The organism is Pseudoclavibacter helvolus (genome assembly GCF_014191305.1).
GTDB lineage: Bacteria > Actinomycetota > Actinomycetes > Actinomycetales > Microbacteriaceae > Pseudoclavibacter > Pseudoclavibacter helvolus.
The window spans coordinates 392,189-434,612 of record NZ_JACHWJ010000005.1 but is presented as its reverse complement, the minus strand read 5'-3'; the positions used below and the strand labels follow the sequence as shown (position 1 = coordinate 434,612).

The 42,424-nt window shown below is 67.6% G+C and carries 43 protein-coding genes (1 of these 43 only partly in view); 27 read left to right on the top strand and 16 right to left on the bottom strand.

Features of this window, described 5'->3' with window-relative positions; genetic code table 11:
- Positions 1-791 (top strand): M13-type metalloendopeptidase (locus FHX72_RS16800; protein WP_276510529.1); only part of this gene is annotated, 791 nt, incomplete at its 5' end.
- 153 nt (positions 792-944) lie between these two features.
- Here the strand turns inward: FHX72_RS16800 and FHX72_RS16795 are convergent.
- The 3 genes from FHX72_RS16795 to FHX72_RS16785 form a co-directional block, all read right to left on the bottom strand.
- On the bottom strand, positions 945-1,460 hold the full coding sequence (locus FHX72_RS16795; RefSeq protein WP_156475638.1) for a hypothetical protein: 516 nt from the start codon (positions 1,458-1,460) through the stop codon (positions 945-947).
- Positions 1,461-1,659: 199 nt separating this feature from the next.
- The gene (locus FHX72_RS16790; RefSeq protein ID WP_068493787.1) at positions 1,660-2,304 is read right to left on the bottom strand and encodes a hypothetical protein; all 645 of its coding nucleotides are present in this window, start codon (positions 2,302-2,304) and stop codon (positions 1,660-1,662) included.
- Between the two features lie 153 nt (positions 2,305-2,457).
- Complete coding sequence (locus FHX72_RS16785) at positions 2,458-3,828, bottom strand: glutamyl-tRNA reductase (RefSeq protein WP_082775165.1); 1,371 nt, start codon at positions 3,826-3,828, stop codon at positions 2,458-2,460.
- Between the two features lie 142 nt (positions 3,829-3,970).
- Here FHX72_RS16785 and hemE point away from each other — a divergent pair, with 142 nt between their 5' ends.
- From hemE to FHX72_RS16725, 12 genes are all read left to right on the top strand, one after another.
- The gene (gene hemE / locus FHX72_RS16780) at positions 3,971-5,104 is read left to right on the top strand and encodes a uroporphyrinogen decarboxylase (protein WP_338110161.1); all 1,134 of its coding nucleotides are present in this window, start codon (positions 3,971-3,973) and stop codon (positions 5,102-5,104) included.
- Positions 5,101-6,546 (top strand): protoporphyrinogen/coproporphyrinogen oxidase, encoded by a 1,446-nt coding sequence (locus FHX72_RS16775; RefSeq protein WP_068493790.1) that lies wholly within the window; start codon positions 5,101-5,103, stop codon positions 6,544-6,546. Before hemE ends, FHX72_RS16775 begins: the two co-directional genes overlap by 4 nt.
- A 97-nt stretch (positions 6,547-6,643) precedes the next feature.
- A complete protein-coding gene (locus tag FHX72_RS16770; protein WP_068478492.1) occupies positions 6,644-6,967 on the top strand; it encodes a hypothetical protein in 324 nt (107 codons plus the stop codon).
- A 30-nt stretch (positions 6,968-6,997) separates the two neighbouring features.
- Positions 6,998-7,459, top strand: coding sequence for a phage holin family protein (locus tag FHX72_RS16765; RefSeq protein ID WP_082775164.1), 462 nt, complete (start codon positions 6,998-7,000; stop codon positions 7,457-7,459).
- Complete coding sequence (locus FHX72_RS16760) at positions 7,452-7,748, top strand: DUF3618 domain-containing protein (protein WP_068478490.1); 297 nt, start codon at positions 7,452-7,454, stop codon at positions 7,746-7,748. Before FHX72_RS16765 ends, FHX72_RS16760 begins: the two co-directional genes overlap by 8 nt.
- A gap of 60 nt (positions 7,749-7,808) precedes the next feature.
- Entirely contained in the window at positions 7,809-8,567 is a 759-nt protein-coding gene (gene hemQ / locus FHX72_RS16755; RefSeq protein ID WP_244964321.1) for a hydrogen peroxide-dependent heme synthase, read from the top strand.
- Between the two features lie 89 nt (positions 8,568-8,656).
- Complete coding sequence (locus FHX72_RS16750; RefSeq protein ID WP_183626597.1) at positions 8,657-9,850, top strand: ferrochelatase; 1,194 nt, start codon at positions 8,657-8,659, stop codon at positions 9,848-9,850.
- Positions 9,847-10,770, top strand: coding sequence for a hydroxymethylbilane synthase (hemC, locus tag FHX72_RS16745; RefSeq protein WP_183626555.1), 924 nt, complete (start codon positions 9,847-9,849; stop codon positions 10,768-10,770). Before FHX72_RS16750 ends, hemC begins: the two co-directional genes overlap by 4 nt.
- A 49-nt stretch (positions 10,771-10,819) precedes the next feature.
- Positions 10,820-11,734 (top strand): uroporphyrinogen-III synthase, encoded by a 915-nt coding sequence (locus FHX72_RS16740; RefSeq protein WP_068478486.1) that lies wholly within the window; start codon positions 10,820-10,822, stop codon positions 11,732-11,734.
- A 97-nt stretch (positions 11,735-11,831) separates the two neighbouring features.
- Entirely contained in the window at positions 11,832-12,857 is a 1,026-nt protein-coding gene (gene hemB / locus FHX72_RS16735) for a porphobilinogen synthase (RefSeq protein WP_068478484.1), read from the top strand.
- Positions 12,854-14,206: a glutamate-1-semialdehyde 2,1-aminomutase gene (hemL, locus tag FHX72_RS16730; protein WP_183626553.1), complete on the top strand. Its 1,353-nt coding sequence runs from the start codon at positions 12,854-12,856 to the stop codon at positions 14,204-14,206. Before hemB ends, hemL begins: the two co-directional genes overlap by 4 nt.
- 46 nt (positions 14,207-14,252) lie before the next feature.
- A complete protein-coding gene (locus tag FHX72_RS16725; protein WP_068478480.1) occupies positions 14,253-14,891 on the top strand; it encodes a DedA family protein in 639 nt (212 codons plus the stop codon).
- A 198-nt stretch (positions 14,892-15,089) separates the two neighbouring features.
- On the opposite strand, the gene FHX72_RS16720 is transcribed toward FHX72_RS16725, so the two are convergent.
- Positions 15,090-15,749, bottom strand: coding sequence for an FMN-dependent NADH-azoreductase (locus FHX72_RS16720; protein ID WP_183626551.1), 660 nt, complete (start codon positions 15,747-15,749; stop codon positions 15,090-15,092).
- Positions 15,750-15,830: 81 nt separating this feature from the next.
- Between FHX72_RS16720 and FHX72_RS16715 the strand changes: the two genes are divergently transcribed.
- Entirely contained in the window at positions 15,831-16,181 is a 351-nt protein-coding gene (locus tag FHX72_RS16715) for a winged helix-turn-helix transcriptional regulator (RefSeq protein WP_068478476.1), read from the top strand.
- 52 nt (positions 16,182-16,233) lie between these two features.
- Here FHX72_RS16715 and FHX72_RS16710 read toward each other — a convergent pair whose 3' ends face one another.
- Positions 16,234-17,253, bottom strand: coding sequence for an MDR family oxidoreductase (locus tag FHX72_RS16710; RefSeq protein WP_068493799.1), 1,020 nt, complete (start codon positions 17,251-17,253; stop codon positions 16,234-16,236).
- Between the two features lie 92 nt (positions 17,254-17,345).
- Here FHX72_RS16710 and FHX72_RS16705 point away from each other — a divergent pair, with 92 nt between their 5' ends.
- Positions 17,346-17,822 (top strand): GNAT family N-acetyltransferase, encoded by a 477-nt coding sequence (locus FHX72_RS16705; RefSeq protein WP_068478472.1) that lies wholly within the window; start codon positions 17,346-17,348, stop codon positions 17,820-17,822.
- A 110-nt stretch (positions 17,823-17,932) separates the two neighbouring features.
- Complete coding sequence (locus FHX72_RS16700; RefSeq protein WP_068478470.1) at positions 17,933-19,288, top strand: ABC transporter substrate-binding protein; 1,356 nt, start codon at positions 17,933-17,935, stop codon at positions 19,286-19,288.
- Between the two features lie 189 nt (positions 19,289-19,477).
- On the opposite strand, the gene FHX72_RS16695 is transcribed toward FHX72_RS16700, so the two are convergent.
- The 5 genes from FHX72_RS16695 to trhO all read right to left on the bottom strand — a co-directional run bounded on the left by FHX72_RS16695 (position 19,478) and on the right by trhO (position 24,835).
- Positions 19,478-20,284 carry an ABC transporter ATP-binding protein gene (locus FHX72_RS16695; protein WP_183626549.1) on the bottom strand — a complete coding sequence of 269 codons (807 nt, stop codon included), beginning with the start codon at positions 20,282-20,284 and terminating at the stop codon, positions 19,478-19,480.
- A complete protein-coding gene (locus FHX72_RS16690) occupies positions 20,281-21,306 on the bottom strand; it encodes an ABC transporter ATP-binding protein (RefSeq protein ID WP_183626547.1) in 1,026 nt (341 codons plus the stop codon). The genes FHX72_RS16695 and FHX72_RS16690 overlap by 4 nt, the downstream gene beginning before the upstream one ends.
- Entirely contained in the window at positions 21,299-22,279 is a 981-nt protein-coding gene (locus tag FHX72_RS16685; RefSeq protein ID WP_183626545.1) for a branched-chain amino acid ABC transporter permease, read from the bottom strand. Before FHX72_RS16685 ends, FHX72_RS16690 begins: the two co-directional genes overlap by 8 nt.
- A gap of 9 nt (positions 22,280-22,288) precedes the next feature.
- A complete protein-coding gene (locus FHX72_RS16680; protein ID WP_068493803.1) occupies positions 22,289-23,563 on the bottom strand; it encodes a branched-chain amino acid ABC transporter permease in 1,275 nt (424 codons plus the stop codon).
- A gap of 339 nt (positions 23,564-23,902) precedes the next feature.
- Positions 23,903-24,835, bottom strand: coding sequence for an oxygen-dependent tRNA uridine(34) hydroxylase TrhO (gene trhO, locus FHX72_RS16675; protein WP_183626542.1), 933 nt, complete (start codon positions 24,833-24,835; stop codon positions 23,903-23,905).
- Between the two features lie 80 nt (positions 24,836-24,915).
- On the opposite strand from trhO, the gene FHX72_RS16670 reads away from it, so the two are divergent.
- Both FHX72_RS16670 and FHX72_RS16665 read left to right on the top strand, forming a co-directional pair.
- Positions 24,916-25,848 (top strand): DNA-3-methyladenine glycosylase family protein, encoded by a 933-nt coding sequence (locus FHX72_RS16670; RefSeq protein WP_183626540.1) that lies wholly within the window; start codon positions 24,916-24,918, stop codon positions 25,846-25,848.
- Between the two features lie 184 nt (positions 25,849-26,032).
- Positions 26,033-26,455 (top strand): Hsp20/alpha crystallin family protein, encoded by a 423-nt coding sequence (locus tag FHX72_RS16665; protein WP_068478456.1) that lies wholly within the window; start codon positions 26,033-26,035, stop codon positions 26,453-26,455.
- 171 nt (positions 26,456-26,626) lie between these two features.
- Here FHX72_RS16665 and xylB read toward each other — a convergent pair whose 3' ends face one another.
- Complete coding sequence (gene xylB, locus FHX72_RS16660; protein ID WP_068478454.1) at positions 26,627-28,066, bottom strand: xylulokinase; 1,440 nt, start codon at positions 28,064-28,066, stop codon at positions 26,627-26,629.
- Between the two features lie 159 nt (positions 28,067-28,225).
- The gene (gene xylA, locus FHX72_RS16655; protein ID WP_068478453.1) at positions 28,226-29,419 is read right to left on the bottom strand and encodes a xylose isomerase; all 1,194 of its coding nucleotides are present in this window, start codon (positions 29,417-29,419) and stop codon (positions 28,226-28,228) included.
- A gap of 221 nt (positions 29,420-29,640) precedes the next feature.
- Between xylA and chvE the strand changes: the two genes are divergently transcribed.
- The 4 genes from chvE (at position 29,641) to FHX72_RS16635 (ending at position 34,925) form a co-directional block, all read left to right on the top strand.
- Complete coding sequence (chvE, locus tag FHX72_RS16650; RefSeq protein WP_068478569.1) at positions 29,641-30,762, top strand: multiple monosaccharide ABC transporter substrate-binding protein; 1,122 nt, start codon at positions 29,641-29,643, stop codon at positions 30,760-30,762.
- Between the two features lie 164 nt (positions 30,763-30,926).
- The gene (gene mmsA / locus FHX72_RS16645; protein ID WP_276325691.1) at positions 30,927-32,441 is read left to right on the top strand and encodes a multiple monosaccharide ABC transporter ATP-binding protein; all 1,515 of its coding nucleotides are present in this window, start codon (positions 30,927-30,929) and stop codon (positions 32,439-32,441) included.
- A 50-nt stretch (positions 32,442-32,491) separates the two neighbouring features.
- Positions 32,492-33,646, top strand: coding sequence for a multiple monosaccharide ABC transporter permease (gene mmsB, locus FHX72_RS16640; RefSeq protein ID WP_183626595.1), 1,155 nt, complete (start codon positions 32,492-32,494; stop codon positions 33,644-33,646).
- 127 nt (positions 33,647-33,773) lie between these two features.
- On the top strand, positions 33,774-34,925 hold the full coding sequence (locus FHX72_RS16635) for an ROK family transcriptional regulator (protein WP_183626538.1): 1,152 nt from the start codon (positions 33,774-33,776) through the stop codon (positions 34,923-34,925).
- 124 nt (positions 34,926-35,049) lie between these two features.
- On the opposite strand, the gene FHX72_RS16630 is transcribed toward FHX72_RS16635, so the two are convergent.
- Together FHX72_RS16630 and FHX72_RS16625 are read right to left on the bottom strand one after the other, a co-directional pair.
- Positions 35,050-36,030, bottom strand: coding sequence for a beta-ketoacyl-ACP synthase III (locus FHX72_RS16630; RefSeq protein WP_068478565.1), 981 nt, complete (start codon positions 36,028-36,030; stop codon positions 35,050-35,052).
- A 109-nt stretch (positions 36,031-36,139) separates the two neighbouring features.
- Positions 36,140-36,505 carry an META domain-containing protein gene (locus FHX72_RS16625; RefSeq protein ID WP_183626536.1) on the bottom strand — a complete coding sequence of 122 codons (366 nt, stop codon included), beginning with the start codon at positions 36,503-36,505 and terminating at the stop codon, positions 36,140-36,142.
- Positions 36,506-36,649: 144 nt separating this feature from the next.
- Here FHX72_RS16625 and FHX72_RS16620 point away from each other — a divergent pair, with 144 nt between their 5' ends.
- From FHX72_RS16620 to FHX72_RS16610, 3 genes are all read left to right on the top strand, one after another.
- Positions 36,650-37,165 (top strand): DUF1990 family protein, encoded by a 516-nt coding sequence (locus FHX72_RS16620; RefSeq protein WP_183626534.1) that lies wholly within the window; start codon positions 36,650-36,652, stop codon positions 37,163-37,165.
- A 40-nt stretch (positions 37,166-37,205) separates the two neighbouring features.
- On the top strand, positions 37,206-38,117 hold the full coding sequence (locus FHX72_RS19840; protein WP_221186996.1) for a helix-turn-helix domain-containing protein: 912 nt from the start codon (positions 37,206-37,208) through the stop codon (positions 38,115-38,117).
- Positions 38,118-38,226: 109 nt separating this feature from the next.
- Positions 38,227-38,604 carry an ankyrin repeat domain-containing protein gene (locus FHX72_RS16610; protein WP_068478444.1) on the top strand — a complete coding sequence of 126 codons (378 nt, stop codon included), beginning with the start codon at positions 38,227-38,229 and terminating at the stop codon, positions 38,602-38,604.
- Between the two features lie 45 nt (positions 38,605-38,649).
- On the opposite strand, the gene FHX72_RS16605 is transcribed toward FHX72_RS16610, so the two are convergent.
- Both FHX72_RS16605 and FHX72_RS16600 read right to left on the bottom strand, forming a co-directional pair.
- Positions 38,650-39,861, bottom strand: a complete 1,212-nt coding sequence (locus FHX72_RS16605) for an MFS transporter (RefSeq protein WP_183626532.1) — start codon at positions 39,859-39,861, stop codon at positions 38,650-38,652.
- A 124-nt stretch (positions 39,862-39,985) separates the two neighbouring features.
- Positions 39,986-41,071 carry an AI-2E family transporter gene (locus tag FHX72_RS16600; RefSeq protein WP_167349976.1) on the bottom strand — a complete coding sequence of 362 codons (1,086 nt, stop codon included), beginning with the start codon at positions 41,069-41,071 and terminating at the stop codon, positions 39,986-39,988.
- Positions 41,072-41,244: 173 nt separating this feature from the next.
- On the opposite strand from FHX72_RS16600, the gene FHX72_RS16595 reads away from it, so the two are divergent.
- On the top strand, positions 41,245-41,925 hold the full coding sequence (locus FHX72_RS16595; protein WP_183626530.1) for a GntR family transcriptional regulator: 681 nt from the start codon (positions 41,245-41,247) through the stop codon (positions 41,923-41,925).
- Positions 41,922-42,424: the start of an MmgE/PrpD family protein gene (locus tag FHX72_RS16590; protein ID WP_068478438.1), read on the top strand. It continues 1,033 nt past the right edge of the window; only the first 503 of its 1,536 coding nucleotides appear in the window; its start codon is at positions 41,922-41,924; its stop codon lies off the right edge, out of view. Before FHX72_RS16595 ends, FHX72_RS16590 begins: the two co-directional genes overlap by 4 nt.

Here is a 42,424-nt window from a genome sequence, read left to right as displayed (position 1 = left end):
ACCGCTGGCGCGACTACTCCGACCTCGAGATCAAGGACGACGACGTGGTCGGCAACTCGCGCCGCGCATCCGTCTACGAGGCTGCCTACGAGTTCGCGAAGCTCGGCACGCCCGTGCGCCGCGACGAGTGGATGATGCCGCCGCAGACCGTCAACGCCTACTACTCGCCGGGTGAGAACGAGATCGTCTTCCCCGCCGCGATCCTCCAGCTGCCCTTCTTCGACGAGCACCGAGACCCCGCCGCGAACTTCGGCGCGATCGGCGCCGTCATCGGCCACGAGATCGGGCACGGCTTCGACGACCAGGGCTCGAAGTACGACGGAGACGGACGCCTGGAAGACTGGTGGACCTCCGACGACCGCACCGCCTTCGAGCAGCGCACGCGAGCTCTCATCGACCAGTACAACGAGCTCTCACCAGAGGGCACCGAGGGCCGGAAGGTCAACGGTGAGCTCACGATCGGCGAGAACATCGGCGACCTCGGTGGCCTCGGCATCGCGTGGAAGGCGTACCGCGCCTACAGCGCAGACGCCGGCTTCAGCCCCGACGACAAGAACGTCATCGACGGTCTCACCGCCGCGCAGCGCTTCTTCCTCAGCTGGGCGCAGGCGTGGCAGCAGAAGGCACGCCCCGAGTACGCCAAGCTGCTCCTCGCGGTCGACCCGCACTCGCCCGCCGAGTTCCGTTGCAACCAGATCGTCCGCAACGTCGACGCCTTCTACGACGCGTTCGATGTCACCGAGAACGACGCCCTCTGGCTGGCGCCAGAGGCTCGCGTCACCATCTGGTAGCCACCAAGGACCCGCACGAACACGGACGCCCCTCGCTCTTCCGACTCGAGATGGGTTAGGCGCACGTGGATGGGTTGCAACCCATCCCGAAGCGTGCAAGCCATCTCGAGACGGGAGCGCGGGGCCGTGGGGTGGTGCTGGGCTGCCGTGCGGCTACTCGACGCCCGTCGGCGTCCAGACCGTGCCGTCTTTCGAGAGCATGACGAAGGCACCTGCGCCCAGGTACGTAGATGCCACGGCACCACCCGCGCACAGGTTCACGGACTCGGGCGTGTAGCTGGCTGACGTCGTGATCTTGTCCTCGGCATCGCCGAAGAGCAGCGCAAACGAGCCGTCGGCGACGGGCAACGTGCCCTCCGCGACGTCGAAGTTGCCTGCGTCGATGCCCGTGCTCTCGGCGAGCGACTCGACAGTATCGCCAGGGCAGGCGATGACGGCGCCGGTCGCGCCGCTCGGAAGGAGGGCACCGAAGTCGAGCGTGCCGCCCATCTCGCTCTCGCTCAGCGCATCCGCGATCGACGTGCCGGGTGCTTGCATGCCCTCATCGGGGATGGTGTCGTCGGTCTGACCGTCGCCCGCGCATCCGCTGAGCACGAGGAGCGCCGCCAGAGCGGCGGCGCCGGTGAGCAGTTTCGAGCGGTGTTCGCGAAGCATTCGCAGGGTTCCCATCAGCAGAACTTGTACCCGGACGGATAGCTCGGGTTTCGCGCAGGCACAGCAAGCGAACGGTGAACACTCGCCGAGTGGCCGGGCCCAAGAAGTCTGCCCCTTGCTGGGCCCAATGCACGTTAACCGCGTCGGCGTTGCTCGCAGCTGCGGCGAGAAGCCAGCAGCAGCGGACAACGCCGAGTTGTCAGTCGCGAGTGGGCTAGACGAGGCCCGTCGCAACCCATCCGGTACCGGACTTCTCCAACTCGATTTCGGTCCTCATCTTGAATACGGTGCCGCTGAACGACTCACCGAAGTTCGTGGCCGTGCCACAAAGATCGACGGGCGCGTTCAGGAACGACGAGAAGCTCACGGCTTGGCTAACAGCGTCGAGGTAGGCGAACGTGAACATCGTTGAGCCCGTGGGTAGGAACGCTTCTTCCGAAAGTTCCGCAAACGCCTCGTCAGCGATACCCGCTTTGTTCGGCACGGTCTGACGGGTTTCGCCGGGGCAGATGAGGACCAGCTCATCGGAGCCCCTCGGCATGAAGCCGTCAAGGCGCAGCGAGCCCTTCTCGCCGTTCGCCTCGATCGCCGACTCCACGGTCGTCTCCGGTGGAACCATGTCCGGGGCGATTGCCAGCGCTGTTTCCGTTGCGGTTGGCGACGCTGTTGCCGACGAGGTCTCAACAACGGTCTCTGCCGACGGAGTTCCGGTGGCTGCCGTGGCAGTTGTGGTCTGCGAAGCGGTGGCGTCCGGTTCCGGTCCGTCGAGCGGCGTTGCGCTGCAACCGGCAAGCAGAGACAAGCCAGCGACTGCCGTCAATACTCCGAGTGCGGAGCGTCCTTTGGTGTTCTTGATCATGATCCCCCTCATGAAGACGCAGCTAGATCTGCGATCTTTCAGGATCACAGATGCGGGGGCAGCAGGGAGGGGTGGGGGAGAAGTGCCCGGCAAGGAAGCGTCATTGACGCGCAAAGACGTCATTCTCACGCCTTGTCAGAGGGTGTACGCGAGTTACGGAGTGTGTGCGGGGCAGCCGGGGACATTGTCCTCCGCTGAGGCGTCCGAGGGGCGCGTGCTCGCGTGGTCGTGCTCGCCTGGCAGAGCCGGGAGCGAGTCGACGCGAGGTTCCGCCTCGTTTTCACGTGCCGAGCGCTCGACGGTGATGCCGAAAAGCAACTCGATGGCGTCGAGGTACTCGTCGCCGCGTCCAGCGCGGGCGAGTTCCTTCGCGCGCACCGAGGGGCTGTGCAGGAGCGTGTTCGCCAGGCGACGCAGCGCTGCCTCAGCTACGCCTGCGTCATCCTTGTTCGCGACGCGCTCGGTTTCAGCACGTGCGATGTCGGTGATGTGCGAGCGGAGCGCGGCGATACCCTCGGCGACGCTCGTTTCGGCCTGTTGCTCCACGAACTCGCTGGCCGCGCGCGACACGATGCAGCGGGCCTCGTCCGCGGCGCCGAGTTCCTCGAGGGGTGCGTGGATGCGGATGGTCTCGAGATCGAGCACCGAGACACCGTTCAGACGGCCGACGGCGGGGTCGACGTTGCGCGGCATGCCGAGGTCGATGAACAGCGTGGACTCGGCGCAGCCCGGAGCGAGACGAGCCCCGAGCACGAGGTCGTAGTCGATGACAACCGTGTCAGCCGTCGAGCAGGTGACGACGAGGTCGGCGTTGGAGAGGTGCTCTGGCAGGTTCTCGCGCTCGATGACGAAGACGCCGTCACGCTCCGCGAACTTGTGTGCGCGCCCCGATGGAGAGTAGACGCCGACGCGGGTGACGCCGCGGTCCTGGAGCGCCTTGAGTGAAGCGGCCGCGTACGAGCCGGTGCCGACGAGCACAACCTGAGCGGTGCTCCAGTCCGCGATCTGCGAGGCGGCGAGCTCGAGCGAGAGGCGCACAAGCGACCGGCCAGCGCTCTGCAGCTTCGTGCCCGACTTGATGCCGCGCGAAGTGGTGGAGGCCGACTGGAAGAGGCGCTCGAGCTGCGACGTCGACATTCCGGCGGCGCGCGACTCCTCGAGCGCTCGGCGGACCTGGCCCGAGATCTCGCCCTCGCCGACGACCACCGATTCGAGGCCGCTGGAGACTGCGAAGAGGTACTCGGGCACCTGCGTGTCGTGGATGACGGACATGTTCGCGCGCAGGGTCTCGACAGAGACGTCGAGCGCCGAGGCGATGGTCGGCATGAGTTCAGGAGTGACCGGCTGGGCCGTGTCGATGTCGAGGTAGATCTCGAAACGGTTGCATGTGGCCAGCACAATAGCTCCGTCGACGCCGGGGGCGTCGCGGAGCGCAGACTCTAGTTCGCCGTCCTCGCGAGCCGCGAGCTTTTCAAGTACTGGGAAGCTCGCGGTGCGGTGATTGGCACTCAGACACAGCAACACGATTACTTATTGTAGAAGTTCTCCGGGCATCCGCTTAAGAGCCACACCTTCCCTTAAAGCTGTTGCATCCCGCCGCGGCGTGGGATCGTCTCCGGATGTTTGCACGGGCGGCCTCGCACGCGCCTGGTGGGAGAATGGTCCGGTGACCGAAACTGCTCCCGCACCCCTGCCGCTCAGCGACTCGCACCCACTTTCTTCAGGCCTCACAGCTGACGCTCCGCTCATTCGAGCGGCCCGCGGTGAGCGGCCCGAGACGCTGCCAGTGTGGTTCATGCGGCAGGCGGGCCGTTCGCTGCCGGAGTACCGAGAGTTGCGCAAGGGCATCGAGATGCTCGACTCCTGCCTGCGCCCTGAGCTGGCTGCCGAGATCACACTTCAGCCGGTTCGCCGCCACGGTGTCGACGCCGCCGTGTTCTTCAGCGACATCGTCGTGCCCCTGAAGCTCATCGGCGAGGCCGTCGACATCGTTCCTGGCACTGGCCCCGTCTTCGAGAACCCGGTGCGCACGTCACGCGAGGCTCACGAGTTCGCGGCCCGTATCCGGGAGCGCATCAGCCCAGAGCTGTTCGCCCCCATCACGGAGGCCGTCGCACTCACGGTCGCAGAGCTCGGCTCGACGCCGCTCATCGGCTTCGCGGGTGCGCCATTCACGGTCGCCGCGTACGTCGTCGAGGGTGGCCCCTCCAAGGATCACCTCCGTACGCGCACGCTCATGCAGGCGGACCCCGAGGCTTGGGGCGACCTCTCTGGAGCCATCGCGGAGCTCTCCGCTGCGTTCCTCGAGGCACAGGTGCGTGCCGGTGCGAGCATTGTGCAACTGTTCGATTCGTGGGCTGGCTCGCTGAGCCGCGACCGCTACCAGCAGTCGATCGCCGCCTCGAGCGGCCTGGCCCTCGAGCGGGTGCGTGCCTTGCGCACGCCAGGCGGTGAGCGCGTGCGCACCATCCACTTCGGCGTCGGGACGGCGGAACTCCTGCCAGACATGCACGCCATCGGTGCGGACGTCATGGGCGTCGACGACCGGATCGCGCTCGACGAGGCATCTCGTCGCCTCGGTGGCAACGTGCCGCTGCAGGGCAACGTCGACCCGGCGGTGCTTGGTGCCGGGGACGCCGTGCTGCAGGCGCACGTGCGCGACGTCGTGCGCCGGGGTAACTCAGCGCCCGCGCACATCCTCAACCTCGGCCACGGCGTGCCCCCGTCCGCCGACCCGGCCGTGCTGACCGGCCTCGTGGAGTTCGCGCACGCGCTGCCAGACGGTGGTCGAGTCGAGTGACCCAGCGGCCCTCGGGGCAGCCTGAGTTCCTCGTCCTAGGCGGCGGCATCGCCGGGATGCTCGCTGCTCGCCGTGCCGCGGGTCGCGGTGCCCGGGTGCTACTTGTGGAGGCCGGAGACCAGCTCGGAGGCATGATTCGCCGGGCCCAGCTCGGCCACCTGACTGTTGATATCGGCGCCGAGGCGTTCGCGACGAGGGGAGGAGCCTTCGCCGCGCTGCTGCAAGAGCTCGGGATGCTCGGCGACGTCGTCGAGCCGCGCGCTCTCGGCTCCTGGGTCGTGACCGATGGGGCGGCAGCTCCCATGCCCGCTGGCGGAATGCTCGGGATACCGGGGGAGTCGGCACTGCTCGACTCGGAGACTCGAGCCGCCGTGCACGCGGCCATCGGCGACGAGGGCATCGCGGAACTTGAGCGCGACCAGTACCTCTCTCCTGAGGTCGGCGCAGACGCGAGCAACCTCGAAGCGCTTGTCCTCGCTCGCATGGGGCCGGCAGTGCTCGGCCGCCTCGTCTCGCCCGTGACTAGGGGCGTCTACTCTCTCGACCCGGCGGAGCTCGACCACCGGGTCCTCATTCCGGGTCTCGCCGAGCGCATCCGCGAGCACGGCTCGCTGGCCGGCGCCGTTGCGGCGCTTCGCAGGAATGCGCCCCCTGGCGCAGCCGTTCGCACGGTCGATGGCGGGATGCACCTGGTCGTGGCCCGGCTGGAGCGCGACCTCGAGGAGCTCGGCGTGGAGGTTCGCTTCGGCACACGCGTCGTGTCCGTCGCGCCCGTGGGCCAGGAGACATCAGCGGATCACGGGTCCTGGCGTGTGGAGTTCGAGAGCGGCGAGACGCTGGCTGTGCCGCGCATCCTGTCGACAGTCGCCCTTCCGACAGGAACAGTGGCCGCCGGGGCAGAACCGGTGTGCGCGGACCCCGTGCCGGCAGAGGTCGTCGCGCTCCTCGTACGTGCCCCCCAGCTCGACGGATTCCCGCGGGGCACCGGCGTGCTCGTCGGGGAGCCGAGCGCGAGCATCCGCGCCAAGGCCCTCACCCACGTCACCGCGAAATGGGCATGGCAGCAGGAGGCCGCGGGCGAGGGGATGCACGTGCTCCGGCTGTCCTACGGCCCGGAGGTGCGTGGAGGAGCCGAGCCGCTCACGCAAGGCCTGGACGATGGAAAGGTGCGCGAGCTCGCCTGCTTGGACGCGGGCCGCCTGCTCGGAACCTCGATCTCCGTCGACAACGTCGTCGCCATGGCGAGGCACGTCTGGCAGATCCCGGCACCGGCAGCTCGACTCGGCCGTGCAGAAGCGCTCAAGGAGGCCCGCGTCCAGGCTCGAGCCACGTCGGGTCTCGCGCTCGCGGGGACCTGGATCGACGGGACGGGGCTCGCTAGTGTTGTACCCGGAGTGTTCCGCGCAGTCGACGGGCTGTTCCCCGATGACGCACAGGCTTAGCGCGAGTTGAGATGCCTAGCGGGACTAGGCTTGCTGCGTGGCTTGACGGCGCCCGATTGACCGATCGATGGCGTACCGGCGAACGATAGGAGTTTTCATGAAGAAGTTCGTGTTTGTACTTGGCCTCGGTGCCGGGTACGTCCTTGGCGCTCGCGCAGGGCGCAAGCGCTACGACCAGATCTCCTCCGTCGCGAAGACGGTGTGGGACACCAAGCTCGTCCGCGCGAGGCGTGCCGATGTCGACGAGTTTTCCCGCAAGCTCGCTCCCAAGGTTGCGGATGCTGCTGTCAGCGGCGCAAAGCTCGTGACCGCACAGGTCACCAAGGCAGTCAAGGACAACGGCAAGAAGAACTCCTCCTCGAAGTCGACGCCGCCGGCCCCCACCGGCACCGTCGGCAACCCGAGCAGCGACGCGTCCTAACCAGCACTCCCAGCAGAGAGCGACACACCCATGTCTGAGTCGTCAGAAAAGACGCCGATCCGCGGGCCGTTCCCCGGCATCGGCCGCACCAGGGCGAACCCGAAGTCGAGGGCGAGCCTCGGCACGCTCGTGACCGACATCCCCAAGCTCCTCACGAAGCTCGTGCGCGACGAAGTCGAGCAGGGCAAGCGCGAGCTCATCTCGACGGGCACGAAGTACGGCATCGCGGTTGGCCTGTTCGCCGCCGCAGCGTTCTTCGCGCTCACCCTGTGGGCCGTGCTCGTGACCGCTGCCGTCCTCGGTCTGAACACAGTCTTCGCGCCGTGGCTCTCCGCGCTCATCGTGGCAGGCGCGTTCCTGCTGCTCGTGATCGTGCTCGGCCTCGCCGGCTACGTCGCTCTGAAGCGCGCGGGATCGCTCGCGCCGGAGCGCACGATCGCCAGCGTCAAGCAGGATGTCAATGCAGTGAAGGGGCTCGGACAGTATGAGTGAGCAGAACGGCGAGGCGACCCTCGCGAAGAAAGAAGACAAGCGCAATGACGGCCAGCTGAAGGCCGACATCGAGCGCACGCGCCGCGAGCTTGCCGCGACGCTCGACGCGATCGAGGTGAAGGTCGACCCGCGCATCCGCGGACGCGAGCTTCTCGACTCCACGCGCCACAGCATCCAGCGCCTGAAGGAAGACAACCCACTGCTCCTCGCGGGCCTCGCGACGGGTGCCGCAGTCGTCGTAGCAGGTGGCATCACGGCCGCCGTCGCACTGTACCGACGCTCGCGCTGAGTTCGCGGGCGGCCAGCTGCCGTACCCCAATCGTTCCTCGACATTTCGTAGAATAGGACCATGACCCACTCGAACGAGGTCCCGGCATACGCCGCCGAGCCCAATGCAACGTCCGCTGCCCCCGCCGAGCAGGATGGAGGTGCATCCCTCACCGAGTACACGATGATCTCGGTGTTCCGTCGCGAGACGCTCAACGAGCTGGTGCTCTCCGGCCGCGACGCCATCAAGGCCGTCGACGAGCTCGACGGCATCGTCGCAGAGCTGGCCGAGAACGGTGTCAAGGTCCGCGGCTTCTACGACGTCTCCGGGTTCCGCCACGACGGGGAACTCATGGTGTGGCTGCACGGCGAAGTGCCAGAGAGTCTGCAGTGGGGGCTTCGTCAGATCCGACGCAGCGAGCTCATCGCGCCGCTCACGCCGTCCTGGCAGATCGTCGGCGTGCACCGCGCAGCCGAGTTCAGCGCGCGGCACATGCCCGCCTACATGCTTGGCAAGGAGCCGCGCCAGTGGGTCACCGTGTACCCGTTCGTGCGCTCCTACGAGTGGTACCTGCTGCCGGAGGACGAGCGTCGCCAGATGCTCGCCGAGCACGGCAAGGCAGGCTCCTCCTACACCTCGACGCTCACCAACACGGTCGCAGCATTCGGCATCAGCGACTACGAGTGGCTGCTCGCCCTCGAAGACGACAACCTCCTCAACCTCGTCGACATGATGCGCGACCTGCGCCAGACGGATGCTCGCCGCCACGTGCGCGAGGAGGTGCCGTTCTACACGGGTCGATTCGTGCAGACCTCCGAGATCGTCGAGGTCCTGCAGTGACCGACGTCGCCGCACAGCAGACCGGCCAGCGGCCCGCCGCGCGCAAGCCAAACCCGGCCACGTTCACGCGGGTCGAAGTCAACGCGGCCGTGAGCGCAGCATCCGACGCAGCCAAGTTCGGCCCCGAGCACACGTCCGATCCCGTCGCGTACGACGGCATCCTGCTCGCCTCGTTCGGCGGACCGGAAGGGCAGGACGAGGTCATACCGTTCCTGCGCAACGTCACGGCCGGCCGCGGTATCCCCGACGAGCGCCTCGAGGAAGTGGCGCACCACTACCGCCACTACGGCGGTGTGAGCCCCATCAACGAGCAGAACCGTCAGCTGAAGGCGTCGCTCGAGCGGGAGCTGGAGCGCCGCGGCATCGACCTGCCCGTCTTCTGGGGCAACCGCAACTCGGAGCCGTACTTCAACGACGTGCTGCTCGGTGCTCGCGCTGCGGGCTGCTCAACGCTCATCGCCATCGCAACAAGCGCCTACTCGTCGTTCTCGAGCTGCCGCCAGTACCGCGAGGACTTCGCCGACGCGCTCGAAGACACAGGCCTGAGCGGCCACATGACGATCGACAAGGTGCGTGCGTTCTTCGACCACCCAGGCTTCGTCGCTCCGTTCATCGAGGGTGTCCGCGATGCCGTGCTCAGCCTTGCCCACGACGACGCCGAGCTCGACCTGGCCACCGAGATCGAGGTCCTCTTCACGACGCACTCGGTGCCGATGGCCGACGCCGCCAACTCGGGCCCTCCCGGGGCCGGGTTCGGCGAGAGCGGTGCGTACGCCGCCCAGCATCTCGCGGTTGCCGAGGTCGTCGCCCTCGCCGCTCTGCAGGAGCTCAGCGAAGACACCACGATCGAGGGCCGCGTGCCGGAGCAGCTCTCCTGGCAGCTCGTCTACCAGTCGCGCTCCGGCCCGCCTTCGCAGCCGTGGCTCGAGCCCGACATCAACGACGTCATCGAGGAGCTCCCCTCCAAGGGTGCCAAAGCGGTCGTTGTCGTGCCGATCGGCTTCGTCTCCGACCACATGGAGGTGCTCTGGGACCTCGACAACGAGGCCAAGGACTCCGCCGCTGACGCGGGCCTGGCCTTCCGCAGGACCCCGACGCCGGGCATCCACGCGAAGTACGTGGAGGGTCTTGTTGACCTGGTCCTCGAGCGCCGCGACGCGACCCCGGTCGGCGAGCGCCCCGCGATGACCTCGATCGGGCCCTGGTTCGACGTGTGCCGACCCGGCTGCTGCGCCAACAAGCGCCTCGGTTTCAAGCCGGCGGTCTCCGGACTCCTGCCGTGACGCTGCGGATCGGCACGCGGGGCAGTGCGCTCGCGGTCGCGCAGACCTCGACCATGGCGCGCGAACTCGAGCGCATCACGGGAGACGCGACCGAGCTCGTCCGGGTCACGACGCACGGCGATGTGACACGCGCCGCGCTCTCCTCGCTCGGTGGCACGGGAGTGTTCGCGAGTGAACTGCGAGACGCGCTTCTTGCGGGGGAGTGCGACCTTGTTGTCCACTCGCTCAAGGACCTGCCGACAGCAAAAGCGCCCGGCCTCACCGTCGCCGCGTACCCGGTCCGGGAAGACCCGCGTGACGCGCTCTGCTCGTTGGGCGGCGCGTCCGGACTCACGCTCGAGCAGCTTCCGCACGGCGCGAAAGTCGGCACCGGCTCGCCGCGCCGAGTCGCCCAGCTGCTCACGCTGCGGCCGGACCTCGAGATCCGTGACATCCGAGGCAACGTCGAGCGCCGTCTCCGCTTCGTCACCGATGGCGAGCTCGACGCCGTCGTGCTGGCCGCGGCTGGGCTCGAGCGGCTCGGATTCTCCGACGCCATCACCGAGCGCTTCGACCTGAACGACTTCCCGAATGCGCCGGGGCAGGGCTGCCTTGCGATCGAGGTGCGCGACGACGACGCCCCAGCAGGCGTCGCCCAGCTCGACGACCCAGCGGCACGTGCCGCCGTGCTCGTGGAACGCGGCATTCTCGCGACTCTCGAGGCCGGATGCGCGGCACCGGTCGGCGCATCCGCGCGATACGCCGACGGAAAGCTCGAGGCGTGGGCTACCGTGTATGCAGTAGACGGATCTTCGCGGGTCTCCAGCAGGCGTGCCGTGGAGGTCTCCGACCCCCGCGCACTCGACGCCGCCCAGGCTGAACTGGTCACGCTCATCTCGACGGACCTCTTCGATCAGGGTGCTGTTGCGCTGATGGCCTGATGGCCTGATGGCCTGAACGGAGGGTCCTGACGTGAACGGAGGAGCCGCGATGGATGCACCGCTGAAGGGCTGGAAGATCCTCGTACCTCGTGGCGGCGTGTGGGGCGGCGACGTCGCTGAGGCCGTTCGCGCGCGGTCCGCCTTCCCGATCACGGCTCCCCTCATCAATTTCGCGAGCCCCAACGAGGACGATTCGCGACTGCTCTCGGAGAAGATCCGCCTCCTCGAGAGCGGGCACTACAACTGGATCGCGGTCACAAGCGCCACCGCGGCCGACGTCATGCACTCGCTCGGCGTGAAAGTGCCAGACCACACGCTCATCGCGGCGGTCGGCGAGACCACGGCCGCGTCGCTCACGACAGCTGGCTACCGTGTCGATTTCGTGCCGACACACGACAACTCGGCCAAGGGGCTCCTCCTCGAGTGGGCCGAAGCCGCTCGCCACCAGCCACCGATCTCCGTGCTGTGGCTCCGCTCGGAGGTCGCGCGCCCGACCCTGGCGGAAGGCCTCGCACGTCGCGGGCACCTCGTCGACTCCGTTGTCGCTTACCGAACCGTCGGAGTGCCCGCCGCGGAGAGCATCCAGTACGACATCCGCAACAGCCGGATCCGCGCCATCCTCGTGACGAGCGGCTCGGTGGCCGAGCAGGTCCATAAGCAATTCTCTCCGATCCCCGACGAGATCTACATCGCGGCGATCGGCCCACGCACTGCGAAAGACGCCAGGCAGCTGGGCCTTCGTGTTGACGCGGTGGCGAAGCAGCGTTCAGTGGCCTCGCTGCTCGACGGCCTCGAGTGGCTGGCGAGCGGCAGCGACATGCCCGTCACCGAGGCGATCGACCTCAAGGCGCTCCGCGCGTTCGAGGCGCTCGTGCTGCAGGCAGAGCAGGAGAACCTGCCCGTGCCGAAGGAAGACATCCCCGCACTTGATGAGGGCCGCGGTCAAACGCCGGGCGATCGCTGAGCTGCGCGCTCGCCGCGGCGCCCGGGCACCGGAATGAGCGCGGGTCGGTCGCTGACACGACAACCGGCGCTGAACTTTTGAGGAAGGACACGATCGCATGATCTCCCCGAGCCGCAGGCCCCGCCGCCTACGCCAGAGCGACGCCGTGCGCCGCCAGGTGCGCGAAGTGCGCATCCATCCGAACGACCTCATCCTGCCCCTCTTCGTTCGTGAGGGAGCTACGGAGCCCATCGCGATCACGTCGATGCCGGGAGTGCAGCAGCACTCCCTCGACTCGCTGCGCCGCGCCGTCGACGAGGCGGCAACGCTCGGCGTCGGCGGGGTCATGCTCTTCGGTGTCCCAGAGACGCGCGATGCGATCGGCTCAGGAGCAACGGAACCGAACGGCATCCTCAACGTCGCCGCACGAGTGCTCGCGGACGAGTTCGGCGACGCGATCGTCGTGCAGACGGACCTCTGCCTCGACGAGTTCACGGACCACGGCCACTGCGGGGTACTGGATGCTGGTGGCCGGGTCGACAACGACGCGACCCTCGAACGGTACGACGCCATGGCAATCGCCCAGGCTGAGGCCGGCGCTGCGATGCTCGGGATGTCGGGGATGATGGACGGCCAGGTCGCCAGCGCGCGCGCCGCCCTGGACGACGCCGGACACACTGACGTCGCGATCGTCGCATACTCGGCGAAATACGCCTCTGCGTTCTACGGCCCCTTCCGTGAGGCCGTCGACTCGCAGCTCCAGGGGGATCGTCGCACCTACCAGCTCGACCCCGCGAACCGCCGCGAGGGCATGCGCGAAGCGCTCATCGACATCGAGGAAGGGGCAGACGTCGTCATGGTGAAGCCTGCGGGCTCCTACCTCGACGTCCTCGCCGATGTCGCCGCTGAGTCGATCGTCCCGGTGTGGGCGTACCAGGTCAGCGGCGAGTACGCCATGATCGAGGCCGCCGCGGCCAACGGCTGGATCGACCGCGAGCGTGCGATCGCGGAGTCGATCACCTCCATCCGCCGGGCCGGCGCGGACGCCGTGCTCACCTACTACGCGAGCGAGCTCGCGCGCACGCTGGCCACGCAGTCGGGCACGCCAGTGTCGGCGGCCCATGGCAGAGTGGATGCACGATGAACCACGAAGCCTCAGCATCGCTTTTTGCCCGCTCGCTCGACGTCACGCCGGGGGGCGTGAACTCGCCGGTCCGCGCCTATGGCTCGGTTGGTGGCACACCTCCCTTCGCGGCCTCGGCCAAGGGGCCGTACCTCACTGACGTCGACGGCAACGAGTACGTCGACCTCGTCAGCGGATGGGGGCCCATGCTGCTCGGGCACGCGCATCCTGCCGTCGTAGCCGCCGTGCAGGACGCGACCGCACGCGGCCTCTCGTTCGGCGCGCCGACCCCCGCTGAGACGCAGCTCGCCGAGCTCGTGGTGGAGCGCATCGCCCCCATCGAGCAGGTGCGTCTCGTCTCGACGGGCACCGAGGCGACCATGACGGCGCTTCGCCTCGCCCGCGGCTACACGGGCCGCGACCTCATCGTGAAGTTCGCCGGCTGCTACCACGGCCACTCCGACGGCCTCCTCGCGGCGGCAGGCTCCGGCCTCGCCACGCTTGCGCTGCCTGGCTCCGCCGGCGTGCCGGAGGCCATCACCTCGCAGACCATCGTCGTGCCGTTCAACGACCTCGAGGCCGTGCGCGCCGCGTTCGCCGAGCACCCTGGCCAGATCGCCGCCGTCATCACGGAGGCGTCGCCCGCCAACATGGGCGTCGTGCCGCCCGAGCCCGGCTTCAACCGCGCGCTCGCCGAGCTCTGCGCGGCCGAGGGCGCGCTGCTCGTGTGCGACGAGGTGCTCACGGGCTTCCGCACCGGCCCCGCAGGCTGGTGGGGCGAGGAGCAGAAGATCGAGGCCTCGGCCGGCTGGCAGGCAGACCTCTACACGTTCGGCAAGGTCATCGGCGGCGGCATGCCCGTCGCGGCCCTGGGCGGCTCGCGCGAGATCATGAGCTACCTGGCTCCTCAGGGGCCGGTCTACCAGGCGGGAACCCTCTCGGGGAACCCCGTCGCCGTCGCCGCTGGCATCGCGACGCTCTCGCTCGCCGACGCGGCCGTCTACGCGCGCGTCGATGCGGCCGCCGAGCGCATCCGCACCGCCACCTCCGAGGCGCTCACGGCCGCGGGAGTCGCCCACTCGGTGCAGAACGTCGGCAACCTCTTCAGCTTCACCTTCGGCGACGGCGCGGCGCTCGGCTGGACCGGCACGGGAGGCGGGCCACGCAACGAGGACGAGGTCAAGCGCCAGGAGGCCTGGCGCTACCCGCCGTTCTTCGCGGCCATGCTCGACGCGGGCGTCAACCTTCCGCCGAGCGTGTTCGAGGCCTGGTTCGTATCGGCCGCCCACGATGACGCCGCCATCGACCGTGTCCTCGCGGCGTTGCCGGCGGCCGCTCGTGCTGCCGCGGGCGCTTCGGCACCCGAGTAAGGTCACGTGGACGCCCTGAACTTCGAGCGAGAGGCCTAGACGCCACGTGGAAGAGCTGACGCAGTGGGTGCTCGACCTGCGAGGCTCCGGCTGGAGCTTTGCCGTCGTCGCGCTGGTGCTTTTGATCGGCGGGGTCGTCACCTTCCTGCCGAGCCAGTCGCTGGTTGTCGCGCTCGCCGCGCTCACCGCGGGTGATGAGGGCTGGACTGCCCTCATCAACCTGTTCGGCCTGTTCGGCTTCTGCGTCGTCGGCATGGTGCTCGGCGACATCGGCACGTACTGGCTCGCGCGCGGAATCGGCTTTGGTAAGTGGAGCTGGATGAACGGACGACGCCTCACTGCCGTGCGCACCCGCGTCGGCGACCAGCTGAAGACGAGGCCGAAGTGGGTCATGGTGACCGTCAGGCTCCTGCCGATGGGCCGGATCGCGACCGTGCTCGCCGCATCCGATGCCCGAATGCCCATGCCACGGTTCCTGCCGCTTTGCGTGCTCGCGAGCGCCGTCTGGGTTGGCTACGCGGTCATCATCGGCGCGGCCTTCGGGTCGTTCAGCACCGACAACCCGTTGCTCATGATGGTCCTCGCCGTCGCCACCGCCATCGCGCTCGGCCTTCTCGCGCAGGTCGTCAACGGCTGGTTCGAGAAGATCGCCGATCGCCGCAAGGCGCACCACGCGGCGGGCTGACGCGCTCGGCCCCTGGCTGACGCGCTCGGCCCCTGGCTGACGCGCTCGGTGTGGCGCGCCTGCTTCGGCGTTGACTCGACGGCACGCGCTCCAGATACACGTCTCGGGATGGCTTCCTCACCTGCAGATGGGTTGCAACCCATCTCGAGGTGCGGAACCCATCCCGAAACCTGTGGGGTGAGCGGATGCGGCGCGTGACTACGCGGCGTTGGCTTTGCCGCGGAGCTCCGCGAGCTCGCGGCCGGACTCCGTCGCCTTCGTCTCGGCGTCTGCCTTGAGCTCTGCGGCGAGGTCGGCGAACTGGTCGAGGGCCGGGTTCACGCCGACAAGCGTGAAGGGACGCTGCACGACGCGGAGGTCGAGGCCCCAGACGTCCTGGAGCAGGCGCGTGAGATAGGGCGTCGAGTGGTCCCAGCCGTCCTTCGGGGTGCCCTCGCCGTAGTTGCCGCCGAGGACCGTCGCGAGGGTCGCTGGCTTTCCTGCCAGCGTGGTGCTCGTGTTGTTGGTGCGGGGGTCGGTGTACGCGAGGTCGAACCACAGCTTGAAGTGCTGGGAGACACCGAAGTTGTAGAGCGGGACGGTGAAGAGCAGGGCGTCGGCCTCGATGAGCTCGTCGGCCAGCTGCGCGGCGAGGGTGACGGCGGCGCGCTGCTCCTCGGTGCGGTCCTCCTCCGGCGTGAAGCCCGCGTAGACGGCGTTCTGCCAGGCGTCCGCGGGGATGGGCGACTCGATGAGGTTGCGGTGCGTGACGACGGAGTCGGGGTGCGCTGCGGTCCACTCGGCCTCGACGAGGTCGCCGAGCGCGCGGCTGGCCGAGGTGGCGGGGAGGAGGCTGGCGTCGATACGGAGAAGGGACATGCGGGGGCTCCTAACAAGTTCACAGAGTCGCTATGAAAACCAGAGCGACTCTGCGCAGGTTAGCACGAGTACACTGGCGGCATGGCAGAGAGAGCGCAGGAGCACGTCAAGTCAGAGTGCGATGGTGCCGTCTCGCTGGCGTTTACGCTGCTCGGCAAGCGCTGGAACGGCATGATCATCGACGTGCTCGGCTCCCAGCCGCTCACCTTCGTCGAACTCAGGCGCGCGGTCACCGGCATCAGCGACGCCGTCCTCTCCGATCGCCTGAGCGAGCTCGCGGCCGCAGGCCTCGTGGCGCGCACCGTGAGCAACGGGCCGCCCGTTTCGGTCAGCTACGAGCTCACGACCGCAGGCCAGCGCCTCATCCCGGTGCTCAAGCAGCTCGGCACCTGGGCGTCGGAGAACCTCGAGCAGGCTGCCAAGACCTGCTAACGCGCGGTCCGGGCGCGGACATCCGGTGTCGTGCAGGCCAGGCGCGGCCAGCTCAGGCGTCGCCTCGAACGCGGACGACCGTGCGCCCGCGCACCTTGCCGTTGAGGATCGGCTGCGCGTACTCGAGTGCCTCCTCTAGGGCGATGACCTCCGTCATCGACTCGAGCAGCTCGCTGTCGAGCTCCAGCAGTCGGTTCCAGGCCTCTGCCCGCACCTCGACCGTCTGCACCACCGAGTTGATGCCGCGCAGCGTGACGCCGCGCAGGATGAACGGCATGACGGTCGTCGGCAGGTCGGTTCCCTGCGCCAGCCCGCAGGAGGTCACGAGCCCCTCGCGCCTCGTCTGCGCGAGCACGTTCGCCAGGGTCGTCGAGCCGACGGCGTCGATGGCGCCAGCCCACCGCTCGCTCTGCAAGGGCTTGCCAGGGGCGTCCGAGAGCTCGTGCCGGTCGATGATCTCCGAGGCGCCCAGACGCCGCAGGTAGTCGCCCTCCTGCCCGCCGCGACCCGTGGATGCGACAACCCGGTACCCGAGTCCGGCCAGCAGAGCGATCGCCACGCTGCCGACGCCGCCAGCAGCTCCCGTCACGAGCACGTCCCCGTCACCGGGCTCCACCTGCTTCTCGAGTGCAAGCACCGACAGCATCGCCGTGTAGCCGGCCGTGCCGATCGCGGCCCCGTCGACAAGCGACATCGCCTCTGGCAAGTGGATGAGGGACTCGTCGTCGACGAGGCACAGCTCCGCGAGTCCGCCGTGCCTGGTCTCGCCCAGGCCGGCACCGTTCAGTACGACGCGATCACCTGGCACGAAGTTCTGGGTACGCGACTCGCGTACGACCCCGACGACATCGATGCCTGGCACAAGCACATCCGCTCGGCTCACACCGGGCTTGCCCGCGAGGAGCAGCGCATCCTTGTAGTTGAGGCTCGAGTAGGCCACATCGATAAGGACCTGACCCCGCCCCAGGTGGCCATCGCCGAAGAGCTCATCGCCGAGCTCATCGAAAGCGACATCGATGCGGGGCTTCCCCGCGTCGTCAGTGGACTTCGTCGTCAGGTATCCGCGAACCATGGCGCCATCGTAGGTGGTCAGCCTCTGAGCTCCCCAGCATCCGCCTGGACGGCAAAGGCATGCAGTGGCGCCCCTCTGAGACACTGGCTGGCATGATCACGGTTCGCACCTTCTCAGAACTCAGCGCGGCGGAGATGTGGGGAATTCTGCACCTGCGCTCGAGCATCTTCGTCGTCGAGCAGGACTGCGTCTACCTCGACCCAGACACCGCCGACTTCGCCGAGGGAACGATCCACGCGTTCATCGGCGACGACCCCCTCTACCCGCACAGCTACGCGCGCCTCCTGCCACTCGGCTGGCCGGACGAGCACCTCCCGACCGACGTGTCGCGCCCCATCGGCAGAGTCGTCACTGCCGAGAACTCGCGGGGGTTCGGATACTCGGCCCAGATCATCCGACATCTCATCGGGATAGCAGACAGCGAGGGCGTCGCGACCTCCCTGAACGGGCAGGCGCACCTCGAATCCTGGTACGGCAGATTCGGGTACGAGCGCTGCGGTGACAACTTCATCGAAGACGACATTCCCCACGTTCCGATGGTGAAGTACACATCGGGCCCTGACTCATGATTTACTCGCTCGTAACAAGCATGAATCAGTTAGTCGCAGTGCCGCGGCTAGCTTGAGATCCGGGCGCCGCTGCGCGGCGCTCGCTCTCTGCTTACGTATAAAGGAGCACCATGAGTAACTTTGCCAAGTCGTCTCCCTCCAGGAAGTTGCGCATCACCACAGGAATCGCCGCCATGAGCGTCGGCGTCTTCATGCTGGCTGCATGCTCATCATCAGGCGACACCGCTGGTGACCCAGCCGCAGAAGGCGACGCCGCTGCCGCGGTCTGTGGCCCAGACACGGCTGAGACCGTAACCGAGGTCTCGCCAGTCGAGGCTCCGACCGCTCAGGAGCGCTCCGAAGCGCTCAAGATCGGCTCGCTGCTGCCGCAGACCGGAACCCTCGCCTTCCTCGGACCGCCCGAGATCGCGGGTGTCGACCTCGCCGTCGCTGAGATCAACGCGTCGCCGTCCGGTGTCCTCGGCGGCAACATCAGCGTCGTCCACCGCGACTCGGGCGACACGTCAACCGACATCGCGACGCAGTCGGTCACCGACCTGCTCAGCCAGAACGTGTCCGCCATCGTCGGCGCGGCATCTTCCGGCGTCTCCATGACGGTCATCGACCAGATCACCGGCGCAGGCGTCGTGCAGATCTCCCCGGCCAACACGTCCGCCGAGTTCTCCACGTACGACGACAAGGGCTTCTACTTCCGCACCGCCCCCTCTGACATCCTCCAGGGCCGCGTCAACGGAAACACGATCGTCAACGACGGCAACGCATCCGTCGGCATCATCTACCTGAACGACGCTTACGGTTCTGGTCTCTCCGAGAGCATCACCACGGCAGTCGAGGCAGCCGGCGGCGAAGTTGTCGCATCGGAAGCCTTCAACGAAGGTGACAGCCAGTTCTCGGCCCAGATTGACGCCGTCACGGCAGCCGACCCCGACGCGATCGCGCTCGTCGCGTTCGACCAGACGGCAACCATCGTTCCGCAGCTCATCGGCACCAAGGGCTTCCCCGCCGACAAGCTCTACATGGTTGACGGCAACATGGCCGACTACTCCGCCGACTTCGAAGAGGGCACGCTGAACTGCGCCAAGGGCACCATCCCCGGCGTCGTCGCCTCCGACGACTTCCGCGCGAAGCTGCTCGGCATCGACCCGGAGCTGAAGGACTACACGTACGGCGCTGAGTCGTACGACGCAGTCATCCTCGCTGCACTGGCAGCGCAGGCAGGCGGCGCAGCCGACTCGGCCACCATTAAGGACAACATGCAGAAGGTCTCCGCAGATGGTGAGAAGTGCACCACCTACGCCGACTGCGTCGCGCTCCTCGAAGCTGGCACCGACATTGACTACGACGGCGTCTCCGGCCCGATCTCGTTCGACGAGAACGGCGACCCGTCAGAAGCCACGATCGGCATCTACCAGTACGGCAACGGCAACACCTACTCCAACATCGGAGAAGAGGCTGGCCAGCTCTAAGCTGACTCGCTGAGCGGAGGGCCCGGGATGCACGCATCCCGGGCCCTTCTGCGTGCCCGGGGGAGCATCCGCTCGCCGCTCGCCGCCATGGTCGCCCGCGAAGGCGCAACCATCACTGCCCGGCGTTTCGCCCTCTGTGTGCTCTCGCAAGGGGAGAAAAGCCGGGCAGCGATCGGCTCCGGGGGCGGGTTAGTGGGCCGCGTCGCTGTCCTTGGCCTGCTCGTCGGCCGCGAGGGTGCCGAGGTAGAGGGCGATGACCTTCGGGTCGTTGAGCAGCTCACGGCCGGTGCCCGTGTACGCGTCCTTGCCCTGGTCGAGCACGTAGGCGCGGTCGCAGATCTGCAGGCAGCGGCGCGCGTTCTGCTCGACCATGATGACCGAGACACCGGCGCGGTTGATCTGTCGCACGCGCAGGAACGTCTCGTCCTGGCGCACCGGCGAGAGGCCGGCGGAGGGCTCGTCGAGCAGTAGCACCGAAGGGTCCATCATGAGCGCGCGGGCCATGGCGACCATCTGCCGCTCGCCTCCCGACAGCGAGCTCGCCCGCTGCTTGCGACGCTTGCCCAGTTCCGGGAAGAGGTCGGCGACGAACTCGAAGCGCTCGTTGAAGACCTTGGGCCGCAGGAAGAGCCCCATCTCGAGGTTCTCCTCGATCGTGAGCGACGGGAACACGTTGTTGTTCTGCGGGACGAGTCCGACGCCCTTGGCGACGAGCTTGTCCGCGCGCTGGCCCGTGATGTCCTCGCCCTTCAACATGACGCTGCCGCCACGGATCTTGATCTGCCCGAAGATGGCCTTCAGCACCGTCGACTTGCCGGCGCCGTTAGGCCCGATGATGCCGATGAGCTCACCCGGGTAGGCGTCGATCGAGCATCCGTTGAGGATGTTCACGCCGGGCAGGTAGCCGCCGACGAGGTCGATCGTCGACAGGACAGCGTCGCCCTTCGGTGCCGTTGCGGTCGCAGCAGCGGATGCGGTGGGCTGAGTCTCGCTCATTTGCTGTCACTCTCCGTCGTCTCGGTCGCCGTTTCAGGGGTTGTGTCGGCCAGCTCCTCGGCAATGGTGGTGGTCCCGAGCACCTCGGCCTCGTACTCGGCGGCCGCCGCGACGCCCTCTTCCTCAGCGATGCGCTCGACTTCCAGTTCCTGGATGTCGAGGTCGCCGAGGTCCTGATCGTGGTGCGCGCCGAGGTAGGCGTCGATGACGGCCTGATCCTTCATGACCGTCTCTGGCGGGCCCTCTGCGACGATCTGCCCTTCGGCCATGACAACAACCCAGTCGGAGATGTTCGTGACCATGTGCATGTCGTGCTCGACGAACAGCACCGTGGTGCCGTCGTTCTTGAGCTCCTTGACGTGACCGAGCAGCGACTGCACGAGCGCCGGGTTGACGCCGGCCATGGGCTCATCGAGCATGATGAGCTTCGGGCTACTCATGAGGGCGCGAGCCATCTCGAGTAGCTTGCGCTGGCCGCCCGAGAGCGACGCCGCGTAGTCCTCGCGCTTCGCGTCGAGCTTGAAGCGGGCGAGCAGCTCGTCGGCCTTCTCGGTGATCTCCTTCTCGCGGTCGCGCCACAGTGGCTTGAAGAGCGCGCGCAGCATGCCCTCGCCGCCCTGCTCGTCCGCGCCGAGCAGCATGTTGTCGAGCACCGTCATGCGGCCGAGCGACTTCGTGAGCTGGAAGGTGCGGACCATGCCAGAGCGCGCCACTTTGAAGGCGGGCACGTTGGCGAGCGAGGTGCCGTCGAACGACCAGGTGCCCGTGTTGGGTTTGTCGAAGCCCGTCAGCAGGTTGAACATGGTCGTCTTGCCGGCACCGTTCGGGCCGATGAGCGCGGTGATCTTGCCGCGCGGGATCTCGAGGTGCTGCACATCCACTGCCGTGTTGCCGCCGAACTGGCGGGTGACGCCGTCGGCGATGACGATCGGGTCGACCTTCTTGCAGCCGGGGCCGACCTTGCCGTCGACGAACTCGTGGGTGGGGAGGATGCCCGTTGGTGGGCTCGTCTGCTCAGGCACTGAAGCTCAGCTCCTTCTTGTTTCCGAAGATGCCCTGGGGTCTGAAGACCACCAGCAGCATGAGCGCGATTCCGACGATGATGAAGCGGAGCTGGGCGCCCTGCGTCATGGAGAGGAAGGTAATCGCCCCGGATTCGATGAGTCCGTTGATCACGCCCTGCGTGAGGGAGAGGACCACCCAGAAGATCATGGCGCCCACGATGGGGCCGAAGATCGTCGCGGCTCCACCGAGGAGCATGATCGTCCAGATGAAGAACGTGAGGCCCGTTGTGTAGTTGGCGGGCTGCACGGCTCTCGGCAGGATGAAAATGATGCCGGCGAGGGAGCCGAGGAGGCCACCCGTGATGAGGGCCTGCATCTTGTAGGCGAAGACGTTCTTGCCGAGGCTGCGCACGGCGTCCTCGTCCTCACGAATGCCGCGGACCACGCGACCCCACGGGCTGCGCATGAGCGCCCACACGAGGAGGGTTGCGAGGATGACGAGGCCCCAGCCGACGATGCGGGTCCACCAGTCGTACGCGTTGTACGTGAATGGACCGAAGCCGTACGTTCCGTCCGGGATCGGGTTGATCGCCGCGAAGGTGCCCTTGAAGCCGTTGAGGCCGTTGGCGGCACCCGTGACCGGGGTGAGGCCCGTAGTCGTCACGATGTATCGCAGGATCTCGGCGGAGGCGATCGTCACGATGGCCAGATAGTCGGCTCGCAGCCGCAGTGTCGGGACACCCAGGATGAACGAAAAGATCACCGAGACCACGATGACGCACAGCACGGCGGCCCAGAGCGGCCAGCCGAGGCTGATCGTCGGGATAGCGAACGCGTACGCGCCGAGCAGCATGTACGCGGCCTGACCGAAGTTCAGGAGGCCCGTGTAGCCGAAGTGGATTCCGAGGCCGATCGCGGCGAGCGCGTAGGCGGCGGTGGTGGGGCTGAGGAGCTCGCCGACGGCGTTGCTCAGGATGTTTGACCAGTCCATGTTCGTCTCCTAGCCGACTCGCTCGCGGCGGCCGAGAATGCCCTGGGGCCTGACGAGCAGGACCAGGATGAGGATGAGGAGCGCCGCCGCATACTTGAGGTCGGCGGGGATGAAGAGGGTCGAGAGCTCGACGAAGATGCCGACGACGAGCGATCCGACGAGCGCGCCGTACGCGGAGCCGAGGCCACCAAGGGTGACGGCGGCGAACATCAGTAGCAGCACCTGGAAGCCCATGTCCCACGATGACTGGCGGTAGAGGGCGAGCATGACGCCGGCGAGGGCGGCGAGGCCACCTGCCGTGGTCCAGACGATGCGGATGATGCGGTCGACGTTGATGCCGGATGCGCTCGCGAGCGACGGGTTGTCGGAGACCGCGCGGGTCGCCTTGCCGATGCGAGTGCGCGTGAGGAAGAGGCCCACGAGGATGAGCGTGACGATCGAGATGCCCATGCTGAGCAGCGAGCCCGTCGTGATGCGCACCGGCCCGAACTCGACAGCGCCGCTGAGGCCGACCGAGCTCATCGGGAGGATCGCGCCCCCGAAGAACAGCTGGTAGATGTAGCGCAGCGCGAGACCGAGGCCGATGCTCACGATCATGGCCGGCACGAGGCGCACACCGCGTTTGCGCAGCGGCTTCCAGAGCGCCGCATCCTGGACCCACCCGAAGGCGGCACCGAGGATGACGACGATGATGAGGGCCACGAAGATGTTGAGGCCCATGACGACGGCGAAGAGCCAGGCCATGAGGCCGCCGAACGTGACCAGCTCGCCGTGCGAGAAGTTGTTCAGACCGGTCGTGCCGAAGATCAGGGTGATGCCGATCGCGCCGAGCGCGATGAGCAGGCCGAAGTTGAGGCCCGCGACGAGGCGCTCGATGAGCTGCGAGCCGAAGTTGCTGCTCTGCCTCGTGTCTTCACCGAGCGCGAAGAGGCGACCGACGTTGGTCGTTGACCACTCGTCCTCGGTCACCTCTGCGGTTGCGCCGTCCTCGTTTCGGAGGTCGACGCCGTCTGGCAGTGTCTCCGTGTCGAGGGTCACGGTGTAGTTGCCTGGGCCGGGGACAGGGACGCGCCAGCGTCCGTCCTCGCCCGACTCGACCGTCTCGGTGTAGCCGTCGCCTTCGACGGTGAGGGAGACGCCCGCGACAGGTTCACCCTCGAAGTTGAGGATGCCGCTGATCGAGTACGCCGACTCTTCCGGGGGTTCGGCCTCCGCGTGTGCGGGGCCGGCCATCGAGAAGACGCCGAGGAACGCGAAGAGCGCCATGGCGAGCGCCGCGAGCATTCGGTGCGTTTGGGTGAGCCGGGAACGCCGGGCGGTCGCTGAGGGCGATCCTGCTGGCGCAAGCGGACTGAGAAGAAGGGGCACGGAGTACCTCCAGTGCGAGTCGGGCTGGGCACGACGACTGAACGAGATTCTGGAACTGCTATTTCTGCAAGCGAGGATCCGCCACTCTGCGAATCTACGGATGGTTTGTATCGGCAATGTTTCTATGCCGCTACACACGATAGCGGTGCTGGAGTGGCCCTGCTCGCAGCAGGGGGCCCTGACGCGCAATTTTGTTCCACGTCGCCACAAATCTGCGGAGTCGAGGCGGTCCAGTGTGCCGCCGGAAACAAGATCTCAGATAGTGAAGACGAGTTTCTCTTCCGGCGTGTCACCAACCGGAAGGTGACGGGCGCAGAAGAGCTCACGCTCGCCGCAGTTCTCGCAGGCCACGAAGCGTTCACGGCAGGAGGCGTCGCTGCAGTTCTGGGTGCGGTGCGTCGGTGCCTCGCACTCGCGGCAGCGGCCGAGCTTCTCCGTGTTCGGGCCGAACTCGAGGTGCTCGCGAGCGTCGAAGACCGCGAGTGAGCCCTTCCAGAGTCCCTCGTCGCCGAACTGCTCGGCGTAGCGTACGATGCCTCCGTCGAGCTGGTACACCTCGGTGAAGCCGCGTTTCACCATGAGGGCGGAGAGGACCTCGCACCGGACGCCGCCCGTGCAGTAGGTCACGACGGGCTTCGATTTGAGGTCGTCGTACTTGCCGGACTCGAGCTCGGAGATGAAGTCGCGAGTTGTCCCCGTTTCGGGCACGATGGCCCCCTCGAAGCGGCCGATCTGCGCCTCGATTGCGTTGCGTCCGTCGAAGAAGACGACGTCGTCTCTCGATTCGACAAGCGTGTGCAGCTCGTCGGGGGCCAGGTGCGTACCGCCACCGACAACCCCGTTCGCGTCGACCTCCAGCTCACCGGGCGCCCCAAAGCTCACGATCTCGTCGCGCACCTTCACGCTCAGGCGCGGGAAATCGAGCGTCTGCCCGTGCTCGTCGAGGCCAGTGCCCTCCGACCACTTGTAGTCGGCGTCCTTGAACGCCGGGTACTCGCGGGTTGTGCGCACGTAGCGTTTGAGCGCGTTGAGCTCACCGCCGAGCGTGCCGTTGATGCCGTCCTTCGAGATCAGGATGCGCCCACGCAGCCCAAGCGACGCCGCGAGGTCGCGCTGCCAGAGGCGGATCGCCTCCGGGTCGGCGAGGGGCGCGAAGGCGTAGTAGAGCACGATCTTGGGGACAGCCATGGCCTCGATTTTACGGGCAAGGGCGCAGCGACCCGACGTTCGAGCGGCCGAATGTCTGTGGGTCTGCGTACCCTTGCCGCATGCCAGATCGGGTCATGTCGCTCTATCGGCCGGCGCTGCCGGTCGATGTGCTGCAGACCCTGGCTCCGCTCATGCGAGGCAGGCGAGACCCGACGTGCTGGGTGGATCCGGTGTCGCGCGACGTGTGGCGCACGTCGCACGCGCTCGCGGGAGGCGCGACGACCGTGTTCCGGCAGGCGCGGGAGGGCATCCGCATCGTGTCGTGGGGCGAGGCGTCCGAGATCGCGGTTGACGAGGCCCCGGTCCTGCTGGGCCGCGACGACGACTGGGGCGAGCTCCGGCTCGAGGCGCTGCCGGAGCTGGCGGATGTGCGGCGCCGCAACGAGGGGCTCCGGCTCCCCAAGACCGGCGCGGTCTTCGAGGCGCTGAGCGCCGCCATCATCGAGCAGAAGATCACGGGCCTCGAGGCGCACCGCGCGTGGGACATCCTGCACCGCGACTACGCCGACGCGGCCCCGGGGCCCGCGGGTCTCGTGCCGCGCCATCTGCGGCTGCCGCTGACACCCGGGCAGTGGCGGCGCATTCCGAGCTGGGACTGGCACAGGGCGGGCGTCGACCACTCGCGCACGGGCACGGTGATCCGCTCGGCCACGGTCGCCTCGACGCTCGAGCGAACGAGCAGCATGCCGACGGGGTCTGAGGAGCCGCTTCGCCGCCTTCGTTCGATCGTCGGCGTCGGCGTGTGGACGGCCAACGAGACGGTGCAGCGGTCGCACGGCGACCCGGACGCGCCGAGCTTCAGCGACTACCACATCCCGAACATGGTCGGGTGGGCGCTCGCGGGCTGCGACGTCGACGACGACGGCATGCGGGAGCTGCTCGAACCGTGGCGGGGTCACCGCGAGCGGGTCGTTCGCCTCATCAAGCTCGCGGGCAACTCGCGTCCGAAGCACGGCGCGCGAATGACAGTGCAGGACCACCGCTTCCACTGAGGCGATGCCGAGGGGCAATACCCGGTCGTGTCGTTCGCCCACGGCTGACGCGGTTCTCAGCGATCTTTCTGGCACTCGGGGGTGCTGAGTGCTAATTTTTTCACCAAGGAAGTTGACAACAGTCGACTCAAGTTCAACGCGGAGCTCGCGGAGTCGAGCTTGCGTACAAGGAAGGGAAAACGACATGGCACGCGTCTTCGATCCGTTCCAGGAGATGGAACGACTTTTCCAGGGAGCCCCGAACAGCCCGCGTTCGATGCCCATCGACCTCTACCGTGAGGCCGACCACTACATCCTCACCGCCGACCTGCCCGGCATCGATCCGAGCTCGATCGACGTCGACCTCGACGGCCAGCAGCTCACGATCCGCGCCGAGCGCAGCACGGTGAACGCGGAGGGCGCAAAGTGGCTCGTTCGAGAGCGCAACGGAGGCAGCTACCTGCGCCAGTTCACGCTCGGACAGGGCCTCGACACCGAGCGAATCGCCGCGAGCTACGAGCACGGGGTTCTGACGGTGACGGTTCCCGTCAGCGAGCGCGCGAAGCCGCGCAAGATCGAGGTCGAAACCGGCACGAAAGTCGAGGCAGTGGAGACGATCCAGGCCTAGTCTGCCTGTTCCACTCGGGTCAACCGTTCCGCCTGAGCGCGGCCGGGTCGAGCTGAGTGCAGTCCAGCGGAACCGAATGGAGGGTGGCGCCAATTCGCGCCACCCTCCATTCGCATCCGGTCATGACAGCGCTCCCAGGCCCAGACCTAGGCCTGGAGAAAGAGGCGGACCTCAGACTGCGTGCAGGCCCCTTCCTTCCTCCTCGGCCTCGCGCGCCAGCCCCTCAGCTGCGGCGTAGCGGGCGCGGAGCGCGGCGTCGGGGGCGGGCTCGAGGCGCGCGATGGTCTCGACGGGCCAGTCCGGGCGCTGTCCGGTTGCGACCCACGCCGCCTGGCGCGCGGCCCCGTCGGCGACGTACTCGCCAGGCGCGGGGATCTCGACGGGCACCTCGAACAGCGTCGGGGCCACGGCGCGCACACCCTCGCTCAGCGCGGCACCGCCGATGAGCATGACCCGCTTCGCCTCGACGCCAAGCGCACGGTGGGCGTCGAGCGCCTGCGCGAGGCTCCCGAGCATGCCCTCGACCGCGGCGCGCGCGAGGTTCTCGCGAGTGAAGGATCCGCGCGTCATGCCCAGCAGCGACGCCGTCGCGTTCGGCAGGTCGGGGGTGCGCTCGCCGTCGAGGTACGGCACAAACGCGAGGCCTCCGGACCCGATTTGGGCTGATGCGGCGAGGCGACCGAACTCCTCGTGGTCGACGCCGAGCACCTCCGCCGTCGTGTCGATGACCCGGGCCGCGTTGAGCGTTGCGGAGAGGGGGAGGAACTCGCCGGTCGCATCCGCGAAGCCCGCGAGCCCGCCCTGCGGGTCGACGACGGGTCGGTCCGCGACGGAGAAGACGGTGCCAGAAGTGCCGATGGACACGACCACGTCGCCCGCGCGAGCGTTGAGACCAAGCGCCGCGCCCGCATTGTCGCCAGCCCCGGCAGCGACGAGCGCTCCCGCTGGCGTCTTGCCCGCCACCTCTGACGGGCCGAGCACGCGCGGGAGGATGACGTCGTGGCCGAGTGCCGCGACGAGCAGCTCGCGGTCGTATTCGCCCGTGAACGGCGACCAGTAACCGGTCCCGGACGCGTCGGAGCGGTCGGTCGTGAGCTTCGTGAGGTCAGCGCCGAGGGGGCTCTCGCCGGCCGGGCCGTAGCCGAGGAGGCGCCACGTCAGCCAGTCGTGGGGGAGCGCGACGGCAGCAACGCGGGCCGCGTTCTCCGGCTCCGCATCCCGGAGCCAGCGAAGCTTCGTGATGGTGAAGGACGCGACGGGCACAAGCCCGGTGCGCTCGACGAGCGTCTCCTGGCCGAACTCCGCGATGAGGTCGCGGGCGGCTCCTGCGCTGCGAGTGTCGTTCCAGAGCAGGGCATCGCGCACCACGTTGCCGTCGGCGTCGAGGGCGACCATGCCGTGCTGCTGGCCGGCGACGGAGATGGCGGTGACGTCGTCGAGTCCTCCTGCGGCCGCGGTTGCCTCCTGGGCGGCTGCCCACCAGTTCGCAGGGTCCACCTCCGTGCCGGGCAAGTGGGACGCACGCCCCTGGCGGATGAGCTCGCCCGTCTCCGCGTCGCGGATGACGAGCTTGCAGCTCTGCGTACTCGAATCGAAGCCGGCGACGAGCATGGGTCTGCTTTCTGTAGAGAAGGTGCTGTGTTGAGAGAGGGTGCTTGAGGATGCACGACAGAGCTGGGGCGGATGCACGCGTCTCGTGAGACGTGGGTGCATCCGCCGCAGCTCTGCGCGGGGGACGGGGGAGGTCGTCGGGTGCTGGTTGCCGGCTGGCTAGCCGCGGGCGCCCATGAGGTGCTCGAGCGCGAGCTGCTGCAGGCGCACGAAGCCGAAGCCCTTGCCGTTGAAGTACGCGTTCGCGTCGAAGTCCTCGAATGCGGAGCGGTCCGCGAGGAAGTCGTCGTACGTCTCGCCTTCGCCGAGCGTGTTCGTGGAGAGCTCGTCGACGCGCGACGCAGCGAGGGCTTCCTGCACTTCGGGGTCGGCGCGGAAGGCCGCAGCGCGCTCCTTGAGGAGTAGGTAGGTGCGCATGTTCGCCGCTGCCGACTCCCACACGCCCGTCTCGTCCTCGGTGCGGGAGGGCTTGTAGTCGAAGTGGCGCGGTCCCGTGTAGGTCTGGCCGCCGTTGGGGCCGCCGTTCTCGAGCAGGTCGACGAGCGCGAACGCGTTCTGCAGGTCGCCGTGCCCGAAGACGAGGTCCTGGTCGTACTTGATGCCGCGTTGCCCGTTGAGGTCGATGTGGAAGAGCTTGCCCTGGTAGAGGGCCTGCGCGATACCGGCCGCGAAGTTCAGGCCCGCCATCTGCTCGTGCCCGACCTCGGGGTTCACGCCGACGAGCTCCGGACGCTCGAGGGTCTCGATGAACGCGAGCGCGTGCCCGACCGTGGGGAGGAGGATGTCGCCGCGGGGCTCGTTCGGCTTGGGCTCGATCGCGAAGCGGATGTTGTAGCCCTTGTCGGTGACGTAGTCGCCGAGCAGGTTCACGGCCTCGCGGTACCGCTCGAGGGCCTGGCGGATGTCCTTCGCGGAGTCGTACTCCGCACCCTCGCGCCCGCCCCACATGACAAACGTCTCGGCGCCGAGGGACGCTGCGAGGTCGAGGTTGCGGAGCACCTTGCGCAGCGCGAAGCGGCGCACGTCGCGGTCGTTCGAGGTGAAGCCGCCGTCCTTGAAGACGGGAGCCGAGAAGAGGTTCGTCGTGACCATCGGAACGACAAGCCCCGTCGCATCCAGTGCCCCGCGGAGGCGGGAGATCTGCGAGTCGCGCACCTCGTCGGTGGAGCCGAAGGGGAAGAGGTCGTCGTCGTGGAACGTGAGTCCGTAGGCCCCGGCCTCGGCGAGCTTCTCAACAACGTGCACCACGTCGAGGTCGGCGCGCGTCGGGCCACCAAACGGGTCGGTCCCGTTGTAGCCGACGGTCCACAGACCAAAGGAGAACTTGTCTGCGGGGGTGGGAGTCAGAGACATGAGAGTCCGTTCTAGGTATCGTCGTTGATAAGTTTCAGTGAGCAACATATAGCAAGTTGTTGTGTCATTTCCACCATCACTTCCGGATGCATCCGGTGTCGTGTGGCGGACGGGGCCAGTTTTGTCACGAATCCGACACGAGGTTGCACAACCGGACCCAAGTAGGTATATGTTTGGCGCGACAACTTAGGGCAAGACATTTCAGAGAGGAAATGACCTTCATGTCAGCAACGAAGAAGTTGCTCGGTCTCGCAGTCGTTGGAGGCCTCGCACTCGGTCTCACCGCATGCGACGCGCCAGCAGACCCAGCAGCAACCGGCGAAGCAGGAGCAGCAGTCGAGGTCGAGAGCGTTGGCATCTCGATGCCGACCCGCGAGCTCGAGCGTTGGATCAACGACGGAGCGCAGCTCCAGTCCAAGCTCGACGAGGCAGGTTTCACGACCGACCTCCAGTACGCCGAGAACGACCCGGACACGCAGATCTCGCAGATCCAGAATCAGATCGCCTCCGGAGTCGACGTCATCGTCGTCGCCGCCATCGACGGTTCGGTGCTTGCGCCGGTCCTGCAGGATGCGGCTGACGAAGGCATCACGATCATCGCCTACGACCGCCTCATCAACGACACGGAGAACGTCGACTACTACGCGACGTTCGACAACTACGCGGTTGGCAAGCTCCAGGGCGAGTACATCGTCGACACGCTCGACCTCGAGAACCAGCCAGGCCCGTTCTACCTCGAGCCCTTCGCCGGCAGCCCGGACGACAACAACGCCAAGTTCTTCTTCTCCGGCGCATGGGACGTCCTCAAGCCGTACATCGACGAAGGCAAGCTCGTCGTCGCCTCCGGCAAGGCACCTGCATCGAACGATGACTGGGCCTCCGTTGGCATCCAGGGCTGGGAGAGCGCTGGCGCTCAGGACGAGATGGAGAACCGTCTCGCCTCGAACTACAGCGACAAGAAGGTCGACGTCGTCCTCTCGCCGAACGACAGCCTCGCTCAGGGCATCGCAGAGGCGCTCGTCTCCTCCGGCTACACGCCTGGCGCCGAGTGGCCGATCCTCACGGGTCAGGACGCTGACAAGGCATCCGTCGTCAACATCCTCGCCGACAAGCAGTCCATGACGGTCTGGAAGGACACCCGCCTCCTCGGAGACCAGGTCTTCGCCATGATCGAGTCGCTCAAGGCTGGCACCGACGTCGAAGTCAACGACACCGAAAGCTACGACAACGGCGTCAAGGTCGTCCCCTCGTACCTCCTCGACCCCGAGGTCGTCACGAAGGACACCGTGCAGACGAAGCTCATCGACAGCGGCTTCCTCAAGGCATCGGACGTCGGACTCTAACGAGTCGCCGACACCACACTGAACGCGCTCGGGCTGGCTGTGCCCCCCACACCAGCCCGAGCGCGATTCTGTGGCAGCTCGCGCACTGGTGCGCGAAGCAACGCCGAGCAGCGACGCTCGGAAAGTGAGACGGAGCAATGGTGCAAGACGACACAATCCTGAAGATGTCGAACATCGTGAAGGAATTCAGCGGTGTGCGGGCCCTGTCGGGCGTCAACATCGAAGTTCAGCGCGGTGAGGTGCACGGCATCTGCGGCGAGAACGGCGCGGGCAAGTCGACCCTCATGAAGGTCCTGAGCGGCGTCTACCCCCACGGCACCTTCGAGGGGACCATCGAGTTCGATGGCCGCGAGGTGCGGTACAAGAACATCAACGACAGCGAGCATGACGGCATCGTCATCATCCACCAGGAGCTCGCCCTCAGCCCCTACCTGTCGATCGCGGAGAACATCTTCCTCGGCAACGAGGTGCAGCGCTTCGGCATCATCGACTGGGATGAAACCAACCGCCGCGCGGCAGAGCTGCTCAAGCGGGTCGGCCTGAACGAGAACCCGGCGACCGTCATCCGCGAGATCGGTGTCGGCAAGCAGCAGCTTGTGGAGATCGCGAAGGCGCTCTCCAAGGACGTCAAGCTGCTCATCCTCGACGAGCCCACCGCGGCCCTCAACGACGAAGACTCAGCTCACCTGCTCGGGCTCATCGAGCAGCTGCGCGACCAGGGCATCACATCGATCATCATCTCCCACAAGCTCAAGGAGATCAGGCGCATCGCGAACCGCGTCACGATCATCCGCGACGGCGCGACCATCGACTCCATCGACATGCGCGAAGAGGATGCGACCGAGGGCCGGATCATCCGCGCCATGGTCGGCCGCGAGCTCAGCTCCATGTTCCCTCCGCGAGAGGCGGTCATCGGGGAGGAGAAGCTGCGGGTCGAGAACTGGACGGTCCACCATCCGGCCGACCCGGGCCGCAAGGTCGTCGACGACGTGTCGTTCCACGTTCGTGCCGGCGAGATCATCGGCTTCGCGGGACTCATGGGTGCCGGTCGCACGGAGCTCGCCATGAGCATCTTCGGTCGCAGCTACGGCACGAACATCTCCGGCGATGTGTACAAGTCTGGGCAGCTGATTTCCACGAAGACGATCGACGAGTCGATCAAGAATGGCCTCGCCTACACAACCGAGGACCGCAAGCACCTCGGCCTCAACCTCATCGGCGACATCCAGGCGAACATCTCCGCCGCCGCCGCGAAGAAGGTCGCGCGCTGGGGAATCGTCGACGGCATCAAGGAGAACGGCGTCGCCGAGGGCTACCGCAAGTCCATGAACATCAAGACGGCAAGCGTCGCGACGCTCACGGGCAAGCTCTCCGGCGGCAACCAGCAGAAGGTCGTGCTCAGCAAGTGGCTGCAGACCGACCCGGACGTCCTCTTCCTCGACGAGCCCACGCGAGGCATCGACGTCGGTGCCAAGTACGAGATCTACGGACTCATCAACAAGCTCGTCGAGCAGGGCAGGGCGGTCGTGGTGATCTCCTCCGAGCTCCCCGAGCTGCTCGGCCTCGCCGACCGCATCTACACGATCTCCGAAGGACGCCTCACCGGTGAGGTCTCCAAGGAGAACGCAACACAGGAACTCCTCATGCAGTACATGACCGCTGGAAAGGACGAGTCGTGACCACCACGAACACCGAGGCCGCGCAAGAAGCAGGCACCCGCAAAGTGAGGATGTCCGTCGACGTCCGCCAGTACGGGATCCTCGGCGCACTCGCCGTCATCATCATCCTGTTCCAGATCCTCACCGGCGGGAAGCTGCTGCTGCCCGCCAACATCAACAACCTCATCCAGCAGAACGCGTACGTGCTGATCCTCGCGGTCGGCATGATCATCGTGATCATCGCGGGCCACATCGACCTGTCGGTCGGCTCGGTGGTCGCCGTCGTCGGTGCCATCACGGCCATCGCCATCACCCAATGGGGGCTGCCGTGGTTCGCGGCAGTGCTCATCGGCCTCGCAGCCGGGGCGGTGATCGGCGTCTGGCAGGGATTCTGGATCGCCTACGTTGGCATACCGGCGTTCATCGTGACGCTAGCCGGCATGCTGCTCTTCAGAGGCCTCACGCTTGTCCTCCTCACCGGCGGCACGATCAACGCGCTTCCTGACGAGTTCGTCGCCATTGGCAAGGGCTCGCTGCCGCAATCGCTCGGCACGATGCTCGGCGGGCACGACGTTGTCACCATGCTCATCGCGCTTGTGGTCGTCGCTGCCGTCATCGGCAGCCAGCTCCGCACCCGCGCCCGCCGCAAGAAGCTGGACCTCCCCGTCGAGCCTGGCGCCGCCCTCATCGCGAAGCTCGCGATCGTCGCCATCGCGGTGCTCGCCTTCGCCTGGCTGCTCTCGGCGCACAAGGGCCTCCCGATCATCCTGATCATCCTGGCCGTGCTCATCATGCTGTACACGTTCATCCTGCAGCGCACCGTCTTCGGGCGGAACGTCTACGCGATGGGTGGCAACCTCTTCGCCGCGAAGATGAGCGGTGTGCGCACCGAGCGCGTCAACTTCCTCATCTTCGTCAACATGGGCGTGCTCGCGGCACTCGCCGGCATCGTCACGACGGCCCGCGCAGGTGGCGCCGTCGCCTCGGCAGGAAACACGTACGAGCTCGACGCGATCGCCGCGGCCTTCATCGGCGGCGCGGCCGTGACCGGCGGAGTTGGTACGGTTATCGGCGCAGTCATCGGTGCGATGATCATGGGCGTCCTGAACATGGGACTCTCGATCCTCTCGGTCGACTCGGCCTGGCAGTCGGTCATCAAGGGCCTCGTGCTGCTGCTCGCCGTTGCGATCGACGTGCTCGGCAAGCGCCGAGGCGGACGCAGCTGATCGAATTCCGTCGCCCGCGCTGAACACAGTGCGGGCGACGGAACGGCTCGGCCGAGCGCCAGCCTGCCCAGAATCAGAGCAAGATCAGCCATGCAAGACCGTGACGAGTGAGAGAAAGAGGACGGGCATGCCCACCGACCGCGTCGCCTCGTCAAACCTCTCGCTCATCCTCGAGCGCCTCCACCGCGGCGGTCAGGCCTCGCGAGCCGAGCTGACGCGCGAGACGGGCCTCAACCGCTCCACCATCGCAGCACTTGTCGCCGAGCTCGCCGACCGCGGCATCGTCGAGGAGCAGGAGCCCGTCGCCACCAACCTCGTCGGCAGGCCCAGCCCCATCGTCGGGCTGTGCGACAAGATCGTCGCCGTCGCGGTCGTGCCAGAAGTGGATGCGCTCAACGTGGGCGTCGTGAGCTTCCGCGGCGAACTGCTGAAGCGCATCCGCTTCGAGACGGAGAAGCCGCCGACCGCGAAGGAAGCCGTCGCGATCGTCAAGGCCCTCGTCGAGGGACTCAGTGAGAGCCTCGACACCCTCTACGAATGCGTCGGTATCGGCGTCGCCGTACCGGGACTCGTCCGTGCCTCCGACGGGTTCGTGCGTTGGGTTCCCCACTTCGAGTGGCGCGACGTGCCGCTCGCCGAGCAGCTGCAGAAGGCCACCGGCTTGCCCGTGCTCGCCGCGAACGACGCCAACCTCGGTGCCGTCGCCGAGCACATCTTCGGCGCGGGCCGTGGCATCAGCAACATGCTCTACATGAACGGCGGCGCGAGCGGCATCGGCGGCGGCATCATCGCCGACGACCGCCTGCTGCACGGCGTGGCCGGCTACGCGGGCGAGTTCGGCCACAACCTCGTCGCGACTCCCGCGGCGCTCGGCAATTCGGGCGACGACGAGCTCGAGCGGGTTGTCAGCAGGCGACGACTGCTCGCCGCGCTTGGCACGAAGAGCGCCAGCGACGGCGAGCTCGAGCGTATGCTGCAGCAGAACATCGACCCGGCCGTGAAGCTTGAGACGCACCGCCAGCTCGGGGTGCTGAGCGTCGGCGTGCGCAACATGATCAACATCCTCAACCCAGAGAGAGTGGTGCTCGGAGGGTTCCTCGGCGTGCTCCTGGACCTCGAGCGCGACTACTTCCTGGAGATCCTGGCCGAGTACACCCTCGCCCCGAACTACGGCGAGGTCGAGGTCGTGCGGGCCGGGCTCGGCAGCGACCTGCTCTTCATCGGCGCCGCCGAGCTGCAGTTCCAGGCGCTCATCGAGCGCGCCCACCTGCAGCGGTAGCGCCCGCGCGCCGGTAGTGCCGGCGCCCCGGGTGCCTCGGGTGTCTCGGGATGGATTTCTTATCTCGGGATGGCTTGCAACCCATCCGGAGGTGAGGAACCCATCCGCAGACTCCGTTGGGTGGCTACGCGGGGTTGCGGACCTCGGGGAACGCGATGACCTGGCCCGAGTAGCAGAAGCCGCCGCCGAATCCGAGGAGCAGCGCGGGGCCGCCAGGCTCGGCGACGCCGGCCTCGACCTGCTTCGCGAGGGCGATCGGGATGGATGCGGCCGAGGTGTTTCCCGAGTAGACGACGTCGCGTGCGACGACCTCTTCTGCGAGTCCCAGCTGCTTGCCGAGGGCATCGATGATGCGCAGGTTCGCCTGGTGCGGGACAAACGCGACGAGCTCATCCGCGCGCACTCCGCCTTTCGCGAGGGCGTCGATGGCGACGTGCTGCGCCTGCGTGATGGCCCAGCGGAAGACGCTGCGGCCTTCCTGCTCGAAGCGGCCAGATGGCTGCTGGATGCGCACCAGGTTGCCGAGCTCGGGTTGCGACCCCCAGGCGACGGGGGCGACGCCTGCGGTCTCGCTGCGCTCGAGGACAACGGCGCCTGCACCGTCGGCCATGAGGATGGCGGTGGTGCGGTCGGTCCAGTCCATGAAGTCGCTCATGCGCTCGGCCCCGATGATGAGCGCGCGGCTCGCGGAGCCAGCCCGGATGGCCTGGTCGGCGACGGCAAGCGCCTGGGAGAAGCCGGCGCACGCCGCGTTGAGGTCGAACGCGACGGGGTGGGTTGCGCCGATGCGGGCCGCGACCTGCGCGGCCGTCGAAGGCGAGCGGTCCATCGCGGTCATCGTGGCAACGATGACCATGTCGATGTCGGTGCCATGCACGTCAGCTGACAGCAGCGCCTTGACGCCTGCAGCGGCCGCGAGGTCGGTGACGCTCTGCCCGTCTGCGGCAAGTCGGCGTTCGCGGATACCGACACGCGAGGTGATCCAGTCGTCGCTCGTGTCGAGGGTCAGCGACAACTCGTCGTTTGTGACGACGCGCTCTGGCGACTCATAGCCGACTCCGACGATGCGCGAGTGCACTGGCTGAGGCTGGGAGAAGGAAAGCATGATCAACGCAGAATCCTACCCTCCGGTCAGTGGTTGTCTCTGTGGGGGTATTCGGAGCGTGCGGGCTCGCCGGATTGCCCCGCCATGACGACGTGCGTTGGGACTGATATCAGCCGCGGGGGAGCGTCCCGATCTGGTCGCCTGCTTCGTTGAAGACCACGAGGGAATCGCCGTCGACCTCGGCTGCCGTTGCACCGACGAGCCACGTGTCGACGCCCTCGCAGAACATCATCGTTGAGGCGAGTGCCCCGAACTCGACCTTGCCGTCAGTCTCGGTCCAGTCGCCCATGAGTCGATTGCAGCCGTCGTTGCCCGTGACCTTGCCATCGTCGGAGAGGTTGAGGCCGGGTTCGCCCTGACCACTCGAGTCTGGCGTGCCCCAGCTGCCGGCTGCGGATGCGGGTGACCCTGCGCATCCGGTGATGAACAGGAGCGTTGCTGCCGCGACTGCGATGCTGACGCCGAGTGTTTTCACGAGGGGCTCCGATGCTCAGGGGATGGCCACATCGTAGCGACAGCCGGGCTCTCCGGATGCTTCTCGCGCTTCCCTATGGGTTGCAAGGCATCCCGAAGTGTGGAGCCCATCCCGAGACGGAGCGGAGGGTGTCAGGCTGGGGCTATGCCGACGAACCAAGAGCGGGCCCTCACGCGGCCGCACCTCGAGGTGTGGCCGCGCGACGCCTGGCAGTCCGGCGCGGGCGGTTTCAGGCGGTTCGAGAAGACGGTGGTGCTCGGCGAGGGCGATGCGCTCTGGGATCGAGCGGCGGCGGATGTGCTGCTGTGGCGGGTGAAGACCCGCAGCGGATTCGAGGTGCATCCGGCTCACATTCCGACGGCGGTGGGGGCGCGTCAGACGATCGTGGCGGGCTGGGGCGGCGTGCGCATCCTGGAGCCCGTCGAGGTCGTGGCCGTCGTCGAGGAGCCGGACAGGGTCGGTTTCGCGTACCGCACGCTGCCTGGCCACCCCGTCAGCGGAGAGGAGGCGTTTGTCGTGCGGAGGGTGGATGGTCGTGTCGAGTTCACGATTCGCTCGCTGACTCGGCCAGCGCCTTCTGGTCCCTGGCGTGTGCTCTATCCAGTGCTGCGGGCCGCGCAGCTCGTGGTGAGGTGGCGGTACCTGCGCGCTCTTCGGTGAGCCGCGGAACAAGGACCAGCCGTCGAGCGTTCGATTGAACGTGAGCACGACGACGCTGCACGCACCCCCGAGCGATGCCCTCGATCGCGCCCTCGCGTCCCTCGAATGGACGCTTGTCGGATCGCACCGGAACGAGCTCGCTGCGGGTGAGTCGCTCGCCCGGCAGCACGCGGGGCCCGGGTTCGTGTATGTCTTCGGCGGCATCGTGAGGCTCGTGGGTTCCCAGCTTCCGCCGCGGGCATCAAGCGTCGAGCTGTCGGCGGGCGACCTCGTGTTCTTCCCGCGCGGGCACACCACCTCGATGCTGGCGACGGAACGCGCCGAGCTCATCGATGTCGGCTTCGAGGAGGCTCAGCTCGCGCACTCCGCGGCCGAGACGCTGCCCGCTCTGCTGGTGGTGCGTGACTTCGCGGTGCAGGAGCCGTCGATGGTCGCCCTCATCGACGGCATGGCGTGCGCTTGGACGGTCGGCGGGGCCCCAGGCGACGCGCACTCCCGTCCCGGGGATGCGGTGATCTGTAGCCGAATCGCGACGACGATCGTGTCGACGGCGCTGCGGGCCTGGAACGAGGCGGGATGCGCGCCGGCAGGCTGGCTGCGCGACGTCGCCGAGCCGCAGCTCGCGGCAGCTCTCGAGGCGCTGCACGAGCAGCCGGGGAACCCGTGGACCCTCGACGAGCTCGCGCGCGTGGCGAGGATGTCCCGCTCGGTCTTCGCGGCGCGCTTCCAGGAGTCGGTCGGTGAGACCCCCATCGGCTACCTCACGCGCGTGCGCATGGAGACGGCGAAGGGGATGCTGCTGCGGAGCGAGCTGACGATCGCCGCAGTCGCTAGCGGCCTCGGGTACGAGTCGCAGGCCGGCTTCAGTCGTGCCTTCCAGCGTCACACCGGCACGACGCCTGGCCGGTGGCGCGCCGAGGCCAGGTCGCGGGCGACGCTAGGGAAGCGCTAGGGAATGGCTAGCTCCGGGCGCGCATCGGCTCGACCTCTGCGGTGCGGGGCAGGCGCTTGTCGAGCCTGGCGTTCGAGATGCGCCACGAGCGAGCGGATACCCTGTTGGCATGCCCGAACTGACCCCCGAACAAGTGGTGGCGCTGCAAGAACTCGCGATGGGCTGTGCCCGTCGCGGGGAGACGGAGACCCTGCTGGAGCTCATCGACCAGGGCATGCCCGTCGACCTGCAGGATGCGGGTGGCAACACCGCGCTCATGCTCGCCGCGTACAGCGGTCACCCCGGCACCGTCGAGGCGCTCATCCGAAGCGGGGCCGACGTCGACCTGCGCAACGCGCGGGACCAGTCGCCCATCGCGGGTGCCCTCTTCAAGGGCGAGGACGAGATCGTGCGGATGCTTCAGGCGGCTGGTGCCGACCTCGATGCAGGAACGCCGTCGGCGCGCGCGACCGCTGAGATGTTCGGGCAGGGACACCTGCTGGGCTGACCGCCCTGCCTTGGTGACCCCGCCCAGGGCGATCGGACGGGTCGTTCAGCTGCGGCCCGGGAAGCGCGCGCTGCCGAAGATGAGGCCGCCGACGATCGCCGACGCGGACGCGACGACCAGCGCGGGCGTGACCCCGATGAGGTCGATGAGGAGGCCGCCGACGCCGGCGCCGAGGGTGATCGCGAGCTGGAAGCCCGCGACGGAGAGGCCGCCGCCTGACTCCATGCGGTCTGGCACCAGCCGGCCCATCCAGGTGCCGAGCGTTGTGAGCCAGCCGCCGAAGCCGATGCCCCACGTGGTGACAGCGACGGCGACGAGCCAGAGCTGGCCAGGCGCGAGCGCCACGATGCCGATCGAGACGCCGATGAGGAGCGGGACGGCGAAGCGGAGCACGGCCAGGTGGCGGTCGACGAGGAGGCCTACGAGGAAGTTGCCGACGACCCCGCCGATGCCGAAGGCGACGAGCAGCGCGGCGACGCCGACGCTATCCAGCCCTGGCACGCGGTCGATCGCGAGGCGGATGTACGTGAATGCGACGAAGTGTCCGAGGACGGTGAGGATGTGCCCAGTCAGGCCGAACCGGATGCCGGGGACGCGGAGTGTGTCGACGAGCGAGCGCAGGCCGCCGCTGGACGCGGTCGGGGGCACGTGCGGCAGGGCGATGCGCAGGGCGACGGCGACGAGCACAGTCACGATCGCGACGCACGCGAAGATGAGGCGCCAGTCCATGATCGTGCCGAGGTAGCTCCCGAGCGGAACCCCGGCGACGGTTGCGACGGTGGTGCCCGTGTTGACGAGCATGATGGCGCGCCCGAGGTGGCGGGGCTCTGAGAGGCTCGCAGCGATGGCGATCGACATGGCCCAGAACGCGCCGAGCGCCGCGCCCAGGAGCAGGCGCGCGATGAGCAGCAGCACGAACCCGGGAGCTACGGCGACGATCGCGCTCGAGAGCGCCGCCGCCCCCGCGAGGATCACGAGCAGGGTTCGGCGGTCGAGTCGGGGGACGAGAATGCCGATCGTTGGGGCCGTGAGGAATCCGATGAACGCGGTCACCGTCACCGTCTGGCCGGCCTGCCCCTCCGTGATCCCGAGCGAGGCGGCCATTGATGGCAGGAGGCTCGGTGGCAGGAACTCGGCCAGGACAAGCACGAAGCTCGTCGCCATCATGGCCGCGATGGCGGCCCACGCCGTCTTCGGGGGAATCTGCGTCTGCGGGGTCTGCGTCGCAGGGACGGTGGGGATGGTTCCGGTGGTCATGCCTTCAAGCCTCGCCGACGACGGCCTCCCGCGGTTGACCGTTCGTCCGCGGGAGGTAACCGAACGTCCGGCCTTCAGCGTCTCCCGGTCGCCTAATCGCCCAGCAACCTGGCCCTTCTGTGGGTCAGCTGCGCGCCTTGCGCGGAATGACGACCTCGCGCACGAGCAGCACGACACCGGCAGCCATCGGGATCGCGACGAGTGCTCCCACGAGTCCGAGGAGCGTGCCTCCGGCGAGCGCCGCGATGAGCACGAGCGAGCCGGGGATCTGGACCGCCTTGGACATGACGCGGGGCGTGAGGATGTACGCCTCGACCTGCATGTAGACGAGCATTGCGACGAGCACGACAAGCGCGGCGATGGGGGAGGCGAAGAGCGCGATGACGGTCATGAAGATCGTCGTGATGATCGTTCCGATGAGCGGGATGAGCGTGATGAAGAAGCAGATCACGGCGATGACAAACGGGTACGGAGCCCCCACGATCCAGAGCAGCAGGCCGCTGAAGACTGCGTTGATGAACGCGAGCACGACCATGCCGTTGAGGTAGGACCCGACGGAGGCCATGATGCGCTCCGCGTACTCCTCGAAGCGAGGCCGCACCGAGGCGTTGATGAGGGAGTAGCCGGCCTTCTTGATGCCCCCGAGGGTCGCGATGAAGTTGAGCGTCAGGATGAAGACGAAGAGGCCCGTGCTGACACCGTTCACGATCGACGAGCCGACCTGCACCGCGCCGCCGCCAACGGTTGCCCACGTGTTCGGGTCTGTCGCTGTCTTCTGCGCCCAGTCGAGCGCGTTGGTCGCGGCACCGTTGGTCGCCTCATTGACGATGTCGAACCATCCCTCGTTGTTGAGGCGCGTGATCTCCTGCGGCACCGTCGTCACGAGGGTGCTGATCTGGCTGACCAGGATTGGCACGACGACCCAGATGAGCCCGGCGACGATCAGCACGAAGACGACGATCACGGACACGATCGCCATGCCGCGCTTCAGTCCCCAACGCTGTAGGAGGCGGATGAGCGGGTCGAGGCCCAGCGTGATGAAGAACGCGATGAACACGGAGAGCACCACCGACTGCAGCTGGATGACGGTCGTCGCCAGCAGCGCCGCGAGCAGGAGCCCGATCGCGACCGAGAACCCCCACATGACGGGGTTCCTGCGGAACAGGTCGGCGGCGACTTTGGCCATTGCCGGTCGGGATGGGTCGGACATCGGTGCCTCCTCGGCAACAGGGGGTGCGCTCGCCCGGGAGAGCGTCTGCTCGCCAAGGTTAGGGCACCTTCGAGCCACGCGGTTATGTATGCACAAGCTGGTAATACCTGGTGAAATCTTGCCCAATCGGCGGTCAGTGCATACATTGGGACGTGTCCGAACGAGGGGGTTCTATGCTCGCCAGCGATCGCGTGTACGCAGTGCTCCGCGAAGAGATCCTCGCGGGCGTGCTCACGCCGGGCGCTGTGCTGACGGAAGTCGAACAGGGCAGCCGCCTCGAGGTGTCCCGCACGCCCGTCCGAGGTGCGTTCACGCGCCTCCTCGCCGACGGCCTCGTCCGTAGCCAGTCGCCGCGCGTCCTGGTTGTCTCCGAGATCAGCGCCGAGCGGGTCGTGCAGCTCTACGAGCTCCGCGAGGCGCTCGAAACGCAGGCCGCTGCCCTCGCCGCGATGCGCCGAGGCGCCGACGTGTTCGAGCGCATCCGCACCCGCCTCCTCGACGCCCATCGCCTGCTCGAACTCGGTGAGGAGGGCGTCGCCGACTACTTCGAGCTCGTGGATGCGCTCGACCGCGCCATCGATGAGGCCGCTGCGAGCGAGTACCTGAGCGTGGCGCTCGAGTCGTGCCGACTCCATTCCTCGCGCGTGCGCAGGCTCTCGAGCCACAACCCGGAGCGCCTCCGCGAGGCGGCCAGCGAGCACCTCAGTGTCGTCGACGCGATTCTCGCGGGCGACCCCCGCCTCGCGTCCCACGCGACCCACTTCCACCTGCACCGCAGCCTCACCACGGCGCTCGCCTCACTGCAGTCGAGCGCACCCCAGCCAACTGCTCCCGAAGGGATCCTCTCCACGTGAACCTCCACGACGTCCGAGTCCACCGCAGCGACGAGAACCTGCAGCGCCGCGACCAGCTGGCCTGGAAGATCGCCGAGGTCGCCGCCGACCCCGTGCCGGTGCAGGCCGAGGTGACCGACATGGTCATCAACCGCGTCATCGACAACGCCGCGGTCGCGGCCGCGTCGCTCACGCGCGCCCCGATCGTCGCCGCCCGCGACCAGGCCCTTGCTCACGGCGTCTCCCGCCACGGTGCGGGCTCCACGCTCTTCGGGCTCGAGGATGCGCAGCGCACCTCCCCGGAGTGGGCAGCCTGGGCGAACGGCGTCGCCGTGCGCGAGCTCGATTACCACGACACGTTCCTCGCCGCCGACTACTCGCATCCCGGCGACAACATCCCGCCGATCCTCGCCGTGGCGCAGCACCTCGCGGGTCAGCGCGCCATCTCGGGTGAGCAGCTCGTGCGCGGCATCGCGACGGGCTACGAGATCCAGATCGACCTCGTCAAGGCCATCTGCCT

Coding starts and splice junctions, on each gene's coding strand:
- FHX72_RS16795 (WP_156475638.1), bottom strand. CDS start 1,460: ATGGGAACCCTGCGAATGCTTCGCGAACACCGCTCGAAACTGCTCACC.
- FHX72_RS16790 (WP_068493787.1), bottom strand. CDS start 2,304: ATGATCAAGAACACCAAAGGACGCTCCGCACTCGGAGTATTGACGGCA.
- FHX72_RS16770 (WP_068478492.1), top strand. CDS start 6,644: ATGAAGAAGTTCGTGTTTGTACTTGGCCTCGGTGCCGGGTACGTCCTT.
- FHX72_RS16765 (WP_082775164.1), top strand. CDS start 6,998: ATGTCTGAGTCGTCAGAAAAGACGCCGATCCGCGGGCCGTTCCCCGGC.
- FHX72_RS16760 (WP_068478490.1), top strand. CDS start 7,452: ATGAGTGAGCAGAACGGCGAGGCGACCCTCGCGAAGAAAGAAGACAAG.
- hemQ (WP_244964321.1), top strand. CDS start 7,809: ATGACCCACTCGAACGAGGTCCCGGCATACGCCGCCGAGCCCAATGCA.
- FHX72_RS16740 (WP_068478486.1), top strand. CDS start 10,820: ATGGATGCACCGCTGAAGGGCTGGAAGATCCTCGTACCTCGTGGCGGC.
- hemB (WP_068478484.1), top strand. CDS start 11,832: ATGATCTCCCCGAGCCGCAGGCCCCGCCGCCTACGCCAGAGCGACGCC.
- hemL (WP_183626553.1), top strand. CDS start 12,854: ATGAACCACGAAGCCTCAGCATCGCTTTTTGCCCGCTCGCTCGACGTC.
- FHX72_RS16720 (WP_183626551.1), bottom strand. CDS start 15,749: ATGTCCCTTCTCCGTATCGACGCCAGCCTCCTCCCCGCCACCTCGGCC.
- FHX72_RS16715 (WP_068478476.1), top strand. CDS start 15,831: ATGGCAGAGAGAGCGCAGGAGCACGTCAAGTCAGAGTGCGATGGTGCC.
- FHX72_RS16710 (WP_068493799.1), bottom strand. CDS start 17,253: ATGGTTCGCGGATACCTGACGACGAAGTCCACTGACGACGCGGGGAAG.
- FHX72_RS16705 (WP_068478472.1), top strand. CDS start 17,346: ATGATCACGGTTCGCACCTTCTCAGAACTCAGCGCGGCGGAGATGTGG.
- FHX72_RS16700 (WP_068478470.1), top strand. CDS start 17,933: ATGAGTAACTTTGCCAAGTCGTCTCCCTCCAGGAAGTTGCGCATCACC.
- FHX72_RS16695 (WP_183626549.1), bottom strand. CDS start 20,284: ATGAGCGAGACTCAGCCCACCGCATCCGCTGCTGCGACCGCAACGGCA.
- FHX72_RS16685 (WP_183626545.1), bottom strand. CDS start 22,279: ATGGACTGGTCAAACATCCTGAGCAACGCCGTCGGCGAGCTCCTCAGC.
- FHX72_RS16680 (WP_068493803.1), bottom strand. CDS start 23,563: ATGCTCGCGGCGCTCGCCATGGCGCTCTTCGCGTTCCTCGGCGTCTTC.
- trhO (WP_183626542.1), bottom strand. CDS start 24,835: ATGGCTGTCCCCAAGATCGTGCTCTACTACGCCTTCGCGCCCCTCGCC.
- FHX72_RS16670 (WP_183626540.1), top strand. CDS start 24,916: ATGCCAGATCGGGTCATGTCGCTCTATCGGCCGGCGCTGCCGGTCGAT.
- FHX72_RS16665 (WP_068478456.1), top strand. CDS start 26,033: ATGGCACGCGTCTTCGATCCGTTCCAGGAGATGGAACGACTTTTCCAG.
- xylB (WP_068478454.1), bottom strand. CDS start 28,066: ATGCTCGTCGCCGGCTTCGATTCGAGTACGCAGAGCTGCAAGCTCGTC.
- xylA (WP_068478453.1), bottom strand. CDS start 29,419: ATGTCTCTGACTCCCACCCCCGCAGACAAGTTCTCCTTTGGTCTGTGG.
- chvE (WP_068478569.1), top strand. CDS start 29,641: ATGTCAGCAACGAAGAAGTTGCTCGGTCTCGCAGTCGTTGGAGGCCTC.
- mmsA (WP_276325691.1), top strand. CDS start 30,927: ATGTCGAACATCGTGAAGGAATTCAGCGGTGTGCGGGCCCTGTCGGGC.
- mmsB (WP_183626595.1), top strand. CDS start 32,492: ATGTCCGTCGACGTCCGCCAGTACGGGATCCTCGGCGCACTCGCCGTC.
- FHX72_RS16635 (WP_183626538.1), top strand. CDS start 33,774: ATGCCCACCGACCGCGTCGCCTCGTCAAACCTCTCGCTCATCCTCGAG.
- FHX72_RS16630 (WP_068478565.1), bottom strand. CDS start 36,030: ATGCTTTCCTTCTCCCAGCCTCAGCCAGTGCACTCGCGCATCGTCGGA.
- FHX72_RS16620 (WP_183626534.1), top strand. CDS start 36,650: ATGCCGACGAACCAAGAGCGGGCCCTCACGCGGCCGCACCTCGAGGTG.
- FHX72_RS16610 (WP_068478444.1), top strand. CDS start 38,227: ATGCCCGAACTGACCCCCGAACAAGTGGTGGCGCTGCAAGAACTCGCG.
- FHX72_RS16605 (WP_183626532.1), bottom strand. CDS start 39,861: ATGACCACCGGAACCATCCCCACCGTCCCTGCGACGCAGACCCCGCAG.
- FHX72_RS16600 (WP_167349976.1), bottom strand. CDS start 41,071: ATGTCCGACCCATCCCGACCGGCAATGGCCAAAGTCGCCGCCGACCTG.
- FHX72_RS16595 (WP_183626530.1), top strand. CDS start 41,245: ATGCTCGCCAGCGATCGCGTGTACGCAGTGCTCCGCGAAGAGATCCTC.